At 70.4% G+C, this 55,959-nt stretch carries 57 protein-coding genes and 1 pseudogene (2 of these 58 running past the window's edge); 42 read left to right on the forward strand and 16 right to left on the reverse strand.

Annotated features, from left to right (window positions below; all coding sequences use genetic code 11):
* The 6 genes in view from sufD to OG885_RS34010 are tightly spaced (at most 15 nt apart) and all read left to right on the forward strand, a layout consistent with a single transcriptional unit that may run on beyond the window.
* Positions 1-109, forward strand: partial view of a Fe-S cluster assembly protein SufD gene (sufD, locus tag OG885_RS33985; RefSeq protein WP_405738053.1) — the 3' portion only. The gene continues 1,073 nt to the left of window position 1, outside the view; only the last 109 of its 1,182 coding nucleotides appear in the window; its start codon lies beyond the left edge, outside the window; its stop codon occupies positions 107-109.
* Entirely contained in the window at positions 109-426 is a 318-nt protein-coding gene (locus OG885_RS33990; RefSeq protein ID WP_399958934.1) for a bifunctional 3-phenylpropionate/cinnamic acid dioxygenase ferredoxin subunit, read from the forward strand. Before sufD ends, OG885_RS33990 begins: the two co-directional genes overlap by 1 nt.
* Before the next feature lie 7 nt (positions 427-433).
* Positions 434-1,198 carry a Fe-S cluster assembly ATPase SufC gene (gene sufC, locus OG885_RS33995; RefSeq protein ID WP_405738054.1) on the forward strand — a complete coding sequence of 255 codons (765 nt, stop codon included), beginning with the start codon at positions 434-436 and terminating at the stop codon, positions 1,196-1,198.
* Positions 1,195-2,451, forward strand: coding sequence for a cysteine desulfurase (locus OG885_RS34000; RefSeq protein ID WP_399958930.1), 1,257 nt, complete (start codon positions 1,195-1,197; stop codon positions 2,449-2,451). Before sufC ends, OG885_RS34000 begins: the two co-directional genes overlap by 4 nt.
* Positions 2,452-2,466: 15 nt before the next feature.
* On the forward strand, positions 2,467-2,946 hold the full coding sequence (gene sufU / locus OG885_RS34005) for a Fe-S cluster assembly sulfur transfer protein SufU (RefSeq protein WP_405738055.1): 480 nt from the start codon (positions 2,467-2,469) through the stop codon (positions 2,944-2,946).
* Positions 2,943-3,275 carry a metal-sulfur cluster assembly factor gene (locus OG885_RS34010; RefSeq protein WP_020130530.1) on the forward strand — a complete coding sequence of 111 codons (333 nt, stop codon included), beginning with the start codon at positions 2,943-2,945 and terminating at the stop codon, positions 3,273-3,275. The genes sufU and OG885_RS34010 overlap by 4 nt, the downstream gene beginning before the upstream one ends.
* Positions 3,276-3,330: 55 nt before the next feature.
* Here OG885_RS34010 and OG885_RS34015 read toward each other — a convergent pair whose 3' ends face one another.
* A complete protein-coding gene (locus tag OG885_RS34015; RefSeq protein WP_405738056.1) occupies positions 3,331-4,155 on the reverse strand; it encodes an AbfB domain-containing protein in 825 nt (274 codons plus the stop codon).
* Positions 4,156-4,386: 231 nt separating this feature from the next.
* Between OG885_RS34015 and OG885_RS34020 the strand changes: the two genes are divergently transcribed.
* Genes OG885_RS34020 through OG885_RS34030 form a run of 3 tightly spaced genes read left to right on the forward strand, consistent with a single transcriptional unit; the run spans position 4,387 to position 6,318 of the window.
* Entirely contained in the window at positions 4,387-5,415 is a 1,029-nt protein-coding gene (locus tag OG885_RS34020; protein WP_405738057.1) for a sulfotransferase family protein, read from the forward strand.
* A gap of 40 nt (positions 5,416-5,455) precedes the next feature.
* Positions 5,456-5,776, forward strand: a complete 321-nt coding sequence (locus tag OG885_RS34025; RefSeq protein WP_399958923.1) for a DMT family transporter — start codon at positions 5,456-5,458, stop codon at positions 5,774-5,776.
* Positions 5,776-6,318, forward strand: a complete 543-nt coding sequence (locus OG885_RS34030; protein WP_405738058.1) for a TetR/AcrR family transcriptional regulator — start codon at positions 5,776-5,778, stop codon at positions 6,316-6,318. Before OG885_RS34025 ends, OG885_RS34030 begins: the two co-directional genes overlap by 1 nt.
* Here OG885_RS34030 and OG885_RS34035 read toward each other — a convergent pair.
* On the reverse strand, positions 6,302-7,189 hold the full coding sequence (locus tag OG885_RS34035; RefSeq protein WP_405738059.1) for a winged helix-turn-helix transcriptional regulator: 888 nt from the start codon (positions 7,187-7,189) through the stop codon (positions 6,302-6,304). The genes OG885_RS34030 and OG885_RS34035 overlap by 17 nt on opposite strands.
* Before the next feature lie 87 nt (positions 7,190-7,276).
* Here OG885_RS34035 and OG885_RS34040 point away from each other — a divergent pair, with 87 nt between their 5' ends.
* Both OG885_RS34040 and dapD read left to right on the forward strand, forming a co-directional pair.
* A complete protein-coding gene (locus tag OG885_RS34040; protein ID WP_405738060.1) occupies positions 7,277-8,533 on the forward strand; it encodes an MFS transporter in 1,257 nt (418 codons plus the stop codon).
* Between the two features lie 346 nt (positions 8,534-8,879).
* The gene (gene dapD, locus OG885_RS34045; protein ID WP_405738061.1) at positions 8,880-9,869 is read left to right on the forward strand and encodes a 2,3,4,5-tetrahydropyridine-2,6-dicarboxylate N-succinyltransferase; all 990 of its coding nucleotides are present in this window, start codon (positions 8,880-8,882) and stop codon (positions 9,867-9,869) included.
* An 86-nt stretch (positions 9,870-9,955) separates the two neighbouring features.
* Here dapD and OG885_RS34050 read toward each other — a convergent pair whose 3' ends face one another.
* Complete coding sequence (locus OG885_RS34050) at positions 9,956-10,876, reverse strand: DUF4231 domain-containing protein (protein WP_405738062.1); 921 nt, start codon at positions 10,874-10,876, stop codon at positions 9,956-9,958.
* 32 nt (positions 10,877-10,908) lie between these two features.
* Positions 10,909-11,403 carry a hypothetical protein gene (locus OG885_RS34055; protein WP_405738063.1) on the reverse strand — a complete coding sequence of 165 codons (495 nt, stop codon included), beginning with the start codon at positions 11,401-11,403 and terminating at the stop codon, positions 10,909-10,911.
* Between the two features lie 165 nt (positions 11,404-11,568).
* Between OG885_RS34055 and OG885_RS34060 the strand changes: the two genes are divergently transcribed.
* Together OG885_RS34060 and OG885_RS34065 are read left to right on the forward strand one after the other, a co-directional pair.
* Entirely contained in the window at positions 11,569-12,117 is a 549-nt protein-coding gene (locus OG885_RS34060; protein ID WP_405742999.1) for a SigE family RNA polymerase sigma factor, read from the forward strand.
* A complete protein-coding gene (locus tag OG885_RS34065) occupies positions 12,114-13,334 on the forward strand; it encodes a WD40 repeat domain-containing protein (protein WP_405738064.1) in 1,221 nt (406 codons plus the stop codon). The genes OG885_RS34060 and OG885_RS34065 overlap by 4 nt, the downstream gene beginning before the upstream one ends.
* Before the next feature lies 1 nt (position 13,335).
* Here the strand turns inward: OG885_RS34065 and dapA are convergent, their stop codons facing one another.
* Positions 13,336-14,232 carry a 4-hydroxy-tetrahydrodipicolinate synthase gene (gene dapA, locus OG885_RS34070; protein WP_405738065.1) on the reverse strand — a complete coding sequence of 299 codons (897 nt, stop codon included), beginning with the start codon at positions 14,230-14,232 and terminating at the stop codon, positions 13,336-13,338.
* Between the two features lie 179 nt (positions 14,233-14,411).
* On the opposite strand from dapA, the gene OG885_RS34075 reads away from it, so the two are divergent.
* From OG885_RS34075 to OG885_RS34095, 5 genes are all read left to right on the forward strand, one after another.
* Complete coding sequence (locus tag OG885_RS34075; protein WP_405738066.1) at positions 14,412-14,549, forward strand: hypothetical protein; 138 nt, start codon at positions 14,412-14,414, stop codon at positions 14,547-14,549.
* Entirely contained in the window at positions 14,546-15,241 is a 696-nt protein-coding gene (locus tag OG885_RS34080) for a hypothetical protein (RefSeq protein ID WP_405738067.1), read from the forward strand. The genes OG885_RS34075 and OG885_RS34080 overlap by 4 nt, the downstream gene beginning before the upstream one ends.
* A 52-nt stretch (positions 15,242-15,293) precedes the next feature.
* The gene (locus OG885_RS34085) at positions 15,294-15,704 is read left to right on the forward strand and encodes a phage holin family protein (protein ID WP_405738068.1); all 411 of its coding nucleotides are present in this window, start codon (positions 15,294-15,296) and stop codon (positions 15,702-15,704) included.
* Positions 15,701-16,201, forward strand: coding sequence for a DUF3618 domain-containing protein (locus tag OG885_RS34090; RefSeq protein ID WP_405738069.1), 501 nt, complete (start codon positions 15,701-15,703; stop codon positions 16,199-16,201). Before OG885_RS34085 ends, OG885_RS34090 begins: the two co-directional genes overlap by 4 nt.
* Before the next feature lie 72 nt (positions 16,202-16,273).
* Positions 16,274-16,975, forward strand: coding sequence for an antibiotic biosynthesis monooxygenase (locus OG885_RS34095; RefSeq protein ID WP_405738070.1), 702 nt, complete (start codon positions 16,274-16,276; stop codon positions 16,973-16,975).
* Positions 16,976-17,032: 57 nt separating this feature from the next.
* Here OG885_RS34095 and OG885_RS34100 read toward each other — a convergent pair whose 3' ends face one another.
* Positions 17,033-18,862: an endonuclease/exonuclease/phosphatase family protein gene (locus OG885_RS34100; protein WP_405738071.1), complete on the reverse strand. Its 1,830-nt coding sequence runs from the start codon at positions 18,860-18,862 to the stop codon at positions 17,033-17,035.
* A gap of 297 nt (positions 18,863-19,159) precedes the next feature.
* On the opposite strand from OG885_RS34100, the gene OG885_RS34105 reads away from it, so the two are divergent.
* The 5 genes from OG885_RS34105 to OG885_RS34125 all read left to right on the forward strand — a co-directional run bounded on the left by OG885_RS34105 (position 19,160) and on the right by OG885_RS34125 (position 26,044).
* Positions 19,160-20,587 carry a hypothetical protein gene (locus OG885_RS34105; protein WP_405738072.1) on the forward strand — a complete coding sequence of 476 codons (1,428 nt, stop codon included), beginning with the start codon at positions 19,160-19,162 and terminating at the stop codon, positions 20,585-20,587.
* Positions 20,588-20,762: 175 nt separating this feature from the next.
* A complete protein-coding gene (locus tag OG885_RS34110; RefSeq protein WP_405738073.1) occupies positions 20,763-22,199 on the forward strand; it encodes an alkaline phosphatase PhoX in 1,437 nt (478 codons plus the stop codon).
* 482 nt (positions 22,200-22,681) lie between these two features.
* Positions 22,682-24,265, forward strand: coding sequence for a TROVE domain-containing protein (locus OG885_RS34115; protein ID WP_405738074.1), 1,584 nt, complete (start codon positions 22,682-22,684; stop codon positions 24,263-24,265).
* 90 nt (positions 24,266-24,355) lie between these two features.
* Complete coding sequence (locus OG885_RS34120; RefSeq protein ID WP_405738075.1) at positions 24,356-25,006, forward strand: GntR family transcriptional regulator; 651 nt, start codon at positions 24,356-24,358, stop codon at positions 25,004-25,006.
* A gap of 18 nt (positions 25,007-25,024) precedes the next feature.
* Positions 25,025-26,044: a 1-aminocyclopropane-1-carboxylate deaminase gene (locus tag OG885_RS34125; RefSeq protein ID WP_405738076.1), complete on the forward strand. Its 1,020-nt coding sequence runs from the start codon at positions 25,025-25,027 to the stop codon at positions 26,042-26,044.
* 109 nt (positions 26,045-26,153) lie between these two features.
* Here the strand turns inward: OG885_RS34125 and OG885_RS34130 are convergent, their stop codons facing one another.
* The 3 genes from OG885_RS34130 to OG885_RS34140 form a co-directional block, all read right to left on the reverse strand.
* Positions 26,154-27,356 (reverse strand): TerD family protein, encoded by a 1,203-nt coding sequence (locus tag OG885_RS34130; RefSeq protein WP_405743001.1) that lies wholly within the window; start codon positions 27,354-27,356, stop codon positions 26,154-26,156.
* Between the two features lie 63 nt (positions 27,357-27,419).
* Positions 27,420-27,656 carry a hypothetical protein gene (locus OG885_RS34135; RefSeq protein ID WP_405738077.1) on the reverse strand — a complete coding sequence of 79 codons (237 nt, stop codon included), beginning with the start codon at positions 27,654-27,656 and terminating at the stop codon, positions 27,420-27,422.
* 54 nt (positions 27,657-27,710) lie between these two features.
* Entirely contained in the window at positions 27,711-28,157 is a 447-nt protein-coding gene (locus OG885_RS34140) for an Lrp/AsnC family transcriptional regulator (protein WP_405738078.1), read from the reverse strand.
* A gap of 93 nt (positions 28,158-28,250) precedes the next feature.
* Between OG885_RS34140 and OG885_RS34145 the strand changes: the two genes are divergently transcribed.
* Complete coding sequence (locus tag OG885_RS34145; RefSeq protein WP_405738079.1) at positions 28,251-29,066, forward strand: LLM class flavin-dependent oxidoreductase; 816 nt, start codon at positions 28,251-28,253, stop codon at positions 29,064-29,066.
* On the forward strand, positions 29,063-29,500 hold the full coding sequence (locus OG885_RS34150) for a nucleoside deaminase (protein ID WP_405738080.1): 438 nt from the start codon (positions 29,063-29,065) through the stop codon (positions 29,498-29,500). The genes OG885_RS34145 and OG885_RS34150 overlap by 4 nt, the downstream gene beginning before the upstream one ends.
* Positions 29,501-29,512: 12 nt before the next feature.
* Here the strand turns inward: OG885_RS34150 and OG885_RS34155 are convergent, their stop codons facing one another.
* The 6 genes from OG885_RS34155 to OG885_RS34180 all read right to left on the reverse strand — a co-directional run bounded on the left by OG885_RS34155 (position 29,513) and on the right by OG885_RS34180 (position 35,627).
* Complete coding sequence (locus OG885_RS34155) at positions 29,513-30,502, reverse strand: zinc-dependent alcohol dehydrogenase family protein (RefSeq protein ID WP_405738081.1); 990 nt, start codon at positions 30,500-30,502, stop codon at positions 29,513-29,515.
* Positions 30,499-31,335 carry a carbohydrate ABC transporter permease gene (locus OG885_RS34160; RefSeq protein WP_405738082.1) on the reverse strand — a complete coding sequence of 279 codons (837 nt, stop codon included), beginning with the start codon at positions 31,333-31,335 and terminating at the stop codon, positions 30,499-30,501. Before OG885_RS34160 ends, OG885_RS34155 begins: the two co-directional genes overlap by 4 nt.
* Positions 31,332-32,270, reverse strand: a complete 939-nt coding sequence (locus OG885_RS34165) for a carbohydrate ABC transporter permease (RefSeq protein ID WP_405738083.1) — start codon at positions 32,268-32,270, stop codon at positions 31,332-31,334. The genes OG885_RS34160 and OG885_RS34165 overlap by 4 nt, the downstream gene beginning before the upstream one ends.
* Entirely contained in the window at positions 32,267-33,637 is a 1,371-nt protein-coding gene (locus OG885_RS34170) for an ABC transporter substrate-binding protein (RefSeq protein ID WP_405738084.1), read from the reverse strand. The genes OG885_RS34165 and OG885_RS34170 overlap by 4 nt, the downstream gene beginning before the upstream one ends.
* A gap of 104 nt (positions 33,638-33,741) precedes the next feature.
* A complete protein-coding gene (locus OG885_RS34175; RefSeq protein ID WP_405738085.1) occupies positions 33,742-34,509 on the reverse strand; it encodes a DeoR/GlpR family DNA-binding transcription regulator in 768 nt (255 codons plus the stop codon).
* 308 nt (positions 34,510-34,817) lie between these two features.
* Positions 34,818-35,627, reverse strand: a complete 810-nt coding sequence (locus OG885_RS34180; protein WP_405738086.1) for an NAD-dependent epimerase/dehydratase family protein — start codon at positions 35,625-35,627, stop codon at positions 34,818-34,820.
* A gap of 174 nt (positions 35,628-35,801) precedes the next feature.
* On the opposite strand from OG885_RS34180, the gene OG885_RS34185 reads away from it, so the two are divergent.
* Positions 35,802-36,746, forward strand: coding sequence for a 5-dehydro-4-deoxyglucarate dehydratase (locus tag OG885_RS34185; RefSeq protein WP_405738087.1), 945 nt, complete (start codon positions 35,802-35,804; stop codon positions 36,744-36,746).
* Positions 36,743-37,966 carry a hypothetical protein gene (locus tag OG885_RS34190; protein WP_405738088.1) on the forward strand — a complete coding sequence of 408 codons (1,224 nt, stop codon included), beginning with the start codon at positions 36,743-36,745 and terminating at the stop codon, positions 37,964-37,966. Before OG885_RS34185 ends, OG885_RS34190 begins: the two co-directional genes overlap by 4 nt.
* Here the strand turns inward: OG885_RS34190 and OG885_RS34195 are convergent.
* Positions 37,903-39,141 carry an MFS transporter gene (locus tag OG885_RS34195; protein WP_405738089.1) on the reverse strand — a complete coding sequence of 413 codons (1,239 nt, stop codon included), beginning with the start codon at positions 39,139-39,141 and terminating at the stop codon, positions 37,903-37,905. The two genes, OG885_RS34190 and OG885_RS34195, sit on opposite strands and share 64 nt — an antisense overlap.
* Positions 39,142-39,275: 134 nt before the next feature.
* Here OG885_RS34195 and OG885_RS34200 point away from each other — a divergent pair, with 134 nt between their 5' ends.
* The 15 genes and pseudogenes from OG885_RS34200 to OG885_RS34270 all read left to right on the forward strand — a co-directional run.
* Complete coding sequence (locus tag OG885_RS34200) at positions 39,276-39,869, forward strand: TIGR03086 family metal-binding protein (RefSeq protein ID WP_405738090.1); 594 nt, start codon at positions 39,276-39,278, stop codon at positions 39,867-39,869.
* 268 nt (positions 39,870-40,137) lie between these two features.
* Positions 40,138-40,278: pseudogene (locus OG885_RS34205) on the forward strand (MBL fold metallo-hydrolase); the annotation flags it as partial.
* Between the two features lie 256 nt (positions 40,279-40,534).
* Positions 40,535-41,203: a GntR family transcriptional regulator gene (locus OG885_RS34210; RefSeq protein ID WP_399958858.1), complete on the forward strand. Its 669-nt coding sequence runs from the start codon at positions 40,535-40,537 to the stop codon at positions 41,201-41,203.
* Positions 41,200-42,108, forward strand: coding sequence for a dihydrodipicolinate synthase family protein (locus tag OG885_RS34215; RefSeq protein WP_405738091.1), 909 nt, complete (start codon positions 41,200-41,202; stop codon positions 42,106-42,108). Before OG885_RS34210 ends, OG885_RS34215 begins: the two co-directional genes overlap by 4 nt.
* Positions 42,105-43,844 (forward strand): L-arabinonate dehydratase, encoded by a 1,740-nt coding sequence (gene araD, locus OG885_RS34220; protein ID WP_405738092.1) that lies wholly within the window; start codon positions 42,105-42,107, stop codon positions 43,842-43,844. Before OG885_RS34215 ends, araD begins: the two co-directional genes overlap by 4 nt.
* A gap of 99 nt (positions 43,845-43,943) precedes the next feature.
* Positions 43,944-44,879, forward strand: a complete 936-nt coding sequence (locus OG885_RS34225; protein WP_399958852.1) for a carbohydrate ABC transporter permease — start codon at positions 43,944-43,946, stop codon at positions 44,877-44,879.
* A complete protein-coding gene (locus OG885_RS34230; RefSeq protein WP_405738093.1) occupies positions 44,876-45,769 on the forward strand; it encodes a carbohydrate ABC transporter permease in 894 nt (297 codons plus the stop codon). Before OG885_RS34225 ends, OG885_RS34230 begins: the two co-directional genes overlap by 4 nt.
* Before the next feature lie 577 nt (positions 45,770-46,346).
* A complete protein-coding gene (locus OG885_RS34235) occupies positions 46,347-47,630 on the forward strand; it encodes a polysaccharide lyase family 1 protein (RefSeq protein ID WP_405738094.1) in 1,284 nt (427 codons plus the stop codon).
* Positions 47,627-48,766: a Gfo/Idh/MocA family protein gene (locus OG885_RS34240; protein WP_405738095.1), complete on the forward strand. Its 1,140-nt coding sequence runs from the start codon at positions 47,627-47,629 to the stop codon at positions 48,764-48,766. Before OG885_RS34235 ends, OG885_RS34240 begins: the two co-directional genes overlap by 4 nt.
* Positions 48,766-49,611: a PmoA family protein gene (locus tag OG885_RS34245; RefSeq protein ID WP_405738096.1), complete on the forward strand. Its 846-nt coding sequence runs from the start codon at positions 48,766-48,768 to the stop codon at positions 49,609-49,611. Before OG885_RS34240 ends, OG885_RS34245 begins: the two co-directional genes overlap by 1 nt.
* Complete coding sequence (locus OG885_RS34250) at positions 49,608-51,113, forward strand: family 43 glycosylhydrolase (RefSeq protein ID WP_405738097.1); 1,506 nt, start codon at positions 49,608-49,610, stop codon at positions 51,111-51,113. Before OG885_RS34245 ends, OG885_RS34250 begins: the two co-directional genes overlap by 4 nt.
* 33 nt (positions 51,114-51,146) lie before the next feature.
* Positions 51,147-53,141 carry a pectinesterase family protein gene (locus OG885_RS34255; protein WP_405738098.1) on the forward strand — a complete coding sequence of 665 codons (1,995 nt, stop codon included), beginning with the start codon at positions 51,147-51,149 and terminating at the stop codon, positions 53,139-53,141.
* A 96-nt stretch (positions 53,142-53,237) separates the two neighbouring features.
* Positions 53,238-54,581 (forward strand): ABC transporter substrate-binding protein, encoded by a 1,344-nt coding sequence (locus tag OG885_RS34260; protein WP_405738099.1) that lies wholly within the window; start codon positions 53,238-53,240, stop codon positions 54,579-54,581.
* 101 nt (positions 54,582-54,682) lie between these two features.
* Positions 54,683-55,477, forward strand: coding sequence for a rhamnogalacturonan acetylesterase (locus tag OG885_RS34265; protein WP_405738100.1), 795 nt, complete (start codon positions 54,683-54,685; stop codon positions 55,475-55,477).
* A gap of 32 nt (positions 55,478-55,509) precedes the next feature.
* Positions 55,510-55,959, forward strand: partial view of a polysaccharide lyase family 1 protein gene (locus OG885_RS34270; protein WP_405738101.1) — the start only. 876 nt of this gene lie beyond the right edge of the window; only the first 450 of its 1,326 coding nucleotides appear in the window; its start codon is at positions 55,510-55,512; its stop codon lies off the right edge, out of view.

Raw genomic sequence — 55,959 nt, forward strand, 5'->3', positions numbered from 1 at the left:
TCTGGTGGTCCGCGGCTTCTTCGCCGAACTGGTCCAGCAGATCGGCGTCGAGGACATCGAGGCGCGGCTGCTGGAGAAGATCGAGGCCGAGCTGGAGGCCACGGTCTGATGACGTACGTACGCGCCTGTGGGCTGAGCGAGCTGGAGGAGGACACCCCGAAGCGGGTGGAACTCGACGGCACGCCGGTCTCGGTCGTGCAGACCGAGGGCGAGGTGTTCGCCATCCACGACATCTGCTCCCACGCGAACGTCTCCCTCTCCGAGGGCGAGGTGGAGGACTGTCAGATCGAGTGCTGGCTGCACGGCTCCAGCTTCGACCTCCGCACCGGCAAGCCGTCCGGCCTTCCCGCGACGCGCCCCGTCCCCGTATACCCCGTAAAGATCGAAGGGGACGACGTGCTCGTCTCCCTCAACCAGGAGTCCTGAGGCACCCATGGCAACGCTTGAAATCCGCGACCTGCACGTCACCGTCGAGGCCGACAACGCCACGAAGGAGATCCTCAAGGGCGTCGACCTGACCGTGAAGCAGGGCGAGACGCACGCCATCATGGGCCCCAACGGCTCCGGCAAGTCGACCCTCGCCTACTCGCTGGCCGGTCACCCGAAGTACACGATCACCGGCGGCACCGTCACCCTCGACGGCGAGGACGTCCTGGAGATGTCCGTCGACGAGCGCGCCCGCGCCGGTCTCTTCCTCGCCATGCAGTACCCGGTCGAGGTCCCCGGTGTCTCGGTCTCCAACTTCCTGCGCACCTCCGCCACCGCCATCCGCGGCGAGGCCCCCAAGCTGCGTACCTGGGTCAAGGAGGTCAAGGAGGCCATGGAGCGCCTCAACATGGACACCTCCTTCGCCGAGCGCAACGTCAACGAGGGCTTCTCCGGCGGTGAGAAGAAGCGCCACGAGATCCTCCAGCTCGAACTGCTCAAGCCGAAGGTCGCGATCCTCGACGAGACGGACTCCGGTCTGGACGTCGACGCCCTCCGCATCGTCTCCGAGGGCGTCAACCGCGTCCGCGAGACCGGCGAGGTCGGCACCCTGCTGATCACGCACTACACGCGCATCCTGCGCTACATCAAGCCCGACCACGTGCACGTGTTCGCCAACGGCAAGATCGTCGAGTCCGGCGGCGCCGAGCTCGCCGACAAGCTCGAGGCCGAGGGCTACGAGGCTTACACGAAGGGTGGCGCATCCGAGTGACACAGCTGCCGGGCCTCCTCGACACCGAGGCGATCCGTAAGGACTTCCCCATCCTGGACCGCCAGGTCCACGACGGTCAGAAGCTCGTGTACCTGGACAACGCGGCGACCTCGCAGAAGCCGCGCCAGGTGCTGGACGCCCTGAGCGAGTACTACGAGCGCTACAACGCCAACGTCCACCGCGGTGTGCATGTGCTCGCCGAGGAGGCCACGGCGCTGTACGAGGGCGCGCGTGACAAGGTCGCCGCGTTCATCAACGCGCCCTCGCGCGACGAGGTGATCTTCACCAAGAACGCCTCCGAGTCGCTCAACCTCGTGGCGAACATGCTGGGCTGGGCCGACGAGCCCTACCGCGTGGACGCCGAGACCGAGATCGTCATCACGGAGATGGAGCACCACTCCAACATCGTGCCGTGGCAGCTGCTCGCGCAGCGCACGGGCGCGAAGCTGAAGTGGTTCGGCCTCACCGACGACGGCCGGCTCGACCTGTCCAACATCGACGAGATCATCACGGAGAAGACGAAGATCGTCTCCTTCGTGCTGGTGTCGAACATCCTGGGCACGGTCAACCCGGTCGAGACGATAATCCGCCGCGCGCAGGAAGTCGGCGCCCTCGTCTGCATCGACGCCTCCCAGGCCGCTCCGCACATGCCGCTGGACGTACAGGCCCTGCAGGCCGACTTCGTGGCCTTCACCGGTCACAAGATGTGCGGTCCGACGGGCATCGGCGTGCTCTGGGGCCGCCAGGAGCTCCTGGAGGACCTGCCTCCGTTCCTCGGCGGCGGCGAGATGATCGAGACGGTGTCGATGCACTCGTCGACGTACGCTCCCGCTCCGCACAAGTTCGAGGCGGGCACCCCGCCGATCGCGCAGGCGGTCGGACTCGGCGCGGCGATCGACTACCTGAACTCGATCGGCATGGACAAGATCCTCGCCCATGAGCACGCGCTGACCGAGTACGCGGTGCGGAAGCTCAACGAGGTACCGGACCTGCGGATCATCGGCCCGACCACGGCCGAGGACCGGGGCGCGGCGATCTCCTTCACGCTCGGTGACATCCACCCCCACGACGTGGGCCAGGTACTGGACGAGCAGGGCATCGCGGTCCGTGTGGGTCACCACTGCGCCCGCCCGGTCTGCCTCCGGTACGGAATTCCCGCGACCACGCGAGCGTCGTTCTATCTGTACTCCACGCCGGCCGAGATCGACGCTCTGGTCGACGGTCTGGAGCACGTACGGAACTTCTTCGGCTGAGGAGCTGGCTGAGTCGTGAAGCTTGATTCGATGTACCAGGAAGTCATCCTGGACCACTACAAGCACCCGCACGGGCGCGGTCTTCGGGATGGCGACGCCGAGGTGCACCACGTCAACCCGACGTGCGGCGACGAGATCACGCTGCGAGTGAAGTATGCCTTCGGCGACGGCACTGCGCAGATCGCGGACATCTCGTACGAGGGCCAGGGCTGCTCGATCAGCCAGGCCTCGGCCTCGGTCCTGAACGACCTCCTGGTCGGCAAGGACCTGTCCGACGCGCAGCGGATCCAGGAGACCTTCCTGGAGCTGATGCAGTCCAAGGGCAGGATCGAGCCCGACGACGCGATGGAGGAGGTGCTGGAGGACGCGGTCGCGTTCGCCGGTGTCTCCAAGTACCCGGCCCGGGTGAAGTGCGCCCTCCTCAGCTGGATGGCGTGGAAGGACGCGACGGCCCAGGCCCTGGGCGGAGCCGACGCCGAAAGGAAGACGGCATGAGCGAGACGCTTGAGATGAAGCCGGCCTCGGAGGAAGAGGTCCGCGAGGCGCTGTACGACGTCGTCGACCCCGAACTGGGCATCGACGTCGTCAACCTGGGCCTGATCTACGGCATCCACATCGACGACGCGAACATCGCGACGATCGACATGACCCTGACCTCGGCGGCCTGCCCGCTGACGGATGTCATCGAGGACCAGGCCAAGTCCGCCACGGACGGCCTCGTCAACGAGCTGCGCATCAACTGGGTCTGGATGCCGCCGTGGGGCCCGGACAAGATCACGGACGACGGGCGTGAGCAGCTTCGGGCGCTCGGGTTCAACGTCTGACACAGCAGTGGGTGAAGGGGGCCGTGGCGTGGTGCCGCGGCCCCCTTCCGTGCGCTCAGGCCAGCCCGTCCACCAGGCGGAACGCCGAGTCCTGGCGGTACAGGTCGCCGTACTGGTACGGGTCCAGCTTGAGCTGGAAGTTCTGGTGGCGCAGGAAGCGGCCGGGGTAGTTCACCGACTCCAGGTTGATCGCGCCGGGGATCGACGAGGCGCGGGCGCAGAAGGTGGCGTCCTGGCGGAACTGGGCCGAGCCGTCGTTGCGGTTGGCGACCAGGACGAAGCTGCGGTGGCGCAGGTACTGGCCGTCGGCGGTGGCGAAGGAGTAGCAGGAGCTGTCGGCCAGGCCCTTGACCAGCTTGAAGGTGGAGTCCTCACGGGATTCCGAGCCGCCGAGGGGGTCGAGCTTCACATAGCCGCCGCTCACATGCCAGTAGCGGTCGGGGTAGTTGACCGAGCGGACGGAGCGCCAGGTGGTCGCCGGCTTGGGATCGGGCTTGGGGTTCGACGAACTCGGGTGCGAGGTCGGGGACTTGGTGGTCGGGTCCGTGGCCGGGGAGGGCGTGGAGCCCTGTTGGCGGGGGGCCGGGGTCGTGGCCTCCTCGGTGGTGAGGCCGCTCTTGCCCTTCGGCGGCGCCGCCTCCGTCTGCGACGGGGTGCCGAAGGAGATGAGACCGGGCAGCGTCGCGCCGTCCGAGGGGGGCGGCGCTGACAGGGTCTCAGGGGCCCGGTCCGTCCAGGCTATCGCCGCCACACAGGCGACGATCGTGGCGGCCGCCAGTGCGCCCGCGAGATAGAGACGCCTGGTTCCGGGGGCTCGGGACGGGTCGGGGACCCACCCGTTCTCCCAGGGCTGAGGAGGACGGGACTGGTTTTCTGGCATGCGCGGTTCCTCCGGCGGAGCCCATGGCAAGGCCGCGGCTGTGATGGGGGGTGTGTGAACGGTGAAGCAAACGGCACAGTAGTGGAACGGCTTCCTTCGCAGCAGCCCTTTCAGCGAGCGGTTTCCATATCGTTCTCCACGGCGTGTTCACATCTCTTTCGCCACTGCTTCCACATCGCTTTCTCAGCGCCCTCCCAGCCCCGACTCAACACCCGGCGGCAGCGTGGGAGCGTGGTTACCTCCGCCTCTCTCGCACCGCCCGCCACCCGCCCCGTCTTCGTGCTCGGCTGCCCCCGCTCCGGGACCACGTTGTTGCAGCTCATGCTGCACGCGCACCCGCGCATCGCACTGCCCCCGGAAACCCGATTCGTGCTGCCCGCCTATGAGCGGCGGCTGCGCTTCGGTGACCTCCGCGACGCCGGAAACCGCGCCGGGCTCGCCCAGTGGATCACCGGTCGGAAGGAGACCCGCTTCCATGAGCTGGGTCTGGACGCGAAAGCGGTTGCCGAGCGCATCGCGGCCGGACCGCCCACCCTCGGCTCCGCGCTCGGCATCACGCTCAAGGCGTACGCCGAGAACCACGGCAAGGCGCGCTGGGGCGACAAGCGGCCCGCCTACGCCCTGCACGTCGAGCAGATCCTGCGGCTCTTCCCCGACGCCCAGTTCGTGCACCTGGTCCGCGACGGCCGCGACTGCGTCGCCTCCCTGCTGGGCATGCCCTGGTGGCATCGCGGCTTCCACGAGGCCGTCGCCACCTGGGCGCAGGTGATGGACACCACCCGCGGCCACGCCCGCCGGCTCGGCCCCGACAGCTGGCACGAACTGCGCTTCGAGGACCTGGTGGCCGACCCCGAGCCGCAACTGCGCACTCTCTGCGGCTACTTGGGCGAGGAGTACGACCCCCGGATGGCCGAGCCCCGTCGCCTGGCGAGCCAGGCCGTCCCGGCCCGCAAGACCTGGCACAGCCGCACACACGGCGCCCTCGACGCCACCCGCGCCGGCAGCTGGCAGCAGCGCCTGACCCCCGATCAGATACGCCTGTGCGAGGCGGCGTTCGGTGAACGCCTCGTCCGCAACGGCTATGAACTCAGCGGAGCCGTCCGCCCCGACCCCGCCGAACTGCTCCGCTACCGCAGGGTCTGGGCCCTGCGCCGCGCCGCCCACGCCAAGCGGCGGCTGCTCGACCGACTGGCGCGGGTGCGTGAACCGGGCCCCGTCTCGGCGGCCCGGCCGGTCACGACCTCGGAGTTCAGGGCGTGAGGCGCACGACCTGGGAGCGGCGTTATGTACACTCGTACACATGGGGTATCTGATGCTGGCGGGAGCCATCGCCGCCGAGGTCGCCGCGACCACGGCCATGAAGTACACCGAGGGCTTCAGCCGGCTGCTGCCCTCGCTGCTGACCGTCCTCGGATATGTCGTCTCCTTCGCGCTGCTCGCGCAGACCCTGCGGACGGTCGCGGTCGGTACCGCGTACGCGATCTGGGCCGGGGTCGGCACCGCCTCCATCGCCACCATCGGGATGCTGTTCCTCGGGGAGGGGATGACGGCGGCCAAGGCCGCCGGGATCGCGCTGATCATCGTCGGGGTGGTCGTGCTGAACCTGGGCGGTGCCCACTGATGGCCCGCCGCTACGACCCCGAGCGGCGCCAGCGGATCATCGACGCCGCGATCCGGGTCGTCGGCGAGAAGGGCCTGGCGGGACTGAGCCATCGCACGGCCGCCGCCGAGGCCGACGTACCGCTCGGCTCGACGACGTACCACTTCAAGACCCTCGACGAACTGATGGTCGCCGCGCTGCGCCAGGCCAACGAGGGCTTCGCCAAGGTGATCGCGGCGCGCGGCGGTCTGGAGGACCCGCGGGCCGACCTGGCCGCGGAACTGGCGGGCTGGATGGGCGAATGGCTGGCCGGCGACCGCACCGGAGTGGAGCTGGAGTACGAGCTCTACCTCGCCGCCCTGCGCCGCCCCGCGCTGCGTCCGGTCGCCGACGAGTGGACCGAGCAGCTCGTCGAGCTGGTGGCCCGCCGCACCGACCGGGTCACGGCGCGGGCGCTGGCGGCACTGATGGACGGGATCTGTCTTCAGGTGCTGCTGACGGACGGGGTGTACGACGAGGCGTACGCACGCGAGATGCTGGCGCGGATCATTCCGCCCCGCTGAGCCGCCCGACCGTGGCCAGTGCCGCGTCCACGCTTCCCGCGACGTCCGTCACCGGATACTGCACGTCCCGCACCACCCGCTCCCGGTCGACCACGAGGGTGAGGCGCTTGAGCCGGCTGGCGCCCGCCGCGCGGAAGGTCGGCAGCCGCAGCGCCGTGATGAGGGACAGTTCGGCGTCGGAGAGCAGCGGAAAGCCCAGCCCCTCCTTCTCGGCGAACGCCCGCTGTTCGTCCGGGCGTTGGGTGGAGACGCCGTGCACGGTGGCGCCCGCCGCCGTGAAGTCGGCCTGGCGGTCGCGGTAGGTGCAGGACTCCAGGGTGCAGCCGGGCGTGCCGGGGATGTCCGACCAGCCCGGCGGATAGGAGTCGGCACGGGCGTAGGCGCCGGGGAAGCAGTACAGGACGGTGAACGGGGTGCCGTCCGCGACGGGATCGCGCGACGCGCCGCGATCGTCGACGAGTCGAAGCTCCGGCATCCGGGTGCCGACGAGCTCGTGCACCCGCCGCGCCTCCGCCGAGGCCTCCGCCGCGGTGGCCGTCGTACCGCCATCACCGAGGACCCAGGCGTCGCCCCAGTCCTGGAGGGCGACGAGGACGGGGAGCAGGGCGTGGCCGCGCGGCGTGAGCCGGTACTCGTACCGTACGGGCCGCTCCTGGTAGGGCACCCGGGTGAGTACCTCGGCGTCCACGAGGAGATGCAGCCGTTCCGTCAACACCTTCCTGGACATGCCGAGTTCGCGCTGGAGCTCGTCGAAGCGATGCACCCCGCGGGCGGTGTCGCGCACGATCAGCAGGGTCCACCAGTCACCGACGACGTCCAGGGCCTGGGCGATGGCACAGGTGGCGTCCTCCAGGCTCGTCCTGCGGGCCATGGCGTCCCGTCCCTTCGTCTGCGGCGTTGCCCCGAGGCTGTCATGCTGACATAGTCAGTTCCCAAAGGGAACTAACTGGGGGGCGTGGTGCGCGCACTGCGAGAGGTGCCACGGGCGGTCTGGCTGCTGGCCTGCGGCACGTTCGTGAACATGGTCGTGAGTGTCGGCTTCGCCTTCGTCTTCCTGTACGCCACCGGTCCGCGGGGGCTGGGGGCGGGCGCGGCCGGGGTGCTCGTCGGGGTCGGGGGCGTGGGGCTGGTCGCGGGGAACTTCACCGGCGGCTGGTACGGGGACCGGTTCGGGCATCGCCGGGTGCTGCTGACGGCGGCCGTGGGATCGGGGCTGCTGCTGGGTGCGGTGCCGCTGCTGCCGACGGCGGCGTTGTACGGGGTGCTGCCGCTCGCGCAGTACGCGGCGGGGGTGCAGCGGGCCGCGCAGTCCGCGCTGGTCGCGGTCATCGTGCCGGAGGGGGTGCGGCGGCAGGCGTTCGCCGTGATGCGGGCCGCGGCGAACGGGGGGTTCACGGTGGGGCCGGTGCTCGGGGCGCTGGTCGCGACCAGGTTCTCGTACGACTGGCTGTATGTGGGGGAAGGGCTCGGGAGTGTGGGGCTGGCGTGCTGGACGGCTCGGGTGGTGCCGGCGGCGCGGGGGGTTTCGCGGGGGCGGGGCCGGGGTGGGGAGGGTGGGGGCGTCTGGGCTGCGCTGCGGGCGCGGCCGGCGGTGCTGGTGCTGCTGCCGGCGATCGTCGTCGTCGATGTCGTGTACCGGCAGCAGTACTCGACGTTTCCTGTCTTCCTCGCGGATCACGGGATGGACGCGCGGGTGTACGGGACGCTGCTCGCCGTCAACGGGGGGATTCTGCTGTGTCTTGAGGTGCCGGTCGCGGTGGTGCTGCGGAAGCGGTCGCCGTTGCGGGTGGTCGGGGTGGGGCTGGTGTTGGTGGGGGCGGGGTACGGGGTGTTGTTGGTGGGGGTGGGGGTCGGTAGTGCGGTCGTGATGATGGCGTTGCTGACGGTGGGGGAGGCGCTGTACAAGACGACGGCTACGGCGTATGTCGCGGATCAGGCGCCGGAGCATGTGCAGGGGCGGTTTCAGTCGTTGTACGCCGGGGCGTCGATCAGTGGGGTGGTGTTGGCGGCGCCGTTGGGTGGGGGGTTGTACGAGGTGGCTCCGGGGGTGGTGTGGCCGGTCTGTGCGGGGTTGGGGGTGGTGGCTGGGGTGGTCGTGCTGCTGTCCGACGCCTTTCCTCGCCCCCGCCGCCCCTACCCGTTCCCATCCCCAGGGGCTGCCGCCCCTTCGACCCCGCCCAAGGGGCTCCGCCCCCTGGACCCCCGCCGGCCCTGAAGGGGCGCTGTGGTGCGTCGGCGGGTGCGGGTGCGTGGGGGCTGGTCGCGCAGTTCCCCGCGCCCCTGGGCGGCACGACCTGCACCGGCGTACGAAGCGCGCCCCTGGGCGTAGGACGGGCCCGCAGCCGCGTACGGCGGTGAGGGGTCGTGTCGGGGGGTGTCCGCCCGCAGCGGTTGGCGCGTCAGCACGGGTGCCCCTTGTAGAGGACCTATTTCGCGCCGTTCCGAGGACGGACACCCCCCGGCGCGGCCCCGACCCACGACGCAACCGCCCGCGGCTCGCCACCTGAGACGTGAGACCCGCTGGTTAGCCTCCGTGGGCTTCGGGTGGTTAGGTTGCCCTCATGACCGACACGACTGCTCCTCGTACGACCGGCGCCGTGGCCGCCGGGCTTGCCACCATCGCCGCTGATGGCACCGTTCTCGACACCTGGTTCCCCGCGCCCGAGCTGAAGGAAGAGGCCGGCCCCTCCGGTACCGAGCGGCTCAGCGCCGAGCAGGCCGTCGAGGCGCTCGGCGCGGGTGCCGCCAAGGCGATCGGCGCGGACGCGCGGCGTGGCGTCGAGGTCGTCGCGGTTCGTACGGTCATCTCCTCGCTCGACGCCAAGCCGCTCGACGCCCATGACGTCTACCTGCGGCTCCACCTCCTCTCCCACCGGCTCGTCAAGCCGCACGGCCAGAGCCTGGAGGGCATGTTCGGCTTCCTCGCCAACGTCGCCTGGACCTCCCTCGGCCCCGTCGCCGTCGACGACATCGAGAAGGTGCGCCTCAACGCCCGCGCCGAGGGCCTGCACCTCCAGGTCACGTCCATCGACAAGTTCCCGCGGATGACGGACTACGTCGCCCCCAAGGGCGTCCGGATCGCCGACGCCGACCGCGTCCGTCTCGGTGCGCACCTGGCCGAGGGCACCACCGTCATGCACGAGGGCTTCGTCAACTTCAACGCCGGCACCCTCGGCACCTCCATGGTCGAGGGCCGTATCTCCGCCGGTGTCATCGTCGGCGACGGCTCCGACATCGGTGGCGGCGCCTCCACCATGGGCACCCTCTCCGGCGGCGGCAACGTCATCATCTCCATCGGCGAGCGCTGCCTCATCGGCGCCGAGGCGGGCGTGGGCATCGCGCTCGGCGACGAGTGCGTGGTCGAGGCGGGGCTGTACGTCACCGCCGGCACCCGCGTCACCATGCCCGACGGGCAGATCGTCAAGGCCCGTGAGCTCTCCGGCGCCTCCAACATCCTCTTCCGCCGCAACTCGGTCACCGGCACGGTCGAGGCCCGCCCGAACAACGCGGTGTGGGGCGGTTTGAACGAGATCCTGCACAGCCACAACTAGATCAGCCACAACTAGATGAGCCACAACTGATCAGCGGAGCGTGAGAGACAGTGCCTTCCCGGTGGACCTCAACCGGGAGGGCACCCTCACTCCGAGTTCATCCGCACCGCCCGCATCCCCAGCCGCCGCGCCAGCCACATCGTGTGCTCCCGGCTGATCGCTTGCTCCGCGGAGACGACGTACCGGGACCAGTCGGCCTCGGTCGTGACGTTCTCGCCGGTCATGCGGACGAAGCCGAGTTCCGTGGCCGTGAGGGAGTAGGCGGAGGACAGGTTGTCGTACTGCTTGACCTCCAGCCACGCACCCGCCGCGGCGATGGCGGCGGCGACCACGCTGCTGGCGTCGACGTCGGCGAGGTCCAGCAGGCTGACGGTGCTCGTGGCGACGCCGAGGACCTCGAAGAGGATCAGGATGCTGCGCCATTTCCCGGAGTTCTGTTTGTTGAGCCGGGCCTTGGCGTTGTACCAGCCCTCCTGGTCCGCGACCCGCAGCGCCAGATAGGCGGACTTCCGGTCCGCGAAGTCCAGCGCCCGTACCTCCCGCATCCGGTCGGTGACCTGGGCCTGGCCGAACGTCAGGCCGGGGAGGTTCGCCTCCGTCGTCAGGTCGTGGATGCGGGTGAGCAGGACGTCCCGGGCCTCGTCGTCCGAGAGCGAGGGCGGGAAGGGTGCCGCACCCGCCATGTAGCGCCACGCCAGCGTCTTGACGGACTCGGCCAGCGCCCGGCCGTTGTACCAGCGTTCCTCAGGTTTGTCCCGCAGTAGATGGACCTCGGTGAGCAGCGCGGCGATGAAGGCGGTGAGCGCCAGAGCCGCCGCCGTCTTCTCCACTCTGCCGTGGTTGTCGACCGTGGCCGCGATACCGCCGAACAGGGCTGCGGCCAGGGCGAGTTGAAGCCGCCCGCGGGTCCACTTGAGGTAATCGCGCTGGCCCTCCTTGGAGATGGCGTCCGCCGACTCGAAAACCCCGGGAAGATCGCGCTCTTCGAGGGGACTTTGCGACAGCATCAAGTGCATCCTGCTCTGTGCTGGGGGCGCGTTCAGGTCAGCGTAGCGTTCCGCAACATCGCGAAGTCCTTCTCCCGCAGGCCGATTCGCGGGTCGACGTGGTGCAGCAGGGCGGGGCCGGGATGATGCTCGGCGACGAACTCCTCGTCGGCGGCGCTCTGTTCGTCGTCGACCCAGGCGAAGGGCCGGCCCTCGGCGTACGCCACGATCGCCTCCGTCTTCCAGTGCACCCCGTCGGGCCGGTGGGTGAGCAGGCGGTCGCCGAAGTCGACGTAGGGGAGCTCGGGGAGGCCGACGACGGGGGCGATCCAGCGGTTGGCCGCGTCCATCCACGTGGTCGCCCAGCACAGGTCGTAGGGGAGGGAGAGAAGGGCCGGGCCGTGCGACGGGTTCAGCCACACCCGTAGGGGGCGGCCCGGACGCAGGGCCACCCGGATCGTCGTGTAACCCTCGGGGCGGCGCTCGGCCTGCGCCGCGTACGGGTTCAGGGGGCCGTCGACGTCGAGGAAGAGGAGAGGGCGGCTCACCGGATCACCGTACGGCAGGGAAGGGGAGCGGGCGCTGAGAATTTCTGTGCGCGGCAGGCATAGCGGGACGCGGCCGCGCGCGTCACAAGGGGCAGAGGGGGGCGGACACCGGGTCCGCTCCGGGGACGGGCCCCGGGGAACCTCCCCGGGGAAGAGAAGGTGACGATGGATGCCGAGGCGCAGGACAGCTTCCGGGAGTTCGTGGAGCACCGGTCGTCCGCGCTGCTGAAGACGGCCGTGCTGCTCAGCGGCGGCGACCGGCACACCGCCGAGGACCTGCTGCAGAACGCGCTGATCAAGGCGGCCGGCCGCTGGCACCGCATCGACGAACCCGAGGCATACGTACGGCAGATCCTCTACCGGCAGCAGATCAGCCGCTGGCGGCTGAAGTGGCCAAGACGCGAACTCAGCGTCGCCGAGCCACCGGAGGACCGCACCGGCGGGGACGACTCGTCGGCCGCAGAGGTGCGCCTGGTGATGCGGGGCGCGCTCGCGCGGCTCACGGCACGCCAGCGCACGGTCCTCTTGCTGCGCTACTTCGAGGATCTGCCCGAGGCGGACGTGGCCCGCATCCTGGGCTGCTCGGTGGGCACCGTACGGTCCACCACCCATCGCTCGCTCGCGCGTCTGCGCACCCTCGCCCCCGAACTGGCCGCCCTGAACACCCCGAGCCGGCCGTCCCGTGACTTCGCACCCGTGGAGGTACGTCCGTGAACGTCGAGGATCTCGTACGTGACTCCCTGCGCGACCTGGCCGGTGAACAGCCGCCGCCGGGACCGGGTTTCGCCGACCGGGTGCTGGCCGTGCGCCGACGCCGACGGGCACGTACCTGGGCGTCCGTCGCGGCGGCCACCGCGGCCGTGGTCGCCGTCTCGGTGGCGGTACCGCAACTGGTCTCCGGCGGGGGCGACGAACGCCCGAGCGGGACCACGGGCCGCCAGGAGGGGTCGCTGCCGCAGCGGACGATCTCGGTCGGGAACACGGTGCTCGCCGCCTACTACACCACCGACACCCGGACGAGGGTCAAGGACGGGTGGATCGCCCAACGGACGTACCGGCTCCTTGATCCCCGGACCGGGCGGTACAAGAAGGACACCCGATGGTCCTACGTCGCCGTCGCACCCGGCGCGAAGACCGCCGCCGTCCTCGAACGGTCCCTGCCCGCCCACCGGATCGGGCTGCTCGACCTCACGACGGGGGAGATCAGGCAGTGGATCCCGCTCGACGTGGGAGTCGGCGGGCTCTCCTTCTCCCACGACGGGACCAAGCTGGTCGCCACGACGTACGACGAGCACCCCGACGTGCGGGTCATGGTCAGGAACGGCGACAGCGGCGTGGACCCGGCGCTGGTGGAAGGCGACACGTCCCGGACCGGATACCTCGTCTGGGACCTGGTGAACGGCGGCGGAGCCTGGTGGCAGGTCAAGGCCGGCCGTGATGTCCCGAGCCGCGCGGACTTCGCCTTCACCGACGACGACAAGGCGCTGTACACCCAGGTCGTCGGCGGCAAGGACGGCATGGAGGAGTTCTACGACCTCTCCGGCAAGAAGATCGCCGCACCCGCGAAGGAGAAGCACCTGCGCTGGGACGTCCCGGCCCGGATCTCCCCGAACGGTGAGCTGGCCGCCCTCGGTCTGACCAAAGAGGTCAACATGGGCAAGAAGCTCCCCGGCAAGTCCTACTCCTCGATCCAGAACCCCCTCACCGGCAAGGAGATCACCAAGGTGCGCGGCGCCCAGCTCCTCGCCTGGGTCGACGACCACCGCCTCATCGCCTGGGAACGCACCACACCTCTCAAGAACGCGGGCTACAAGGACCACCTGGTCCTCGTCACGATCGGCAGCGACAAGGTCGTACCGCTGAGCGGCGAGCGCGATCCGGACGACGGCCCCCAGCGGCTGGCCTGGGAACCGGTCTTCGTGCGGCGCTGATTCAGCGAAGCGCTCGGTACGCCGCGAGCAGCCCGTCGACCGTCTCCCGGTCGGCGGGCAGCAGCGGTGCGCGCACCGGGCCGGCCGGCAGGCCCAGCTCGTTCAGCAGCGCCTTCGCCGTGACCGTGCCGGGCAGGCCCGCCGACATCATCAACTCGATGAGGGGCGTGGCCTGTTGCTGGCGGCGGGCCGCCTCCGCGGTGTCGCCGGCGTCGAACGCGTCGAGGACGGCGCGCAGTTCGGCCGGGGCGACATTCGCCACCGTGCTGATGTATCCCGCCCCGCCCACCGCGTACAGCGCGAGGTTGTGCTCGTCGCAGCCCGCGTAGTACGCCAACTCCGTGCGGGCGATGACCTTCTGGGCGGCGAGGAAGTCGTAGGAGCAGTCCTTGACCGCGACGATCCTCGGGTGTTCGGCGAGCCGGAGGAGGGTCTCGGGCTCGATGCGGGTGCCGGTGCGGCCCGGGATGTCGTAGAGGGTGATCGGCAGGCCCGAGGAGTCCGCGATCTGGCGGAAGTGCGCCTCCAGCGCGTCCTGCGGGGGCCTGCTGTAGTAGGGGCTGACCAGCAGCACCCCGTCCGCGCCCGCCTTCTCCGCCTCCAGGGCGAGTTCGGCGGTGTGCCGGGTGTCGAAGGTGCCGATGCCGGTGAGGATCGACGCCCGGGTGCCCACCGCTTCCTGGACCGCCCGGACGAGGTCGGCCTTCTCGGCGTCCGACGTGGTCGGCGACTCGCCTGTCGTCCCTGACAGGACCAGACCGTCGCAGCCGTCCGCCACCAGCCGCTCGGCGAGCCGCTGTGCGCCGTCCAGGTCGAGGACGCCGCCCTCGGTGAAGGGCGTGATCATCGCGCAGAGGGCGCGGCCGAAGGGCGGGGCGGAGGAGCCGGAGTACGTCATGGGAGTAGTCTCGGCACAGTCATCGTGAAGCTCCACTTAATTCTTCTACGATGTATTGGTAAGCAATGCTGAGAGGTGGGGGTCGGAGTAGGCCCTATGTCCAAATCGGCCCCTCATGGGTCACCATGGTCAGGACGGTCATCGACCCCAGGTATCGACCCCTGGTCATGGGAGGCGTCATGAAGCTCGGCAAGGCACTCGCCACCGGAGTCGCGACGGAGCGGCCGCAGGCCCACGACGAAGAACCCGAACTCCGGCTCCCCGAAGAGATCACCGAGGAACTGACGGCGCCCGAAGAGGTCCCGGCCGCCCGATGAGGCTCCGGCTTCCGGAGGAACGCCCGACGGAGCCGCCGACCGGATACAAGATCGCCCACCCGGTGCTGTCCCACGACGGCACCCGGGCCGGGTTCACCGGTGTGTCGCTCGGCGGCGCGCTGCCCTACGGCGTCCTCGCCGACGCGTCCTGCGTCTACGGCCTGCGGCACCAGGCACCGCACCGCCGCTGCGACTGCGGCTTCCACTGTGTGCACGACCGGACGACCGCCGAGGCCCTGCTGTGCACCGCCGAGCACCGGGCGGCCGCCCTGCTGGAGGTGACCGTCCTCGGCCGCTACCTCCGCTTCGAACTCGGCTTCCGCTACGCCCGCCAGCGCGTCCGCACCGCCACCGTCGGCCCCTGTACCTGCGGCGCGGTCGCCTCCGCCCTGGCCGACGCCGGCTGGGGCAGACCCGGCTGGCGCGCCCTCGCCCCGTCCTGCGCGGGCTGTCTGCGCGGACGTACGTCCGTCTCGCTCGCCTCGTTCGCACGGCTCGCGGGAGAGGGGCTGCGCGTGGTGGCGGGCCGGGGGAGCGAGGCGGCGACCGATGCCGAGGTGGCCGCCACAGCCGATCTCGGTGTCCGCGAACTCACGGCCGAGGCCGCTCTGTTGCAGGCCCGGCTCGACTGGTTCCAGACGCAGCTGGCGCGGCTGGGGGAGCGGGGCCCGGAGGCGGGTTCGCAGGGGTAGCGGGTGCGGGTCCGGGTACCCGGACGGTCCGAACCGAGAGGAGGCGGACACCGTGACCCAGACCCAGGAGCCCGGGCAAGCCCAGCACTCCGTCGGCGAGCTCGTCGGCCAGGCCACCGAGCAGCTCTCCCAGCTCGTGCGGCAGGAAGTGGCCCTCGCCAAGGAGGAGCTCGCCGAGAAGGGGCGGCGGGCCGGGCGCGGCGGCGGAATGCTCGGCGCCGCCGGAGCGATCGCCTACGCCGGGCTGCTCGCCCTCGCCGGCACGGCCACCGCCGCACTCTCGCTGACGCTGCCCGTCTGGGCCGCGGCGCTCATCGTGACGGCCGTGCTGTTCGCCCTCGCCGCCCTGCTGGCCGCGAAGGGCCGCACCCAGCTCCGCCGCGCCGCACCCCCCACGCCCGAGGAGACCCTCGGCAGCGTCAGGGCCGACGTCGAGGAGATCAAGGAAAGGGCACACCGATGACCGACAAGGGGACGCCGGGCGTGGGCCGCGGAGCCAAGGGCCCCGAGGAACTGCGGGAGCAGATCGAACAGACCCGCAGCCAACTCGGCGACACAGTGGAGGAGTTGGCAGGAAAGATGGACGTGAAGGGCCGAGCGCGAGCTCGGGCGGCCGATCTGCGGGACAAGGCCGGCGCGATGACCGTGCAACTGCGCAGCACCGCGGCGCAGGCCGGCCACACGGCGCACGACCGGGCCACCCAGGCCGGTCACACCATGCACGACAAGGCCGTGCAGGCGGGCCACAAGGTCCAGGACACGGCGACCAGGACCGGCCACCAGGCGCAGGGCAGGGCCGCGAAGACCGGGCACGAACTCCAGCGAAGGGCCGAACACAGCGTCCCCCAGCCCGCCCGGTCCGTCGTCCAGGCGGCGATCCGGCATCCGCGCCCCGTGCTGGTCATCGGCGCGGCGGTGGCCGCGGTGGCCGTGGTGACGTGGCGGTACCCGAAGAAGTGACTTGACCTGAAGTTTGGTTGAGGTTGGAGGGTCGTCGGTACACGCATCGGCACTCGAACAGCGGAGCCCGACATGACCCGTCGTACCGACGACCACCCCGACCTGACCGACCCCCGCGTCGGCGCGCCCTTCTTCAGCACCTGGCGCGTCGGCACCCCCGAGCGGCAGCGGGAGGCGGCGGCGACGATCGCGCGGACCTGGGAGCGCCGGGACTGGCCCGCCACCGGACTGCTCGGCTACCACGTCTACGCCGGACACGACGGCTCCACCCTCCTGCACCACTCGCAGTGGGCGGACGAGCCGGCGTACGAGGCCTTCGTGAAGACCCACCGGCAGGAGCGCGTCGACGAGGTCGACACCGCCGTACCGGGCATCGAGCGGGTCCGGCTCGACCGCTACCGGCGCTATCGCAGCGCGACCCAGGACGGTGACACCCGGGTGCCGGGATGCGTCGTGATCGTCGAGGTGGAGTTCGAGAGCCCCGACCCGGAGCGGCAGCGCGCCTGGGTCGACGCCGTCCTCGAGGCCCTGGAGAGCGAGCCGAACCCGCACCCCGGCGGCATCGGCGCCCACTTCCACCTCAGCACCGACGGCATCCGCGTCCTCAACTACGCCGAGTGGGAGACCGCCCAGGCCCACATCGACGCCCTCGCCGCCCCCGGCGACGGCGTCGGCTCGGCGACCGAACTGTGGAAGCGGGTCCAGGAGTTCCCCGGGGTGAAGGGCAGTACGGTCAGCCGGTACGAGCACGTGCTCGGGCTGCTGCCCGGGTAGCACAGCAAGGCCCGGCCGAACTCGCGGTCCGGCCGGGCCTGTTGGAGTGCCGTGCGACTACGGCTTGAAGCGCAGGACCTGCGGGTCGTGGTCGCTGATCTGGTCGTTGAACTCCGAGTTGACGTGCACGCTGTCGTACTCGAAGTCGCAGCCGCGCCGGATCGACGGGGAGACCAGGATCTGGTCCAGGACCTGGGCGTTGCCCTGGTAGACGTACGAGTAACGCTCGCTCTTCGGCAGCGACTTGATCGCCGACCACAGGGCGCCGTCGGTCTCGAGGATCTTGGCGGTGTCGGAGAACTCGTAGTCGTTGATGTCGCCGAGGGCGACGACGTCCGCGTTCTTCTGGGTGTCCAGGACGTCCTTGACGAAGGCGTTGACCAGGGTGGCCTGCTGGTGGCGCTGGACCTCCGAGCTGCGCGGCACCGGCTGGGTCGCCGAGGTCAGGCCGTAGTCGCCGCCCTTGGAGTTGAAGTGGTTGGCGATCACGAAGACCGTGCGGCCACGGAAGACGAACTCGCCGACCAGCGGCTTGCGGCTGGACGCCCAGGCCGCGTTCGTCGGGTCGATGCGACCGGGGCTGACCGTCAGGGCCGCCTTGCCGTGCTCCTTCGTCACACCGACGGCCGTGGTGGCGTCGCCGCCCGCGCGGTCGGTGAAGGAGACCCGCTCCGGGTTGAACAGGAACACCTGGCGGATGTTGCCGCCCGGCTCACCGCCGTCGGTGCCGTTGGCCGGGTCGATGGAACGCCAGTCGTACGTCGGGCCGCCCGCGGCCGCGATCGCGTCGATCAGCTTCTGGACCGTCTGGTCGGCGGCGACCGTGCCGTCGTTGGTCGCGCCGTTGTTGTCCTGGATCTCCTCCAGGGACACGATGTCGGGCGACTGGAGGTTGTTCACGATCGCGGCGGCGTGCGCGGCGAAGGTGCCGTCGGACGGGTCGAGGTTCTCGACGTTGTACGTCGCGACCGCGAGCTCGCCGCGCTTCTGCTTCTGGGTCGTCTCGCGCTCGGTGCCGCCGCTCTTGAGCGTGCCGATCGTGTTGGCGACGAGGGTGTAGCCGCCGAACTGGTTGTAGTCCAGCGGTCCTTCGGTCGCGCCCTGAAGCACGTCACCGACGTTCGCCACCGGGAAGGCGGAGGTCGCGCCGAGCGACTGGATCTGGAGACGGCCGGTGTTCTGGGCGTCGTAGGAGCCGTAGACCGTGCCACCGCGGCGGTTGGCGTTCTCGCGCGGCTTCACCGTCACCCACAGCTCGGTGTACGGGTCGCTGGCGCCGACCACGCGGGTGTCGGCGACCTGGACGTTCTCGCCCTCCAGGGACTCGTAGTAGTCCAGGGCGTACTTCGACGGCTCCAGGGTCAGGCCGTTGATCGAGTTGCCCGCGGCGGTGTCGCCGACCGGAGCGTAGGCGGCCGGCACCGACCTGGCGTCGACGACGACGGCGGCGGGGACGGCGTTGCCGCTGGAGACGACCGTGGTGGTCGGCTTGGTGATCTCGGTGATCGACTGGTTGCCGGAGGTGGCGCCGCCGGGGACGTACTCCGAGACCGTGCCCGAGACCGTGACGAGGTCGCCGACGGCGACGCCCTTCGGGGTGGAGCTGGTGAAGACGAAGACGCCCTCACTGGTGGCCGGGTTGTCGTCCGCGTTCGGGTCCTGGATCCAGAAGCCCTTGGACGAGCCGTACGTACGGATGCCGGTGACGATGCCGGAGACGTCCGCCACCTTCTGGCCGGCGTACGGGGATATCCGGGTCGTGCCCTGGATGTCGTGGACGCGCACGGAGTCCGCGTGCGCGGGAGAGGTCAGGACGACCGTGGACGCGGCGGAGCACACGGCGGCGACGGTGAGCGCGGCGAGGCGCGCGGAAGACTTGCTCGGCAACGGGATCCCTCCGGGGACGTTCTTGAGCGCCGGGACGAGGGTGGAGCGTGGAACGGTGGGAGCCGCGACCGGTGGGGCGGAGGCGACGCGCGTAGAAAGTACCGTGCACAGGTGTCAGGGCGGTGAACAGGTGTGCAGTGAACTTCTACGCGCGTAATCTCCTTCGCGATCAGGTCACTTGTCAAGGTTTCGGCCATGTACGGGGGCCGGCGGGGAGATGAACCGGGCGGCATGGGGCCAAATCCGTCTAGGCTGAGCGGCTGAGTGGTAAGACGCGATGTCTAGGAGAAGCAGCCGATGTCAGACAGCTCCCCCCTGCCGCCGGCGCGGCTGCACCCCGAAGCGGAGCTGGCGCGGGACGCGCTGTCCACGCCGTTGCTCTCCCGGGCCGCCCGGCTCGCCCGCTGGGCGTCTCCCGACACCCGCGTCGACGCAGGTGGCGGGCTCGCCGAGGAGCAGCTTCCCGCCGCCGCCGAACTCCTCGGACTCACCGGGGACGACGCGGCCGCCTGGGCGAGCGAGGCCTGGCGGGTCGCCGTCGACACCGGGCTCGTGGAGATCGTCGACGAGAACGAGGGCACCGTCGCGGCCGGCGAGGAACTCGCCCTGCTCACCGGCGGCGCCCCGCAGGATGTGCTCGGGGTGTGGCAGACGGCGCTGGAGACGGTGCTCGCCGACGCGAGCGTGCCCGACCTCGACGACCTGGTGGAGGCCATGGACGAGGGGGGTCAGATCGACTTCTCCACGCTCGACTGGGACCCGGACGCCGAGGCCGACTTCCTCGACGGAGTGCTCGGCAACCTGTATCTGCTGACCCTCAACGACGAGGGCCCCGGCGACCGCCCCGTGCCGCTCCCCGCGCTCGCCGCGTCCATGATCGTGCCCAACGACATGGGGGAGCCCACCAACGACGTCCTCGAACAGGTCTCCGACGCGATGATGCGCCTCGACGACCAGTTCCGGCTGCTCGAACCGGTCGGCCTCGTCGAGTACCAGCCCGTCGACGAGGCGCTCATGGCCGACGCCGACGACGAGCCCGCCGCGCCGGTCGACGACACCGACGTCTCCCGCTACGGCATGGTCCGGCTCACCCCGCTCGGCCTCTACGGACTGCGGGCGCGGCTCCTGGAGGCCGGCTTCACGGCGCCCGCCGTCGGGGACCTCGCCGACAAGGGTGCGGACGCCCTCCTCGACGGCACCTCCACCTTCCCGCCCGGGGCCGCGCAGGCCGAGACCGAGCAGTGGCTCGACCGGCGTGAACCCCTCGCCGCCGCCCGGGAGTTGCTGGCCGCCAGCCGGGGCGGCGACGCGGGCGCGCCGCTGCGCCGACTGCGCTGCCAGCAGGCGCTCTCCCTCGTCGGCGCGGAGGCCGAACCGGCGCTGCGGGCCGTCCTCGACGACCCTGAGCTCGGCGGACTCGCCCGCGTCTGGCTCACCGAGCGCGGCGCCGCCGACGTACCGCCGCCGTCGGAGGCGATGATCTTCTGGCTGACCGTCGACACCGTCGCGGCCCAGCTCGCCGCCGAGGGCAACTCCGAGGAGCTGACCGGGCTCGTGGAGGGGCTCGCACAGCAGCACAGCGGGTTCTTCGCCGCCGCGTGGCGGGTGGACCACCCCGCCACCGCCGATGTGCTGGAGGCCATGGGGCGGCTGCACCCGGACAAGAAGATCGCGAAGGAAGCACGCAAGGCGGCCTTCAAGGCCCGCTCCCAGCAAGGCGGTTGAGTCGCAGGCGCGGTGCCGTGGCGGGAGCGGCGTCCTGGCCGACGTACGGATTCATGGAAGCGAACCTACGGACGTCGCCCGGTGTTCAACTCCCGTTCAGGCGTGGGCGAAACGGTGACGCCGACCCGAGGTCCCCCACCCTCCACGGCACACCCCTCGCCACACAGGAGACACCATGTCGCTCACCCGCAGGGACTTCGCCAGAAACTCCGCGATCACCGGTGCCGGTGTCGCGCTGGCCGGCAGCGTCGGCGCCCTCGCCACCGCGCCGCAGGCCCTCGCGTCCACCGACACCGGGAGCGAGGCGGACGCTCACGGCGGAGTCGGCTACGGACCCCTGATCGCCGACCCCGACGGCATCCTCGCGCTGCCCGCCGGGTTCAAGTACCGCGTCATCACCTACAGCGGAAAGACCACGCTGGAGTCGGGCGAGATCACCCCGTCCAACCACGACGGCACCGCCACCTTCGACGGCCCCCGCGGCACCACCCTCCTCGTCAACAACCACGAGCTGAAGGGCCCGCGCGCCAACTGGAAGTACCCCGTCCCGCTCACCGAGGGCCTGGTCTACGACCCGGCCGCGTCCGGCGGCTGCACCGTCGTCGAGGTCCGCCCCGACGGACGCGTCGCCGAGTGGGTCGGCATCGCCGGCACCTCCACCAACTGCGCGGGCGGCCGCACCCCTTGGGGCACCTGGCTCACCTGCGAGGAGAACGAGGACAAGGCCGGGTCCAACGGCATGACCAAGGACCACGGCTATGTCTTCGAGGTCGACCCGAGCGACCGCCGTGCCAACCGCGACCCCAAGCCCCTGAAGTTCTTCGGCCGCTACGCCCACGAGGCCGTCGTCATCGACCCCAAGCGCGGCCACGCCTACCTCACCGAGGACGCGGCCTCGCCCAACGGCCTCCTCTTCCGTTGGACCCCGCCCAAGGGCTTCGAGCACGGCCGCGGCAAGCTCCGTACGCTCGCCGACGACGCCGGTGTCTTCGAGGCCTTCAAGTGCTTCGACTCCGGCGGCCAGTTCGTCGACGACCTCTCCCGCGCCACGAAGATCGGCACCGTCTACGGCGTCGACTGGGTCGCCGTCCCCGACCGCGACGCCAAGACGGTGGCCGTGCGCAAGCAGTTCACCGACGGCCAGGTCACCCGCGCCCGCAAGCTGGAGGGCATGTGGTGGGGCGACGGCGGCGCCTACATCGTCTCCTCCTACGCCCGCACGGAGAGCCCCGTCCAGCACGACGGCCAGGTCTGGTTCTACGACCCCAAGCGCCGCACGCTGACTCTGAAGGTCCTCCTCGGCGTCAACCCCGACCCGTCCGTCGACGGCGCCTTCGACGGCCCCGACAACATCACCGTCTCCCCGTACGGCGGCCTCGTCATCGCCGAGGACGGCGAGGGCGTCCAGCACCTCTTCGGCGCGACCGACAGCGGAAAGACCTACCCGATCGCCCGCAACGAACTGAACATCGGCACCGAAGACGCCCCCGAGTACAGCGAGTTCACCGGCGTCACCTTCTCCTGCGACGGAAAGACCCTCTTCGCCAACATCCAGACGCCGGGCATCATGCTCGCCATCACCGGGCCGTGGAAGCGGCAGAAGCGCGGCTGATAATTCGTTCGACCACCCCGCGGCCCTCCTCCTAAAGTAATGCCTGTCCAGGTGCGAAGGCAGGACCTACTTCCGCTGATAACGGGGAGGCCGCGGGTTCGAATCCCGCCTCCGGTACAACACGCCGGTGTAGCTCAGAGGCAGAGCACCTAATGTCGGTTCCGCCGGCCTGAACTCTGGACACCACAACTTCATGCACCTCCCGGTGCGCGGGCCGCGGCTACTTCTTCTCCAAAAAGATTCCCATGCCGCTGCCGACTTGATCTCGGGAGGCGCAGCTCATGGTGGGTGCCCGGTGTGCAGGCAACGGCTACTTCATTGGATCAGAAGGTCGCGGGTTCGAATCCCGTCATCGACTCAGGGTCGGTGTAGCTCAATGGATAGAGCATCTGACTTGGTTCCGTCGCCGACTTCTGATCTCGGGCACCCTCCTTCTGCCGCGCCTCCCTCCGAAACCTTCAGTGAATTCGGGGGAATTCAGCATGTCGCGATTCAACAAGCGTTCCGCCAAGGCGCAGCCCACCTCTCGCGTCACCTCGACGGGCCGCATACTCCGTACCTTCCAGGGCGGCCGAGGCCGCGAGCGGGACCCGCGCTCCGAGCTCTTTCTGCTCGCCATCGCCAACTTCGTGTCGCAGAACACCTTCTACGAGACCGGCGCCGACCGTGACGACCGGTTCGCCAAGCTGGTGCGGGAGCTCGCCGTCACCGATCCGGAGTGGACGGCCGGGCTGCTCGGCTGGCTGCGCGGTGAGGGCAACCTCCGTACCGCCTCCGTCGTCGGCGCCGCCGAGTACGTGAAGGCACGCCTCGACGCGGGCGCCACCGGCGGCCCCTCGAACCGGCAGGTCGTCGACTCCGTGCTCCGGCGTCCGGACGAGCCCGGCGAGCTGCTCGCGTACTGGACGGCGACCTACGGCCGTAATGTGCCCAAGCCCGTCAAGCGCGGAGTCGCCGACGCCGTACGGCGGCTCTACAGCGGAAAGTCCCTGCTGAAGTACGACACCGCGGCCAAGGGCTACCGCTTCGGCGACATCCTCAACCTGGTGCACGCGGCGCCCGACCCGGACAAGGTATGGCAGGGCGAGCTGTTCCAGTACGCCCTCGACCGCCGGCACAACCCGGACACGGCCGTGCCGCCCGCGTCGAACCGGACGCTGGTCGCGCATCGCGAGCTGATGGCACTGCCGGTCGAGGAGCGGCGCGCGGTCGTCACCTCCGAGGACGGCGCCGAGCGGCTCGCCGCGGCCGGGATGACCTGGGAGGCGCTGGCCGGGTGGCTCCAGGGGCCGATGGACAAGGCGGCCTGGGAGGCGGTCATTCCGTCCATGGGTGCGATGGCGCTCGTACGGAATCTGCGGAATTTCGACCAGGCCGGTGTCTCCGACGAGGTCGCGGCCCAGGTCGCGGCCCGGATCAGTGACCCGGCGGAGGTCGCGCGGTCGCGGCAGTTCCCGTTCCGGTACCTCGCCGCGTACCAGCACGCGCCGTCGCTGCGCTGGGCGTACCCGCTGGAGCAGGCGCTCGGCCACTCGCTGGCCAACGTGCCCGCGCTGCCCGGCCGGACGCTCGTCCTGGTCGACCGCTCGGGCTCGATGTGGGGTCCCCTGTCCGGCCGCTCGCAGCTCAACCGGGCCGACGCGGCGGCGATCTTCGGCACGGCGCTCGCGCTGCGCGCCGAGGACGCGGACCTGGTGCAGTTCGGGACCACCAGTGCGGAGGTCGCGTACCGCAAGGGTGAGTCGGTGCTGAGGATCCTGGAGCGCTTCGGCAACCTGGGCGGCACCGACACCACGGGTGCGGTGCGCCGGCACTACCGGAAGCACGACCGGGTACTGATCGTCACCGACGAGCAGTACGCGTTCAGCCACTACGGCGACCCGACCGAGCAGGTCCCCGCCGATGTGCCGGTCTACACCTGGAACCTCGCCGGGTACCGGGCGGGCCACGGCCCCTCCGGCAAGGCGAACCGGCACACCTTCGGGGGTCTGTCGGACGCGGCGTTCCGGATGGTTCCGCTGCTGGAGAGCGCCAGGGACGCCGACTGGCCGTGGGCCGCGGCCTGACCGGCCCGGTCCGCGTATGTGGCCCGCACCTCACGGGGGTGCGGGCCACACCCTTGTCCTCGTCCTTGACTGACATCTAACATTTCAGTTGTGGAGGCCATACGACCCGTAACCCGCACCCTGCTCAGGGACCGCGCCTACGCAGCCATCAGGGACGCCATCGTGTCCGGGGAGCTGGAGCCCGGCGCGGTCGTGCGGGACGCCGATCTCGCCGAACGGCTCGGGCTGTCCCGGGCGCCGGTGCGCGAGGCGTTCTCGCGGCTCGTCGACGAGGGGCTGCTGGAGAGCAAGCCGCAGAGCTACACGCGGGTGACTCCGGTCGTGGCGGCGGACGTACGGGACGCCGCCGCGGTCGTCGGCGCCCTGCACGAGCTGGTCACCCGGGTCGCCGTGCCCCGGCTGTTCGCCGCGGACATCGAGGCGATGCGCGCGGCCAACGAACGGTTCGCCGCGGCTGTCCGCGCCGGTGACGTGGACTCCGCGCTCCGTGCCGACGACGAACTCCACGACGTCCTCGTCCGCGTCAGCGGCAACCGCGCCGCGGCCGCCACCGTCGTCCGCTACACGCCCCTCATCCGCAGGCTGGAACGCCGTCGCTTCGGCGAGGGCGGCAACTGCCGCTCCGCCGGGCTGCACGAGCGGCTCATCGAGGCCTGTACGGCCGGTGACGTGACCGGCGCGGTCGAGGTCACCGCGGAGATCTGGCGGGGCCTGGCCGATCTCGCCGACGACGTTCCCTGAGCACCCAGGAGGCTCCCCATGTCCCTTTCCTCGTACGAGCGTTACCCCCTCCTCTTCGGCCCCTCGCCGGTGCATCCGCTGGAGCGCCTCACCGCCCACCTCGGCGGTGCGTCCCTGTGGGCCAAGCGGGAGGACTGCAACTCCGGTATCGCGTACGGCGGCAACAAGACCCGCAAGCTGGAGTACCTGGTCGCCGACGCCCTCGCGCAGGGCTGCGACACCCTCGTCTCCATCGGGGGCGTCCAGTCCAACCACACCCGTCAGGTCGCGGCCGTCGCCGCCCGTGCCGGACTGAAGTGCGTTCTGGTGCAGGAGAGTTGGGTGGACTGGCCCGACGCCGTGTACGACAAGGTCGGCAACATCCTGATCAGCCGGCTCGCCGGAGCCGATGTCCGGCTGGTGAGGGCCGGGTTCGGGATCGGGTTCAAGGAGAGCTGGGAGCAGGCGCTGCGGGAGGTGGAGGAGTCGGGCGGGAAGCCGTACGCCATCCCCGCCGGGGCCTCCGACCATCCGCTCGGCGGACTCGGCTTCGCCGGGTGGGCGTACGAAGTCGCCGAGCAGGAGCGGGAGTTGGGGGTCTTCTTCGACACCGTCGTGGTGTGCTCGGTGACCGGGTCCACGCAGGCGGGCATGGTCGCCGGGTTCGCGGCGCTGGAGGAGGCGGGGGGCCGGCCGCGGCGGGTGCTGGGGGTGGACGCGTCGGCGAAGCCCGCCGCGACACGTGAGCAGATCGCCCGGATCGCGCAGGGAACCGGCCGGCTCATCGGCGTCGAGCGGGAGCTGACCCTGGCCGACGTCGAGCTGGACGATCGGTATCACGCCGGGGTCTACGGCATCCCCGACGAGACCACCCTCGCGGCGATGCGGCTCGCCGCCCGGACCGAGGGGATGGTCACCGACCCCGTCTACGAGGGGAAGTCGATGGCCGGGATGATCGATCTCGTCGAGCGCGAGGAGATCGGGCGGGAGTCGACGGTGCTGTACGCGCACCTGGGCGGGCAGCCGGCGTTGAACGCGTACAGCGCGCTGTTTTCGTAGGCCCCGGCGTCACTGCTCGGCGGGGGTGGGCGCCGCAACCCGGCGTAGCGGGGTGCCGCCGCGCCCACCCGTGCCGCCCCAGCGGCACGACTGCCCGCAGCTGGGCCGACTAGAGGGCCTGCGCCGCCGGCTTCACCATTCCCCTCACCGTGCGGGACTTCACGAAGTCGCCCAGCGCCGTCATCTCCCACTCACCGGAGAACTGCTTGATCAGCTTGGCCATCATCACGCCGGTCTGGGCTTCGGCGTTGGTGAGGTCGAAGCGGACCAGTTCCTCCCCGGTGGCGGCGTCGAGGAGGCGGCAGTAGGCCTTGGCGACCTCGGTGAACTTCTGGCCGGAGAACGAGTTCACCGTGAAGACCAGGCCGGTGACGTCCTGCGGGAGGCGGCCGAGGTCGACGACGATGACCTCGTCGTCGCCACCGCCCTCGCCGGTGAGGTTGTCGCCGGAGTGCTTGATCGCGCCGCCCACGATCGACAGCTTGCCGAAGTAGCAGCTGTCGATGTGGTTGCGCTGCGGGCCGTAGGCGATGACCGAGGCGTCCAGGTCGATGTCCTTGCCGCGGTAGGCGGGCTCCCAGCCCAGGCCCATCTTGACCTGGGAGAGCAGCGGGCGGCCGCCCTTGACCAGGGACACGGTCTGGTTCTTCTGGAGGCTGACGCGGCCCTTGTCCAGGTTGATCTTCCCGGTGCCCGGCGCGTGCGCGGGCGGCGGGGGAGCCGGCGTGCTCATCGGCGGGGCCGGCGGGGTGACCGGCGTCTGGATCGTGGGCTGCGGCGGGGCGACCGGCTGGGGCGGGGCCACCGGGGCCGGGGCCGGCTCCTCGACCGACACACCGAAGTCGGTGGCGATGCCGGCCAGGCCGTTGGCATAGCCCTGGCCGACCGCGCGGGCCTTCCAGGCGCCGTTGCGCAGATAGATCTCCACGACCACCAGGGCCGTCTCGCTGCCGAGCTGCGGGGGCGTGAAGGTGGCCAGGACGGAGTTGTCGTCGGCGCCGCGGATCGTCGCCGTCGGTTCGATGCCCTGGAAGGTCTGGCCGGCGGCGTCCGGACTGGCCGTGACGACGATCTTCTCGATGCCCGGCGGGAGGGCGGCGGTGTCCACGACGATCGCGTCGGGGGCCGCGCCGCCGCCGGAGCGGTAGGTCACGCCCGGCCCGTTGGGCTGGTTGTAGAAGATGAAGTCGTCGTCGGAGCGCACCTTGCCGTCGGCGGTGAGCAGCAGGCCCGATACGTCGAGCCGCACCGGGGCGGCGACGTCCACCGTCACGCGCGCGGTGGGGAGAGGGATGTTCGAGCCGGGGGTCATAGCTGTCATGACCGGTGAACGATCCAGCCCGCTTTACCGTTCCCTTACCCGCGACCGTTCGGATCAGCGGGGTGATGTGCCGCGGTTGCGGGGGTGGTTCCGGGCCGTGCGTTCGTTGCCGCGCTTGTAGTTTCCGGTCCAGCGGGCCATGACGAGCTGGGGGTCGGCGGAGGCCTCGACCTCGGCGAGGAACTGGGCGGCCCGGGGGCCGTGGAGGGTGGTCGCGGGGCGGTGGTGGTGGGTGATGTGGACGGTGTAGTCGGCATGGGCTTCGTAGCGGAAGCCGTGTGGGCTGGGCATGGGCGGATGGTAGGGGCCGGTCGAGGGCCGGGCCCACCGCTTTTTCTGAGCCCCTCAGGGTCGGTCGGGCCCCCGGTAGGGCAGCGTCTGGCTGTAGACCACGTTCGTGGTCGTGCTGCCGAAGCCCGCGAGCTCGTCCATGAGCTCCTCCAACTGCTCCATGGAGCTCGCGGCCACCTTCAGCGTGTAGCAGTCGTCGCCGGTGGTGCGCAGGCACTCCAGGATCTGCCGCCGCTCGGCGAGCAGCCGGCGCAGAGGTTCATGCCGGTTGCCCGGGTACTTCAGCCGGACGACGGCGAGCACGGCGTAGCCGACCTTGGCCAGGTCCACGACGGCGTGATAGCCGGTGATGACACCGAGCGACTCCAGGTTCCGCACCCGTTCCGTGGTGGCCGACGGACTGAGGTTCACCCGTCGCCCCAGCTCGCTGAGCGAGACGCGGGCCTCCCGTTGGAGCTCCTCGATGATCGCCCAGTCGGTGTCGTCCAGATTCACGGTCATCGCGCGACTCTACCGGCAGAATCACGGAAGAACGCCGCCGACGCCGGGAAGATTCTGTTCCGTACACCGTGATCGCCGACATAACCTCGGGTCATGCAACTAGGCGTCAACGTACCGAACTTCGGCCCCGGTACCGACCCCGGCGTGCTGCGCGACTGGGCGCGGGTCACGGAGGGGTTGGGCTACGACCTGCTCATGGTGTCGGACCACGTGGTCGTCACCCCGGACGTGGCCGAGCGCTATCCGGAGCCCTTCCACGAGCCGTTCACCACGCTGTCCTGGCTGGCCGGGGTCACCACCAGGGTGCGGCTGGGCACGACCGTGCTGATCCTGCCGTACCGGCATCCGCTGCTGGTGGCGCGGATGGCCGCCAACCTCGACCGGCTCAGCGAGGGCCGCCTGGTGCTCGGTGTCGGGGTCGGCTGGGCCCGGCAGGAGTTCGACGCGTTGGGGGTGCCGTTCGCCGAGCGCGGCCGGCTGACCGACGAGTATCTGGCCACCCTGCGCGACGCCTGGCGCACCGATGACCAGGAGGGTGGCTCGATCCCGGTCTGGGTCGGCGGCCACAGCGCGGCGGCCCTGCGCCGGGCCGCCCGGTTCGGGGACGCCTGGCATCCGCTGCGGCTCTCCCTGGCCCGGATGGGCGAGATCCTGGCAGGGCACGCGCTGCCGGGGTTCGAGCCCCGCATCTCCCTGCGGCTGACCGGCACCCCCGTCGACGATCCGCAACGGCCGGCCGGCGTCGGCACCGTCGAGCAGATCCTCGACGACCTCGAACGGCTTCGCCTACTGGGCGCCGGCACCGTCGTACTCGATCCCTATCAGGGCGACCCGGAGGAGACCCTTCGGCCGCACGCGGCCTGGCGGGCGCTCGCCGAGGTGGCCGACCGCTGGAGGACCGCATCGTGATCAGCACCGTCGACGAGGCGTTTCTGCGCCGAGCGATCGATATCGCGGCGCGGGCCGTCGCCGAGGGCGACGCACCGTACGGGTCCCTGCTGACCGGCCCGGACGGCACGGTCCTCGCCGAGGCCCACAACACGGTGCGGCGCGACGACGACATCACGGCCCACCCGGAACTCAAGCTGGCCCGCTGGGCGGCCCGCGAACTCGCCCCGGAGACGGCCGCGGGCACCACCCTGTACACCAGTTGCCAGCCGTGCGGGATGTGCACGGGCGGCATCGTCCGCTCCGGCATCGGCCGGGTCGTCTTCGCGCTCACCACCGAGCAACTCGTCGCGCTCAACCCGCGGTCGGGCGCGTGGCCGACCGTCCCGCAGGACGGCCCGGCCCTGTTCGAGGAGGCACGCGTCCCCATCGAGGGCTACTACCGGCCGAGTTGAGAGCGGTACGGGTCACGGCACCACGACGATCTTCCGTCCCACGCCCGCCGCGAACTGCTCCAACGCCTGCGGGTACCGCTCCAGCGGGATGCGGTCGCTGATGAACACGTCCGGGTCCAGCACCCCGTTCGCGAACAGCTCCGCCGCCCGTTCGAAGCTGTGCAGGACCGCCATGGAGCCGGTGATGGTGATCTCCTGGTTGTAGATGCGGTACGGGTCGATCGTGACCTTCGTTGCGTAGTCCGCGACGCCGAACTGGAGGAAGGTGCCGGCCTTCGCCACCCGGTCCAGGCCGTCCTGGATGGCCGCCGCGTTGCCGGTGGCGTCGACCACCAGGTCCCAGCCCTGGGGGCGGTCCAGCTCGTCCGGGTTCGCGGCACAGGCCGAGACGCCGAGCCGGCGCGCGGTCTCCAGCCGGGCCGGGTTGACGTCGACCACGTCCACGCTGGCCGCACCCGTGCGCTTGGCCAGCTCCAGCATCATCAGGCCCATCGTGCCGGAGCCGTAGACGAGGACATGGGCGCCGAGCCGGGACTGGAGGACGTCGTAGCCGCGTACCGCGCACGACAGGGGCTCCACCAGGGCCGCGTCCTGGGTGCGGACGTGGTCGGGGAGGCGTACGCAGTTCGCGACGGGGGCCACCGCGTACTGGGCGGCGCCGCCCGCCGTGGTCACGCCGATCGCCGCCCAGCGTTCGCAGAGGTTGTTGTGGCCAGTACGGCAGTAGCGGCACTCGTGGCAGTAGAGGGAGGGGTCGACCGCGACCCGGTCGCCCACGGACACCTCCGTGACCTGGGTGCCCACCCCGACCACCGCGCCCGCGAACTCGTGGCCCGGCACGATCGGCAGCTTCGGGGCGAACTCGCCCTGGAGGATGTGGAGGTCCGTGCCGCACAGCCCGCAGGCCGCCACCTCGACCACCACGTCCCGGGGGCCCGGCGTCGGGTCCGGGACCTCGGCTACGACGGCCCTGCCCACGGACTCGATGACGGCGGCCTTCATTTCACTGCTCCCAACGACAGGCCCTGGACCAGCTTGTCCTGGGCGGCGAACCCCGCGGCGAGCACCGGCAGGGAGATGACGAGCGACGCGGCGCACACCTTCGCCAGGAACAGGCCCTGGCTGGTGATGAAGCCGGTCAGGAAGACGGGGGCGGTCTCGGCGACCACGCCCGTCAGGACCCGGGCGAACAGCAGCTCGTTCCAGCTGAAGATGAAGCAGATCAGCGAGGTCGCCGCTATGCCGGGAAGGGCTATCGGGGCCACGACGCGCGCGAGGATCGTCGGGAGGCGTGCGCCGTCCACCCTCGCCGCCTCGATGATCGCGACCGGGACCTCGGCCAGGAACGACTGCATCATCCACACCGCGATCGGCAGGTTCATGGAGGTGTAGAGGATGACCAACAGCCAGATGTTGTCGAGCATGTCGGTGTTCTTGGCGAAGAGGTAGATCGGGAGCAGGCCCGCCACCACCGGGAGCATCTTCGTCGACAGGAAGAAGAACAGCACGTCCGTCCACTTCCGGACCCGGTTGACGGACAGGGCGTAGGCCGCGGGGAGCGCCAGGAGAAGGACGAAGAGTGTCGAACTCACCGACGCGACCGTCGAGTTGATCAGAGCGGGCCAGGGGCTCGCGCCGCCGCCCGTGCCGAAGAACTCGCGGTAGCCGTCCAGGGTGAGGGCGGCGCCGAAGGACGGCGGGTTGGTGGCCGCGTCCTGCTCCGAGTGGAAGGACGTCAGGGCCATCCAGGCGATGGGGAGGAAGAAGAGGATCCCCAGCAGCCAGGCCGTCACTCCGAGGCCAAGTCCCTTGCGTTTCACAGTGGTCGCGCTCATGCCCGGCCCACCTCCTCGCGGAACAGAGACGAGACGACCCGCAGGGCGAAGGTCGCGATGATGATCGAGCCGATGACGACCAGGACGCCCGCGGCCGAGGCGAGGCCGTTCTCATGGGCCTGGTAGAAGCTCTGGTAGACGGTGTACGGCAGGTTCGCCGTGCCCAGGCCGCCCGAGGTGATGGTGAAGACCGCGTCGAAGTTCTGGACGATGTAGATCGAGCCCAGCAGGGCGCCCAGTTCCAGGTAGCGGCGCAGGTGCGGGAGTGTGAGGTGGCGGAAGATCTGCCAGTCGCTCGCGCCGTCCACCCTCGCCGCCTCCAGCTGCTGGGGGTCACGGCTCTGCAGGCCCGCCAGCAGGATCAGCATCATGAACGGGGTCCACTGCCAGACCAGCGACGCCTCCACCGCGAGGAGCGGGGTGTTGGAGATCCAGTCCGGCTGCGGGCCGCCCACGTAGTGCAACAGGCCGTTCAGCAGGCCGTATTCGGGGTTGTAGAGGACGTGCTTCCACAGCAGCGCCGCCGCCACCGGGACCACCAGGAACGGGGCGATGAGCAGGGTGCGGACCACTCTCCGTCCCCGGAACCTCCGGTCGAGGAGCAGCGCGAGCACCAGGCCGAGGACCAGGCTGGCCAGGACCACGGCCACGGTCAGCAGGATCGTCGTCCACACCGAGTGGCGCAGGTCGGCATCGGTGAGGACCTCCTGGTAGTTGTCGACGCCCGTGAAGTGGCGGGCCTTCGGGTAGAGCGCGTTCCAGTCGAAGAACGAGATCACCAGCGTGGCCACGAAGGGCAGTTGGGTGACCGCGATCATGAAGATGAGGGCGGGGAGGAGCGGGGCCCGGGTGGCCCAGGCGCGCAGCCGGGCCGACGGTTGGCGCGTGGTCGGTACGGGTGTGGTGGCCAGGGGGGCCGTGGTCGTCGCGGTCATCGTCCCTCGTACTCCTCGGAGATCTTCTCGGCGAGCCGCTGGGACTTGCTCAGCGCCGACTCGACGGACTGGCGTCCGGCGATGGCCGCGCTGATCTCCTGGGAGACCTTGGTGCCGAGATCGGTGAACTCGGGGATGCCGACGAACTGGATGCCGGGCGCGGGGCGCGGCTGCACCCCCGGGTCGGTGGGCCGGGCGCCCTCGATGGCCTCCTTGGTCATCTCCTGGAAGGCGGCGGCCTCTTGGCGGTACGCGGCGTTCGTGTACGTCGAGGCGCGCTTGCCGGCCGGGACGTTGGACCAGCCGATCTCGTCGCCGACGAGTTCCTCGTACTGCTTGCCGGAGGCCCAGGAGACGAACTTCCAGGCCTTGTCGGGGTTGCGGGAGGCGTCCTGGATGCCCCAGGCCCAGGTGTAGAGCCAGCCGGAGGAGTCCGTCTTCTCGACCGGGGCCGGGGCGTAGCCGACCTTGCCCTTGACGGGGGAGCCCTTCGCCTCCAGGGAACCGGCGGCGCTCGTGGCGTCGTACCACATGGCGACCTTGCCCTGGGTCATGTTGTTCAGGCACTCGGCGAAGCCGGACTGGGCCGCGCCGGACTCGCCGTGGTCACGGACCAGGTCGACATAGAACTTCGCCGCCTTCTCCCACTCGGGGGAGTCGAGCCGGGCCTTCCAGTCCTTGTCGAACCAGGTGCCGCCGAAGGTGTTCACGACGGTCGTCAGCGGCGCCATCACCTCGCCCCAACCGGGCAGTCCGCGCAGGCAGATGCCCTTCATGCCGGGCTCGGCGCCGTCCGCCTTCGCGGCCAGGTCGGCGACCTGGGTCCAGGTGGGATGCGGGGGCATCGTCAGGCCCTTCGCGGCGAACACGTCCTTGCGGTACATCAGGAAGGACGACTCGCCGTAGAAGGGCTGGCCGTAGAGCTTGCCGTCGTCGCCGGTCAGGGACTCGCGCATCGGCTTGAGGACGTCCTGTTCGTCGTAGGCCGGGTCCTTGGCGACGTAGGAGTCCATCTCGTGCAGCCAGCCGTTGCGGGCGTAGATCGGTATCTCGTAGTTGGACAGGGTCGCCACGTCGTACTGGCCGGCCTGGTTGGCGAAGTCCTGGCTGATCTTGTCGCGGACGTCGTTCTCCGGCAGCACGGTGAAGTTGACCTTGATGCCGGTCTCCTCGGTGAAACGGGGGGCGAGCTTCTGCAGCTCGGTCATCTGGGGGTTGTTGACCATCAGGACGTTGATGGAGTCGCCGCCGGAACCGGACCCGCCCGCCCCGGCCCAACAGCCGGAGAGCAGCGGGGCGAGCAGCGTCCCTGCGGCGGCCAGGGCGAGCGTGGCTCGCGGTGGCCGTCGTCGGCTCGGGGTGCGCATGGATCGCTCCTGAAGATATGGGGAGATAAAGGGCGCGGTGGGGCATGGGGGTGCCCCGGGAGGAGGGGTGTTTCGGTGTGTTTCGGGTTGCTTCAGGTTGTTTCTCAGACGCGGATGACTTGTGGCCCGAGCAGGGAGTAGCGGTGGGCCTCCGCCGACGGCAGCAGCGTGCTGGTGACGATCGCCTCCAGTGCGCCGATCTCGGCGAACCGGCAGAAGCTGACCGCCCCGAACTTGGTGTGGACGCCCGCGAACACCGTGCGGCGGGCGGCCCTGATGGCCTGCGCCTTGACCTCGCTGACGGCCGGGTCGGGGGTGGTGAGGCCGTGTTCGCGGGAGATGCCGTTGGCGCCGATGTAGGCGAGATCGACGACGAAGCCGGCGAGCATCTTCGTCGTCCAGTGGTCCACGGTGGCCAGCGTGCCGGGGCGGACCCGGCCGCCGAGGAGCAGGACGGAGGTGTGCTCCGCCTCGGCCAGCGCGCCGGCCACGGGGAGGGACGCGGTGACCACGGTCAGCGGGCGGTCCCTGGGCAGGGCCTCGGCGATGAGCTGCGGGGTGAAGCCCTCGTCGACGAAGACGGTCTCGGCGTCGCCGAGCAGCTCGGCCGCGGCGGTGGCGATCCGGCGCTTCTCGGGGACGTGGCTGGTGGCGCGGAAGGCGAGCGTCGTCTCGAAGCCGGCGCTCTCGACGGGGTAGGCGCCGCCGTGGGTGCGGCGGACGAGGCCGTGGTCCTCCAGGGCGCGGAGGTCTCGGCGGACGGTTTCCTTCGCGACGCCGAGTTGGACGGCGAGGGCGTTGACGTCCACGACGCCGGCCCTGCGGGCGGCCTGGACGATTTCCCGCTGGCGTTCTTCCGCGGCGCTGGTCATGAGGTCACCCGCCTTCCTGGTGCGCTGCCCGTTCGGGCCGTCTGCAGGAAGTTCTACAGCGGGTGGGAGGCGGTGACCAGGCCTGTTGCAGGAGGGATAGTGACCGGGTGTGCCCGTTCGGGCAGGCGGCGCCCGGGAGCTCGGGGAGTGCGGTTGGGTGGCGGCTGCGGGTGCGTTTGGGCTGGTCGCGCAGTTCCCCGCGCCCCTGGAGTGGCGCTGGCGCGCCACTGTCCAGGTGCGCCACCTGTGCCCGTAAAGCACTGCGGACGGGCCCGTTCGGTGCCCGTCCGTCGTGTGATCAAGACAAACTAGTACGGCCAGATCGGCGGGTCGCTCACGAAGTGGCCGCCAAGGTAGGTGTGGGCGATGTTGTCCGGGTCCAGGTCGCCCTGTTCGGCGATCAGCTTCTCGGCGTAGGGCTCGGAGTCGTCCTGGGGGGCGTAGCCGAGGGAGCGGGCGGTCGTCAGGTCCCACCACAGGCGGGTGTTGGCGGAGGAGCCGTAGACGACGGTGTGCCGGACGTCCTCGGCGGTCAGCGCCGCGTGCAGGAGGCGGGCGCCGTCGGCGGGGCTCATCCAGACCGAGAGCATGCGGACGCTGGTGGGCTCGGCGAAGCAGGAGCCGATGCGGACCGAGACCGTCTCCAGGCCGTACTTGTCCCAGTAGAGCTGGGCGAGGTCCTCGCCGAAGGACTTGGACAGGCCGTAGAAGGTGTCCGGGCGGTGCGGGGTGTCGATCGGGATGAGCGGGGCGTCGCCCTCGGGGCGCGGGGTGAAGCCCACCGCGTGGTTGGAGGAGGCGAAGACGATCCGCGGGACGCCCTCCTCGCGGGCGGCCTCGTAGAGGTTGTACGTCCCCTCGATGTTCGCCTTCAGGATCTTGTCGAAGGACGCTTCCAGAGAGATGCCCGCGAGATGGATGATCGCGTCGACGCCCCGCACGGCCTCGCGCACGGCTTCCTTGTCGGCGAGGTCCGCGACGATCGCGTCCGGCTCGCCCTCGATCGGCAGCAGGTCGAGCAGACGCAGTTCGTAGCCGTAGGAGGGGAGCAGTTCCCGCATCAGGGTGCCGAGGCCGCCGGCGGCGCCTGTGAGCAGAACGGTGCGGGGCGCTGGCATGCTCGGTTCTCCTTGGAGTAGACCCGTATTCACATTCGTGGACAAGCTAAGGATCATTGCCTGGCCTCGTCAAGGGTGGTGCGCCTCATGTTCATAAATGTAAACTTCGATCAGAATCCCGCACATCGCTGTTCGTCGTTCCCATGCCGTCGTTACTCGTTCTAGGGAGTGCCCGTGACGCCTGCCGACCTCGCCGCTCGACTCGGCGTCCCCAGCGGGCCGCTGTTCTTCCCCGTCACCGCCTACGGCCCCGACGGCTCCGTCGACCTCGACACCTACCGCGCGCATGTGCGCCAGGGCGTCGAGGCGGGCGCCGCCGCCGTGTTCGCCGCCTGCGGCACGGGGGAGTTCCACGCGCTCACGCCCGAGGAGTTCGAGACGGTGGTCCGGGCCGCCGTGGAGGCCACCGCGGGACGGGTACCGGTCGTCGCGGGCGCCGGGTACGGCACCGCGCTCGCCGTGCGCTACGCCGGGCTCGCGGAGGCGGCCGGCGCGGACGGGCTGCTCGCCCTGCCGCCCTACCTGGTGCTCGCCGGGCAGGAGGGTCTGCTGCGGCATTACCGGGAGATCGCCGCCGCCACCGCGCTGCCCGTCATCGTCTACCAGCGCGACAACGCCGTGTTCACCCCTCAGACCGTGGTCGACCTGGCCCGCACACCGGGGATCGTCGGCCTCAAGGACGGGCTCGGCGACCTCGACCTGATGCAGCGGATCGTGAGCGCCGTGCGCGGCGAAGTCCCGGGCGGCTTCCTCTACTTCAACGGCCTGCCGACCGCCGAGCAGACCCAGCTCGCCTATCGCGCCGTCGGGGTGCCCCTGTACTCCTCCGCCGTGTTCTGCTTCGCGCCCGAGATCGCCCTCGCCTTCCACGGGGCGCTGGAGACGGGGGACCGGGAGACGGTGGACCGTCTGCTCGACGGCTTCTACCGTCCCTTCGTCGAACTGCGCGCCCAGGGCCGCGGTTACGCGGTCGCCCTCGTCAAGGCGGGGGTCCGGCTGCGCGGCCTCGACGTGGGGGAGGTCAGGCCGCCGCTCCACGAGCCGACCGAGGACCATGTGAAGCAGCTCGCGCAGATCATCGAACGCGGGTACGCGCTGCTGAAGGAGGAGACCAAGTGAAGGCGTCGACATTCGTCTACCCCTGGGACGTCAACGGAGATCCGCGGGCCGCCGCGACCATCGCGGCCACCGGCGTCCAGCAGGCGACACTCGCCTCCGCCTACCACTCCACGCGCGCGCTGACCCCCCGCCACCCGCGCCACCGCATCGTCACCGCCGAGCACGCGGCCGTGCTCTACCCCACCGACGACCGTTGGCAGGGACGGGAGTTGCGTCCCTACGCGGCCGGTGACTGGGCACCCGGCGACGCGTTCGGCGAGGCCGCCGCCGCGCTCACCGGCGCAGGCCTGGACGTGCACACCTGGGTGGTCCTCGCGCACAACTCCCGTCTGGGCGCCGAACATCCGGGCACCTCCGTCGTCAACGCCTACGGCGACCGCTACCCATGGGCCCCGTGCATCGCCCAGCCCGCCACGCGCGCGTACCTCGTCGACCTGGCCGCCGAGGCGGCGGTACGGCCGGGCGCGCACGGCACCGAACTGGAGTCCCTCGGCTGGTACGGCCTCCAGCATCTGCACGCCCACGACAAGACCGGCGGCATCGGCCTCGGCGACGCCGGCCTGTACCTGATGGCGCTCTGCTTCTGCCCCACCTGCCGGGAGGGCTACGGCGCCCAGGGCCTCGACGCCGACGAGCTGGCGGCCGCCGTGCGCACCGCGCTGGCCCCGGTGTGGCAGGGGGCGCCCTCCGACGGGGGCTGGACCGGCGTCGAGAAGCTCCTCGGCGCGTCGACGGCGGCGGCCACGCGCGCGTGGCGCGACGACACCGCCCGGACGCTCCAGGAGGCGGCGGTGACGGCCGTGCGCGATGCCGCTCCCGAGGGCTTCCAGATCCTGCTGCACGCCGACCCCGTGTCGTACCACGTCGGCGCCAACGCCGGCGTGGACCCGGCGCACATCCTGTCCGTCGCGGACGGGGTGGTCGTGCCGTGCGCGGGCGGGACGGGCCTGCTGACGCCGTTCGCGGAAGCGGGCGGTGGGGCCGGCGGGGCCGGGGGGTTCGGCGGGGCTGGGGAGTCCGTCGGGTCCGGAGGGGCTCGGGGGGCGGTCGTCGCCGCCAACTTCACCGTCGTCTCCGGCATGGGCGGCAGCCCCGCCACCCTCGCCACGGACGCGGCACGCGCGCGTGAGCTGGGGGCGACGGAACTGCGGCTCTATCACGCCGGGTTGGCGTCGGACGCGGACCTGGAGGCGGTGCGGTCGGCGCTCGCCGAGGTGTGAAGCAGCGGCAGGGCGGTCGCCAGCCAGACTGCGCCCAGGATCGGCAACAGGGGGCGTAGGCCGACCAGTTCGACCAGTACCGCGCCCGCGGCGAGACCGAGGACGTTCGGCGCGAACACCAAGGTGTTGGCCGTGGCGACGGTACGGCCGAGCAGCGCGTCCGGGGTCTCCCGTTGTACGGCGGTGAGCACGGCGATGAGCACACAGGGCAGGCCCAGGCCGATCGCCGCGCTGCACGCCAGCGCCAGCGGGTCGGCCGGTATCGCCCGCAGGCCCACCGCGACGGCCGTCACCGCGATGCCGTACGCCGCGAACCGGCGCTCGCCGAGGTGCCGCAGCGCGGGGCCGGAGAGCAGGCCGACCATCAGAGAACCGGCGCCCTGGACGGCGTACAGGACACCGGTGTACGCGGGGGAGCGGCCCAGGTCGTCGACGACGGCGTAGATCATCGCGCCGTTGAGGCCGGCGCAGAGCATGGTGGTGCCGCCGGCCAGGACGAGGGGGCGGAGTCGGGGGTGCCGCCAGAGGTGGCGGGCGCCCTCCGTTGTCTGTGCGCGCCAGGCGAGGGTGGAGCGTTCTGGGCGGGGCTCGTGGACGCGCAGACGGGTGTACAGGCCTACGGCGGCCAGGAAGGTGGCGGCGTCCAGGGCGGCGACCGCCGGGCCGCCGTACGCCGCGTACAGGCCCGCCCCTGCGAGTGGCGCGAGCAGCTTCATGCCCTCCGTGGCCGACATGCGCAGGCCGTTGAAGTCGCCGAGGAGGGTGCGGTCGACTGCCGTGGTGACGAGGGCGGACTCTGCGGCGTCGTGGACGACGCCGGTCGCGCCGTATACGAAGAGCACCGCGAAGAGGAGCCACAGGTCGCCGGGGGAGTTCACGGTGGCGAGGGTGAGCAGGAGGGCGGCCAGGAGCAGGTTCGCGCCGATGAGCAGGGGTTTGCGGCGCATGCGGTCGGCGAGCGTGCCGAGCGCGGGGCCGGCGAGGGTGGGGGCCCACATCGCGAGCATGCACAGCGCGGCGAGGCCGTTCGAGCCGGTGAGGTCCTTGACCCAGACGCCGGATGCCAGCCAGAGGGCTGAGGTGCCGAAGCCGGAGACGATGACCGCGGTGAGGTAGAGGCGGGCGTTGTGGTCGTGGAGGAGGGGGTGGGGGTTCGGGAGCGGTGGGGGTGTCATGTCTGTCGATCGTGGGGCTAAGGAGGGGGTGGGGGGATGGGGAAGGTGCCTTAGAAAAACGGGATCAGCGGGTGGCGATGAGTTTTGGGGGCCTCGGCGGTCCACCTCTCAGACGACGTTCTGAGGAGAAGCGAATGACCGACGTACCCCTGGATCTCGGACCGCAGACCCGTGTCGTGGCACGCCTCGCGGAGGCCGTGACCGACGAGCAGCTGGCGGACGGGACGCCGTGTCCCGAGTACGCGGTACGCCATGTCCTGGGCCATCTGCTCCATCTGTCGGTCGCGTTCCGTGACGCCGCCCGTAAGGATCTCGGCGCCACGACCGACACCCCGCCCACCGCCTCGCTGCCGGACATCGGCCCTGGCTGGCGTGAGGAACTGCCGAAGGTGCTGGCCGAGCTCGCCGACGCGTGGCGCGACCCGGCCGCCTGGACCGGTATGACCCGGGCCGGCGGTGTCGACCTGCCGGGCGAGGTCGGCGGCGCCGTCGCGGTCGATGAACTGGTGATCCATGGTTGGGATCTGGCTGTCGCGACCGGTCAGGTCTACGAGCCCGATCCCGCCGCGCTTCAGGCTACGTACGACTTTCTCCTTGCCGCCGCGGAGGACCCCAGTCGGGGTGGTGGCATCTTCGGTCCGGTGATCTCGGTTCCGGACGGTGCGACGCTGCTGGAGCGGACGGTGGGGTTGAGCGGGCGGGAGCCGGGGTGGAGGGGGCCGCGCTGAGGTTGCGCGTTGTGTGCGGACGGTTCGTTGTGGGTCGGGGCCGCGCCGGGGGGTGTCCGTCCTCGGAACGGCGCGGAATCGGTCGCCTACAAAGGGCGGCCGTGTTGACGCGCCAACCGCTGCGGGCGGACACCCCCCGACACGGCCCCTCACCGCCGTCGCGCACTGCGGGTGCGTCCGGGTCGTGCCCCAGGGGCGCGGGGAACTGCGCGGTCTCATGGGCGCTGTTTGCGGAGGCATACGGATCCGGCACGGCTGAGCGGCGGTGTACGGGCTCCTTGCCGAGGTCGGTGGGCGGGTTCTCGCGTACTCCGGGGGCAGTGGGCCCTGTCCCGCGCGCGGTGAAATCGCCCGGGACGCGGATCTGTTCCTGTGTGAGGCCGACATCGACGCACGTCGCGAAAGCGAATGGAATGGGCGGGGTCAGCACCGGTCGGGCCGCCTCGGTCTTCGGTGGGCGTGCGGTCATGGCGCGGGCCGGGGAGAGCTACGCCGTCTGACCTCGGCAACCTCAACTTCCTCTGTCAGAAGCATTGACGAAACCCTTACCCCCTCCTACCTTCAACGCGTCGTACTTCGTACGTCATATATGAGACGCGATACGCGAGATCAGATACGCGAGACCAGGTGCCCGACATCTGGTACGTGACTTCCGAGAGGCGCGCATGACCTCTGTGCCCACGCCGATCCCGTCCCGCACGCAGTTCGTGCTGGACGCGATCAAACACCGCATCCTCACCGGGCAGTTGACGCCCGGCCAGGCGCTGGTCGAGACCGATCTCGCCGCACAGTTCGGGGTCTCCAAGACCCCGGTGCGCGAGGCGCTCAAGACCCTCGCCGGTACCGGGCTCGTCGTGATGAGCCAGTACAAGGGCGTCACGGTGCGCATGGTGGACGCGGACATGGCGCGCGAGGTCTATGACGTCCGGCTGCTGTTGGAGCCGGAGGCGTTGAAGCGGGCGGTCAAGCGGGGGGCCTCCCTCGACGAGGCCCGGGACGCGCTGACCCGTGCGGACCAGGCCACCGACACCGCCGAACGGTCGCTGGCCAACCGGGAGTTCCACCGCGCCCTGTATCTGCCGTGCGGCAACCCGCTGCTGGGCCGGATGCTCGACGAGGTCCGTGACCAGGCCGCCCTCGTCTCCGCCGTCGCCTGGGCGGCCTCGCCCTCCTGGGAGCGGGAGGCCGGTGAGCACCGCGAGATCCTGCGGCTCGCCCTCGACGGTGACGCCGACGGCGCCGGTCGCGCCCTCCACGCGCACATCGCGTCGTTCGTGCAACGGGCCTTCCCGGACGCAGAGTCCGAGGCCCAGGGAGAGGACGGTCAGGCATGACAACGACGTTCGAGACCCAGCGGGCCGCCCTGGCCGACGTGGTCGCGATCCCGGTGACACCCTTCGCCGAGGACGGCTCCGTCGACCAGGACGCCCACCGGGCCCTGCTGCGTCGTCTGCTCGACGGGGGGATCAGGACGCTCACTCCCAACGGGAACACCGGCGAGTTCTACGCCCTGACCCCCGAGGAGCGGCAGCTCGTCACCGAGATGACGATCGACGAGGCCGGTGAGCGTGCGGTGATCCTCGTCGGTGTCGGTCATGACGTGCCCACCGCTGTCGCCTCCGCGCGGCATGCCCGGGAGCTGGGCGCCGCCATGGTGATGGTCCACCAGCCCGTCCACCCCTACGTCTCCCAGGGCGGCTGGGTCGACTACCACCGCGCCATCGCCGAGGCCGTGCCCGAGCTGGGTGTCGTGCCCTACATCCGCAACGCGCAGCTCAGCGGTCTGCGGCTGGCCGAGCTGGCCGACTCCTGCCCGAACGTCATCGGCGTGAAGTACGCCGTGCCGGACGCGTCGAGGTTCGCCGCGTTCGCGCGGGACGCGGGGCTGGAGCGTTTCGTGTGGGTCGCCGGCCTCGCCGAGCCTTACGCCCCTTCCTATTTCTCGGCGGGCGCCACCGGGTTCACCTCGGGGCTGGTGAACGTCGCCCCGGCCGTTTCGCTGAACATGATCGAAGCGCTTCGATCCGGTGACTACCCGGCCGCGATGAAGGTCTGGGAGCAGATCCGCCGCTTCGAGGAGCTCCGCGCGGCCAACGGCTCCGCCAACAACGTCACGGTCGTCAAGGAGGCTCTCGCCTCCCTGGGGCTGTGCCGCCGCGATGTCCGGCCGCCGAGCAAGCCGCTGCCGGAGGACGAGCGGGACGAGGTCGCCGCCATAGCCGCCGGGTGGTCGATATGACGGACAGCAGAAAGCGGTTGAGCGCGGAGGAACTCCGCAGCCATCAGTGGTACGGCACCGAGGGGCAGTTGCGCACCTGGTCGCACAACGCCCGGATGAGGCAGCTCGGTTACGAGGCGGAGGAGTACCAGGGGCGTCCGGTCATCGCCGTTCTCAACACCTGGTCCGACATCAATCCCTGTCATGTGCATCTGCGTGAGCGTGCGGAGGCGGTCAAGCGGGGGGTGTGGCAGGCCGGGGGGTTTCCGCTCGAATTCCCGGTCGCGACACTGTCGGAGACCTATCAGAAGCCGACCCCGATGCTCTACCGCAACCTGCTCGCGATGGAGACCGAGGAGCTGCTGCGGTCGTATCCGATCGACGCGGCCGTGCTGCTCGGTGGTTGCGACAAGTCGACGCCCGCCCTGCTCATGGGGGCCACCTCGGCTGACGTGCCGTCGATCTTCGTTCCCGCCGGGCCCATGCTGCCCGGGCACTGGCGCGGTGAGACGCTCGGGTCCGGTACCGACATGTGGAAGTACTGGGACGAGCATCGCGCCGGGAATCTGACCGACTGTGAACTGCGCGAACTGCAAGGTGGGTTGGCGCGGTCTCCCGGTCACTGCATGACCATGGGTACGGCGTCCACCATGACCGCGGCCGCCGAGGCCCTCGGTATGACGCTGCCCGGTGCCTCCTCGATCCCGGCCGTGGACTCCGGGCACGAGCGGATGGCCGCCGCCTCCGGACGCCGGGCCGTGGAGCTCGCCTGGACCGCGCTGAAGCCGTCCGAGATCCTCAGCCGTGAGGCCTTCGAGGACGCCGTCACCACGGTGCTGGGGCTGGGCGGTTCCACCAACGCGGTGATCCACATCATCGCGATGGCGGGCCGGGCGGGGACCAAGCTCACCCTCGACGACTTCGACCGCATCGCCCGTACCGTCCCGGTGCTGGCGAACGTGCGGCCCGGCGGACAGACGTACCTCATGGAGGACTTCTACTTCGCCGGCGGCCTGCCCGGCTTCCTGTCGCGGATCACCGATCTGCTCCATCTGGACCGGCCGACCGTCAACGGCACGCTGGGCGGGCAGTTGGAGGGTGCGGTCGTCCACGACGACGACGTCATCCGCACCCGGGAGAACCCGGTCGCGAGTGAGGGCGGGGTGGCCGTCCTGCGCGGCAACCTCTGTCCGGACGGCGCGGTCATCAAGCACATCTCCGCCGAGCAGCACCTGCTCAAGCACACCGGTCCCGCGGTCGTCTTCGACGACTACAAGACCATGCAGCGGACGATCAACGACCCGTCGCTCGGCATCACCGCCGACAGTGTGCTCGTGCTGCGCAACGCCGGGCCCAAGGGCGGTCCGGGCATGCCCGAGTACGGCATGCTGCCCATCCCCGACCATCTGCTCAAGCAGGGGGTGCGGGACATGGTCCGGATCTCCGACGCCCGGATGAGCGGCACGAGTTACGGCGCTTGCGCGCTGCACGTGGCGCCCGAGGCGTACGTCGGCGGACCGCTGGCCCTCGTGCGCAGCGGCGACCTGATCACTCTGGACGTCGAGGCGCGCTCCCTCCATCTCCATGTGGAGGAGGACGAGTTGGCGCGGCGACGGGCCGACTGGACGCCGCCGCCCGTGCGTTACGAGCGGGGCTACGGCGCCCTCTACAACGAGCAGATCACGCAGGCCGACACCGGCTGCGACTTCGAGTTCCTCGCCCGGAAGGGCACCGTGCAGGACCCGTACGCGAGCTGATCGCGAGCACCCCGGCCTTTTTCGTCATGGCCTTCGCACAACCCTGCACCAAGAGAAAGCGCTTCCCGCACCACGTACTGAACTGATCGGAGAACAGTCATGGCCCAAGCCGCAGCCGTGGCGAAACCGCCCGCGCCACCCCGGCGGCGCCGTGCCTCCGCCACTCCGCGCAGGCTTCCCTATCTGCTGATCGCGCCGGCGGCCCTGCTCATGCTGGGCTTCATCGCCTACCCCGTCATCAGCGTCTTCTACTACAGCCTGCAGAACTACAACCCGACCAAGCCATGGCGCAACGGCTTCGCGGGCTTCGACAACTTCACGAAGATCTTCACCGACGACCCGGCCTTCTGGGACACGCTGACCTTCAGCGCCAAGTGGGTCTTCGTCGAGGTCGGCCTTCAGCTGCTGTTCGGGCTCGCGCTGGCGCTCATCGTCAACCAGACCTTCGTCGGGCGGGCGCTCGGCCGCGCGATGGTCTTCTCGCCGTGGGCCGTCTCCGGCGTGCTGACCTCCGCGATCTGGGTGCTCCTCTACAACTCCCAGACCGGTATCACCCGTTACCTCGCCGACATGGGCATCGGGTCGTACGGCACCAGCTGGCTGTCGGACACCTCGACCGTGTTCCCGGCGGCGATCGTCGCCGACCTGTGGCGCGGGGTCCCCTTCTTCGCGATCCTCATCCTCGCCGACCTCCAGTCCGTCTCGCGGGACCTGTACGAGGCCGCCGAGGTCGACGGGGCCAGCCGCCTCAAGCAGTTCTGGCACATCACGCTCCCGCATCTGAAGGACGCCATCGTGCTGTCCACGCTGCTGCGCGCGGTCTGGGAGTTCAACAACGTCGACCTGCTCTACACCCTCACCGGCGGCGGACCCGCCGGCGAGACGACGACCCTCCCGCTCTACATCGCCAACACCAGTGTCGACGCGCACAACTTCGGCTACGCGTCGGCCCTGACCGCGGTGGCGTTCGTGATTCTTCTCTTCTGCTCGATGGTCTATCTGCGCCTGAGCAAGTTCGGAGGCGAGGACAAGTGAGCATCAAGGAAGCCACCCCGATCGTGTCCGAGGTCCGCAAGTCCCCGCCGCCGCCCCGGACCAAGGGCAAGGAGCGCTCCTGGGACGACGTGCCCCGCTGGCAGATCTATCTGCCGCTGGGGATCTACCTCCTCTTCACCCTGATCCCGTTCTACTGGATCCTGCTCTTCGCGTTCCGTCCGACCGGATCCACCTCGCTGGTGCCCTGGCCGATGACCTTCGACCACTTCGAGAAGGTGTGGACCGAGCGTGAATTCGGCACGTACTTCCAGAACAGCGTCCTCGTCGGCGTCGCCACCCTGATCATGACGACCCTGGTCGCGCTGGCCGGCGGCTACGCCCTGGCGCGGTTCAACTTCAAGATCAAGAAGGCCTTCATGCTGGGCCTGCTGTGCTCCCAGTTCGTGCCGGGTGCGCTGCTCCTTGTGCCGCTGTTCGAGATCTTCGCCAAGATCCAGATGATCAACTCGCTGGGCAGCGTGATCATCGCCGAGACGGTCTTCCAGCTGCCGCTGTCGATCATCCTGATCAGCAACTTCATCAAGAACGTGCCGCCTTCCCTGGAGGAGGCGGCCTGGGTCGACGGCTGCAACCGCTTCACCGCGTTCCGGATCGTCGTCCTGCCGCTGCTGCGGCCCGGTCTGATCGCCGTCGGCTCCTTCGCCTTCGTGCACTCCTGGAACCACTTCCTGTTCGCGCTGATGTTCCTCAACAACCCGGAGAAGCAGACCATCCCGGTCGGCCTCAACACCCTGATGGGCGCGGACAGCGTCGACCTCGGCGCACTCGCCGCGGGCGGCATCATCGCGGCCGTACCGGTCGTGCTCGTCTTCGCCTTCATCCAGAAGTGGCTGATCACCGGCTTCAGCGCGGGGGCGGTGAAGGGATGAGGCGCCACCAGATCGTGCGGGGTGACACCGGGCCGGGCCTCCGCCGGACCGGGCGGCCGGTCCAGGGGCCGGATCGCTTCGGCCACGCCGACCGCATGGACGTCCGGGGCGCCCACCGCGGCGTGCCGGCGGTAGTCGGTGGTCGGTCTGTGGCAGCGGGGGGTGGGGCCGACGGAGGCTCTGCTGGAGTGGTTGCTGATCGCGCCGGGGCGTTGTTGGCGTTCGGGTTCGGTGCCAGGTGCTTCGGCGGAGGCCCCGTGATGGTTCGTCAGTCGTCCGGGGCTGTGTCGTGGCTGGTTGCTTCCGGCGGGGGCGGCGCGTATCGCTTCGGCCACGTCGACGGCATGGATGTCCGGGGCGTTCACCGTGGCGTGCCGGCGGTAGTCGGTGGTCGGTCTGTGGCAGCGGGGGGTGGGGCCGACGGAGGCTCTGCTGGAGCGGCTGTTCAGCGGCCTGGGGCACGGTCGTGGCTGGTCGTGCGCCGTGGTGGCGCCGCCTGTCGGTACCGGCCCGCTTCCCTCCAGGGCGCTGCCGGAGCACGGCGGGCCTCGCCGGAACCGTTCAGGGAGGTGTGGGCATGAGGTTTCGACACATCGGCGCAGTCGTAGGGGTGTTGGGGCTGCTCTGCGTTCCCGCTCACGCCGACGCCCGTGACATCAGCCGTGACACGCTGCCCGTGAACGACGGGTGGGCATCCGAGGGCGCCGGGACCACCGGTGGCGCCGCTGCCGACGCCGAGCATGTGTACGTCGTCACCGACCGGGCCGGGCTCGTCGCGGCGCTCGACGGTGGCAGTGCCACGCCGAAGATCATCAAGATCGCCGGGACGGTCGACGCCAACACCGACGACGACGGCGACCATCTGAGTTGCGCCGACTACGCCACCGGCGGCTACAGCCTGAAGGCCTACCTCGCCGCCTACGACCCCCGCACCTGGGGTTCCGCCAAGCCCAGCGGCCCGCAGGAGGAGGCCCGTCAGGCCTCTGCCGCGAAGCAGGCCGAGCGGGTCACGCTCACCGTCGGCTCCAACACCACGATCGTCGGCCTCGAGGGAGCCGTCCTCAAGGGCGCCAACCTCCAGGTCAAGAACGCCAGCAACGTCGTCATCCGCAACCTCGACTCGCGTGACGCCTACGACTGTTTCCCCGTCTGGCAGCCCAACACCGGCGGCCTCGGCGACTGGAAGACGGCGTACGACAACATCTGGCTGACCGGCTCGCACCACGTCTGGGTCGACCACGTCACCCTCAGCGACAAGGGCCACCCGGACGAGAAGGAGCCCACCTACTTCGGCCGGAACTACCTGCGCCACGACGGCCTGCTGGACATCACCAACGGCTCCGACCTGGTCACCGTCTCCTGGAGCAGGTTCTCCGGCCACGACAAGGCCATGCTGATCGGCAACAGTGACTCGGCCACCGGCGATCGCGGCAAGCTCCGGGTCACCCTGCACCACAACGAGTTCGAGTCCGTCGTGCAGCGGGCGCCCCGCGTCCGCTTCGGGCAGGTGCACGTCTACAACAACCGGTACGTCGTCCCCACCGACGACTACCGCTACTCGCTCGGCGTGTCGACCGAGTCCGGCGTCTACGCCCAGAACAACGCCTTCACCACCCTAGGCCGGATCGAGGTCGCCGACCTGGTCAAGAGCTGGAACGGCACCGCCCTGCACGACGAGGGCACCCTCTTCAACGGCTTCCCGGTCGACCTGCTGCCCATCTACAACGCCTACAACTCCGGCAGCGAGCGCGACCTCACGGCCGACGTCGGCTGGACGCCTACCCTGCACACAAAGATCGACAGCGCCGAAGCGGCCGACCGAGAGGTGGCACGCGGCGCGGGCGCAGGGAGGATCCCATGAGCACCGTAGACATCGTCCTGGCGGGAGCGCGCGGCCACGGCCACTGGCACCTGGAGAACATCCGCCGGCTCCAGGACAAGGGGATCGTCCGGCTCGCGGGCATCTGCGAGCTGACCCCGCTGGAGCCCACGGAGATCCCCGAAGGGCTCGGCACGCCCGAGCAGTCCGCCGACTTCGGTGCCCTGCTCGACTCCACCGGCGCCCGGATCGCGGTCATCTGCACGCCGATCCCGACCCACACCGACCTGGCGCTGGAAGCGGCTCGGCGCGGTGTGCACCTCCTCCTGGAGAAGCCCCCGGCGCCGTCGTACGCGGAGTTCCGGCGGATGGCCGACGGCGTCGCCGCCGCCGGGGTCGTCTGCCAGATCGGCTTCCAGTCGCTCGGCTCGCACGCCGTGCCCGCGATCCGGCAGCTGATCGCCGAGGGCGCGATCGGGGAGATCGCCGGGATCGGCGGCGCCGGCGCCTGGGGCCGCCCGGAGTCCTACTACCGGCGCGCCCCCTGGGCCGGCAAGCGGCGCCTGAACGGCGTCGACGTCATCGACGGCGCCCTCACCAACCCCCTCGCGCACGCCGTCGCCACCGGGCTCGCCCTCAACGGCTCGACGCGCGCCGAGGACGTCACCGACATCCGGACCGAGCTGCTGCGCGCCAACGACATCGAGTCCGACGACACCTCGTGCGTCCGCGTCACCACGGCCCAGGGCCGCCCGGTCACCGTCGCGGCGACGCTGTGCGCCGAGCACCCGGACGAGCCGTACGTCCTCGTGCACGGCAGCCGCGGCCGGATCACGTTCTGGTACAAGCAGGACCGCGTCCTGCTCCAGCGCGCGGGCCACGGCCCCGAGGAGTACGAGCACGGCCGCACCGACCTGCTGGAGAACCTCGTCGACCACCTCACCGACGGTACCGAGCTGATCGTCCCCCCGGACGTGACCGGCGCCTTCATGAAGGTCGTCGAGGCGATCCGCACCGCGCCCGACCCCGCCCCGCTGCCCGCCAGTGCCTGGCACCTCGTGGACGACCGCCGGGTGGTCCCCGGCATCGACGGCCTCGTCGCGGCGTCGGCCGACACTCTCGCCCTGTTCTCGGAGCTCGGCGCCTCCTGGGCGCTGCCAAAAGAGGTGAGCACCTGATGACGACCAACGACACCCCGGTCCTGCGCGTCGCGGGCCGCCCGGTCGGCCGCTACGTCACCCGGCCCGAGCTGGCCCCCCGGCTCTCGCCGCGCCCCTACCTCCACCCCGTCACCACCCTCGCCGGCACGGCTGTCACCGAGCTCAGCCCCGCCGACCATCTGCACCACCTCGGCGTCGGTGTCGCCGTTCCCGACGTCGAGGGGCACAACTTCTGGGGCGGGCGCACCTACGTCCGCGACCAGGGCCCCACCGAGCTCGACAACCACGGTGCCCAGCGGCACAACGCCTTCCAGCTGCGCGACCCCGACGGCTTCGTGGAGGAGCTGCGCTGGGTCGCCGCGGGCGGCGAGCTGCTGCGCGAGCGCCGGACCGTGGCGGCCACCGAACTCACGGACACCGCCTGGGCGTTGGACTTCACGTTCTCGCTGACCAACGTCACCCCCGACCCGCTGTCGATCGGCAGCCCGGCCACCAACGGCCGCCCCGGCGCCGCTTACGGCGGCTTCTTCTGGCGGGCCCGCAAGGAGGAGCGGACACCGGACGTCTTCACCGCCGACACCGAGGGGGAGTCCGAGGTCCACGGCCGACGTGCCGACTGGCTCGCCCTCGTCGGCGCCGGCTGGACGCTGGTCTTCGCCGGGGCCACCGAACAGACCCGCCGCGACCCGTGGTTCGTGCGCACCGCCGAATACCCGGGCGTGGGCTCCTCGTTGGCGCACACCGAACGGGTGCCGATCGCGGCCGGTGACACCCTCGTACGCCGGGTCGTCACCGTCGTCGCCGACGGCCGCCTCGACCGCGACGCCGCCGCCGCGCTCGTCCGCAAGGCGGTGAGCCTGTGACCGCCACCTACACCAACCCCGTCCTCGACGCGGACTGGTCCGACCCGGACGTCCTCCGTGTCGGCGACGACTTCTACCTCACCGCCTCCAGCTTCGGCCGCGCCCCCGGCCTGCCGCTGCTGCACTCCCGCGACCTGGTCAACTGGACCCTCGTCGGCCACGCCCTCGAACGGCTGGAACCGGCGAGCGAGTTCAGGACCCCACGGCACGACTGCGGCGTCTGGGCACCATCCCTCAGGTATCACGACGAACGCTTCTGGATCTTCTGGGGCGACCCCGACCAGGGCATCTTCCAGATCAACGCCCCTGGGATCAGGGGCCCTTGGACCCGCCCGCACCTCCTCAAGGTGGGCAAGGGCCTGATCGACGCCTGCCCCCTGTGGGACGAGGAGACCGGCGAGGCCTACCTCGTGCACGGCTGGGCCAAGTCCCGCTCCGGCGTCAAGAACCGGCTCACCGGCCACCGGATGCGCCCCGACGGCACCGAACTCCTCGACGAGGGCAAGGTCATCGTCGACGGCGACCGGATACCCGGCTGGTTCACCCTGGAAGGCCCCAAGCTCTACCGGCACGACGGCTGGTTCTGGATCCTCGCCCCCGCCGGGGGAGTGGAGACCGGCTGGCAGGGCGCCTTCCGCTCGCGCGGCTTCTTCGGGCCGTACGAGGAGAAGATCGTCCTGGAGCAGAAGGACACCGACGTCAACGGCCCCCACCAGGGCGGCTGGGTGCGCACCCCGTCCGGTGAGGACTGGTTCCTGCACTTCCAGCAGCGCGGCGCCTACGGTAGGGTCGTCCACCTCCAGCCGATGCGCTGGGGCGCGGACGGCTGGCCGGTCCTGGGCGACGAGGGCGCCCCCGTCGCCGTACACAGGAAGCCCGATCTGCCGCCGCAGCCGACCGCCGCGCCCGCCACCGACGACGACTTCCCCGGCGGACGCTTCGGCCGCCAGTGGAGCTGGACCGCCAACCCGCAGGACGGCTGGGCCACCCAGCACTCCGGCGACGGCCTCCGGCTGACCTGTGTCCGCTCGGCCGACGCGCACGACCTGCGCAAGCTGCCGAACGTCCTCACCCAGCGGCTGCCCGGCACACCGTCCGCCGTCGAGGTCGAACTCCGCCTCGACAGCGAGGAACCGGGCGCCCGGGCCGGACTCGCGGTCCTGGGTGACGCGTTCACCTGGATCGGCCTCGAACGCGGCGCCGACGGCACGGTCCAGCTCGTGCACCGGTTCGCCGAAGGTGTCGCCGAGCGCGAACGCGACGCCGACCACTCCCGGCCCGCCCCCGAGGGACGGGTACGGCTGCGGATCGAGATCGGCGCCGGCGCCCGCTGCCGCTTCTCCTACGACGTCGGCGACGGCCCGCACCCCTCGGGTCCCGTCTTCGCCGCCACCCCCTGGCGCTGGGTGGGCGCCCTGCTCGGCCTCGTCGCCCTCGCACCCACCGGAAACGGTCACGCCGGCGCGGCAACCTTCACGCAGTTCAGGATCACTTCTCTGTAACTCACCTCGTACGGACGCCTTTTGGGAGCCGCAATGACGCAACTCCAGGGCAAGCGCTTGCCGAGACCGGGAGCCGGTCAGGGCAGGGTGCTGGCCGCCGTGCTCGGCCTCGTCGCCGCGCTGGGACTCGGGGCGGTGGGGCAGGCGCGAGCCGACGCGCCTTCTCCCGAGAAGGCCCCGGCCGCCGCCTCCCGGTGGACGGACCGGCCGCACGGTTTCGCCTCGCTCGCCGGTGGCACCACCGGCGGGGCCGGCGGCAAGGTCGTGACGGTCACCGACCAGGCCTCCCTCGCCAAGTACGCGGCGGCCGAGGAGCCGTACGTCATCCGGGTGGCGGGGTCGATAGCCGTCGAGCCCTTCGGCTCGGACATCGTCGTGACCTCGAACAAGACGGTCATCGGCGTCGGTGACACCGGCGAGATCGTCCATGGCGAACTGCACCTCAACCCCGGTACCAGCAACGTCATCATCCGCAACCTGACCATTCGCGACAGCTATGTCGAGGGCGACTGGGACGGCAAGACGACCGACTTCGACGCGATCCAGATGGACACCGTCGACCACGTCTGGATCGACCACAACCGCTTCACGCACATGGGCGACGGGCTGCTCGACATCCGCAAGGACAGCAGGTACATCACCGTCTCCTACAACCAGTTCACCAACCACAACAAGGCGTTCGGGATCGGCTGGACCACCAACGTCCTGACCGAGATGACGATCGACCACAACTGGTTTCACGGCACCAAGCAGCGCAACCCCTCGGCGGACAACCTCGCCTACGCCCACCTGTACAACAACTACCTGTCCTCGCAGGTCAAGGATGGCGACCCGGTGTGGACGTACGGGAACTGGGCGCGCGGCAAGACCAAGATGGTCATCGAGAACAGCTACTACGACGGTGTCCAGCACCCCTACCAGGCCGACGCCACCGCCGAGTTGGTGCAGCGCGGATCGATCCTGAGGAACACCACCGGGCGGACGGACGCGTGGGGCAAAGCCTTTGATCCGCGGGAGTTCTACGACTACCGCCTGGACCCGTCCGCCGCGGTGCCGGCGCTCGTGACGCGGTTCTCCGGGCCGCAGCGGCAGATCGGTGTGACCCTGCATGTCCCGGCCGACTACCCGACCGTGCAGGCCGCCGTGGACGCCGTTCCCGATGGCAACGCCGTGCCCGTCACCGTCGCCATCGCGCCCGGCACCTACCGGGCCAAGGTGTACATCCCCGCGACCAAGCCGAACATTGTGCTGCAGGGGACTGGACAAGATCGCGCCGACACCGTCATCGTCTACGACACACCCGCCGCGTACGGCGGTTCGACCGGCAGCGCCACCGTGCGGATCGCCGCGAACGACGTCACGGCACGCCACCTCACCTTCAGCAACGACTTCGACGAGGCCGCGGTCGAGCTGAACGGCGAGCAGGCCCTCGCGATGAAGACGACCGGCGACCGGATCGTCTTCGAGGACACGGCCTTCCTGGGCAACCAGGACACCCTGATGACCGACAGCCCCAAGCTGACCACCGTCAGCCGGGTCTACGTCCGCGACTCCTACATCGAGGGTGACGTGGACTTCGTCTACGGACGGGCCACCACGGTGATCGAGCGCTCGGTGATCAAGCTGCTGAGCCGTGGCTCGACCACCAACAACGGCTATCTGACGGCCGCTTCGACCTGGACCGGGAACCCCTACGGCTTCCTGATCACCCGGTCGAAGGTCGTGAGCGACGCGCCGGACCAGTCCTTCCACCTGGGCCGGCCGTGGCACCCGGGCGGTGAACCGGAGGCCGTCGCCCAGGTGTTGATCCGCGACACCGAGCTGCCCGCGGCGGTGAAGTCCGCGCCGTGGACCGACATGAGCGGCTTCTCGTGGAAGGACGCCCGCTTCACCGAGTACCGCAACCACGGCGCCGGGGCCGAGGTCACCGCGGACCGGCCGCAGATGAGCGACGAGGACGCCCGCGCCCACACCGTCGCCGACTACCTCGCGGGAAGCGACGGCTGGGCGCCGTACACCCGCCACTGACCCCCACAACTTCATAGCTCCACAGCTTCACAGCCCACAACTTCACAGCTCGACCCGGTCGAAGAAGTGTTTGATCCAGAAGAAGAGAGCCGACCCATGAAGATCAACATCCGCAGAAGCAGGCGCGCCGCCGTGGCCGTCGCCCTGGGCTCCGTCCTCGCCCTGACCGCCACCGCCTGCGGTGACGACGGCAGCGGCACCGGCGGCGACAAGGGCGACGAGGGCAGCGGCAAGGGCAAGATCGTCTTCTGGGACAACAACGGCGGTGTCCGCACCGACGCCTGGAAGGCGATCATCGCCGACTTCGAGAAGGCCAACCCGGACATCGACGTCGAGTACGTCGGCATCCCCTCCGCGGACTACCAGTCCAAGGTCGAGACCGCCATCCAGGGCGGCGGTCTGCCGGACGTCGGCGGTGTCGGTGCGGCGATGATCGCCAGCTTCTCCGCCCAGAAGGTCCTTGAGCCGGTCGACGACCGGCTCGCCAAGTCCTCGCTCAACGGCAAGCTCAACGAGGACATGCTCACCTCGCTGAAGGCGGCCGGAGGCGTCGACGACACGCTGTACTCGGTGCCGACCTCCGCGAACAACGGCGTGCTCTACTACCGCACCGACCTGTTCGAGAAGGCGGGCCTGGACGAGCCGACGACCTGGGACAAGTTCTACGCGGCGGCGGACAAGCTCACCAACGCCAAGAAGAACGAGTTCGGTTACACCATCCGCGGTGGCGCCGGTTCCATCGCCCAGGCGCTGGACGCGATGTACGGACAGAGCGGCATCACGTCCTTCTGGAACGGTGACAAGACCACCGTCAACGACCCGAAGAACGTCGAGGCGCTGAAGAAGTACGCCGCGCTCTACAAGAAGGACACCCCGTCCGCCGACCTCAACAACGACTTCACCAAGATGGTCGCCCAGTGGGATTCCGGCACGATCGGAATGCTCAATCACAACCTGGGTTCCTACCAGGACCACGTGAAGTCGCTCGGCGCCGAGAAGTTCCGCGGTATTCCGCAGCCGACCGGTGCGTCCGGCAAGCGGGTTCAGGTGTCCAACCCCGTTGACGGCATCGGCCTGTTCAAGAGCTCCAAGAACAAGGAAGCGGCCTGGAAGTTCATCGAGTTCGCCGTCTCGCACGCGGAGAACTCGAAGTTCAACGAGTCGGCGGGCCAGGTGCCGGCCAACAACGAGGCCGCGACGGATGCGTGGATCTCGAAGGCGGAGCCCACGAAGCTGGCCGCTGCCGCGCTGACCGACGGGTCGACCACGATCGTTCAGCTGCCGTACTACCTGCCCGACTGGGGCACCATCTCCAAGGCCGACAACGAGCCGAACTTCCAGAAGGTGCTGCTCGGGAAGATGAGCGCGAAGGACTTCCTGGACACGCTGGCCGATCAGCTGAACGACGCCCAGGCGGAGTGGAATTCGCAGAAGGGCTGATGTAGGCCCAGAGCTCGGGTGGTTTCTGTCCGTGGGGGACTGCGGGGCCGTTGTGGCTGGTCGCGCAGTTCCCCGCGCCCCTAGGGTAAGAAGGGCATCGCATGTCAATTTCGCGCCGTCAGGTCACGGCAGCGGCTCTCGCCGCCGTTCCTGCCGCCTTCGCGGCCACCGGTACCGCTCAGGCCGCCTCCCGTCATCGCACTCTCTACATCGCCGGTGATTCCACCGCCGCCCAGAAATATGCCGACGCCGCGCCCGAGACCGGGTGGGGCATGGCGCTTCCGTTCTTTCTGCACAAGGACCGGCCCGTCGCCAATCACGCGGTGAACGGGCGGAGTTCGAAGAGTTTCGTCGACGAGGGGCGATTGGACGTCATCCTCGACGCCCTTCAGCCCGGCGACTTCCTCCTCATCCAGTTCGGGCACAACGACGAGAAGTCCGCCGACCCGACCCGGTACACCGAGCCCTGGACGACGTACCAGGACTATCTGCGGCTGTACATCGACGGCGCCCGCGCCCATGGTGCCCGGCCCGTCCTCGCCACCTCCGTCGAGCGCCGGAAGTTCGACGCGGCCGGCGACGCCCTGCCGACCCACGGCGACTACCCGGCGGCGATGCGGGCGCTGGCCGAGGAGGAGGGCGTGGCGCTGCTCGACATCCAGGCCCTGTCCCTCGCCCTGTGGCAGCGGCTCGGCGTCGAGGAGACCAAGACGTACTTCAACTGGACCGCGACCGAGCAGGACAACACGCACTTCAACCCGCCGGGCGCGATCGCCGTGGCGCGGCTCGTGGTGCGGGAGCTGCTGCGGACCGGGGTGCTGCGGCCACGGGACGTCTGCCGCCTCGACGACGAGATCCCCACGTCCTGGATCACCTGGCCCGAAGCCACCGCTTAACCACCCCCTGAACCGGAAGAGAGAGCCGCACCATGAGCACACAGAAATGGCATGGGCATGTCATAGGAGCGCGCGTTGCCGCTGTTCTCGGCTGCACCGCCCTCGCGCTGACCGTCACCGGGCCGGGGGCGCAGGCCGCGGGCGGCCGTGACCTCGCCCGGCAGACCCTGGCGGCGAACGACGGCTGGGCGTCGTACGGCACCGGGACCACCGGCGGGGCCAAGGCCGACGCCGACCACGTCTACACCGTCTCCACCTGGGCCGAGTTCAAGGCCGCCCTCGCCGCCGGCGGCGACGCGCCGAAGATCATCAAGGTCAAGGGGACCATCGACGCCGTCTCCGAGGGCTGTGACGCCTTCGCCGCCGACGGGTACGACTTCGACGCCTACCTCGCCAAGTACTCGCCGGAGGCCTGGGGTCTCGACACCGACCTGAGCGCGGAGCCCGCCGACAGCCCGGAGGGGCTGCGGGCGGCCTCCGCC

It is taken from the genome of Streptomyces sp. NBC_00028 (assembly GCF_045041065.1).
Lineage (GTDB): Bacteria > Actinomycetota > Actinomycetes > Streptomycetales > Streptomycetaceae > Streptomyces.

Coding starts and splice junctions, on each gene's coding strand:
- dapD (WP_405738061.1), top strand. CDS start 8,880: ATGACCGACACGACTGCTCCTCGTACGACCGGCGCCGTGGCCGCCGGG.
- OG885_RS34050 (WP_405738062.1), bottom strand. CDS start 10,876: ATGCTGTCGCAAAGTCCCCTCGAAGAGCGCGATCTTCCCGGGGTTTTC.
- OG885_RS34030 (WP_405738058.1), top strand. CDS start 5,776: ATGGCCCGCCGCTACGACCCCGAGCGGCGCCAGCGGATCATCGACGCC.
- OG885_RS34135 (WP_405738077.1), bottom strand. CDS start 27,656: ATGCCCAGCCCACACGGCTTCCGCTACGAAGCCCATGCCGACTACACC.
- OG885_RS34125 (WP_405738076.1), top strand. CDS start 25,025: ATGTCCCTTTCCTCGTACGAGCGTTACCCCCTCCTCTTCGGCCCCTCG.
- OG885_RS34215 (WP_405738091.1), top strand. CDS start 41,200: ATGACAACGACGTTCGAGACCCAGCGGGCCGCCCTGGCCGACGTGGTC.
- OG885_RS34180 (WP_405738086.1), bottom strand. CDS start 35,627: ATGCCAGCGCCCCGCACCGTTCTGCTCACAGGCGCCGCCGGCGGCCTC.
- OG885_RS34160 (WP_405738082.1), bottom strand. CDS start 31,335: ATGAGCGCGACCACTGTGAAACGCAAGGGACTTGGCCTCGGAGTGACG.
- OG885_RS34095 (WP_405738070.1), top strand. CDS start 16,274: ATGACCCGTCGTACCGACGACCACCCCGACCTGACCGACCCCCGCGTC.
- dapA (WP_405738065.1), bottom strand. CDS start 14,232: ATGACGTACTCCGGCTCCTCCGCCCCGCCCTTCGGCCGCGCCCTCTGC.
- OG885_RS34245 (WP_405738096.1), top strand. CDS start 48,766: ATGACGACCAACGACACCCCGGTCCTGCGCGTCGCGGGCCGCCCGGTC.
- OG885_RS33990 (WP_399958934.1), top strand. CDS start 109: ATGACGTACGTACGCGCCTGTGGGCTGAGCGAGCTGGAGGAGGACACC.
- OG885_RS34165 (WP_405738083.1), bottom strand. CDS start 32,270: ATGACCGCGACGACCACGGCCCCCCTGGCCACCACACCCGTACCGACC.
- OG885_RS34035 (WP_405738059.1), bottom strand. CDS start 7,189: ATGGCCCGCAGGACGAGCCTGGAGGACGCCACCTGTGCCATCGCCCAG.
- OG885_RS34210 (WP_399958858.1), top strand. CDS start 40,535: ATGACCTCTGTGCCCACGCCGATCCCGTCCCGCACGCAGTTCGTGCTG.
- OG885_RS34015 (WP_405738056.1), bottom strand. CDS start 4,155: ATGCCAGAAAACCAGTCCCGTCCTCCTCAGCCCTGGGAGAACGGGTGG.
- OG885_RS34130 (WP_405743001.1), bottom strand. CDS start 27,356: ATGACCCCCGGCTCGAACATCCCTCTCCCCACCGCGCGCGTGACGGTG.
- OG885_RS34195 (WP_405738089.1), bottom strand. CDS start 39,141: ATGACACCCCCACCGCTCCCGAACCCCCACCCCCTCCTCCACGACCAC.
- araD (WP_405738092.1), top strand. CDS start 42,105: ATGACGGACAGCAGAAAGCGGTTGAGCGCGGAGGAACTCCGCAGCCAT.
- OG885_RS34090 (WP_405738069.1), top strand. CDS start 15,701: ATGACCGACAAGGGGACGCCGGGCGTGGGCCGCGGAGCCAAGGGCCCC.
- OG885_RS34225 (WP_399958852.1), top strand. CDS start 43,944: ATGGCCCAAGCCGCAGCCGTGGCGAAACCGCCCGCGCCACCCCGGCGG.
- OG885_RS34240 (WP_405738095.1), top strand. CDS start 47,627: ATGAGCACCGTAGACATCGTCCTGGCGGGAGCGCGCGGCCACGGCCAC.
- sufC (WP_405738054.1), top strand. CDS start 434: ATGGCAACGCTTGAAATCCGCGACCTGCACGTCACCGTCGAGGCCGAC.
- OG885_RS34255 (WP_405738098.1), top strand. CDS start 51,147: ATGACGCAACTCCAGGGCAAGCGCTTGCCGAGACCGGGAGCCGGTCAG.
- OG885_RS34080 (WP_405738067.1), top strand. CDS start 14,546: ATGAGGCTCCGGCTTCCGGAGGAACGCCCGACGGAGCCGCCGACCGGA.
- OG885_RS34025 (WP_399958923.1), top strand. CDS start 5,456: ATGGGGTATCTGATGCTGGCGGGAGCCATCGCCGCCGAGGTCGCCGCG.
- OG885_RS34140 (WP_405738078.1), bottom strand. CDS start 28,157: ATGACCGTGAATCTGGACGACACCGACTGGGCGATCATCGAGGAGCTC.
- OG885_RS34175 (WP_405738085.1), bottom strand. CDS start 34,509: ATGACCAGCGCCGCGGAAGAACGCCAGCGGGAAATCGTCCAGGCCGCC.
- OG885_RS34145 (WP_405738079.1), top strand. CDS start 28,251: ATGCAACTAGGCGTCAACGTACCGAACTTCGGCCCCGGTACCGACCCC.
- OG885_RS34170 (WP_405738084.1), bottom strand. CDS start 33,637: ATGCGCACCCCGAGCCGACGACGGCCACCGCGAGCCACGCTCGCCCTG.
- OG885_RS34260 (WP_405738099.1), top strand. CDS start 53,238: ATGAAGATCAACATCCGCAGAAGCAGGCGCGCCGCCGTGGCCGTCGCC.
- OG885_RS34155 (WP_405738081.1), bottom strand. CDS start 30,502: ATGAAGGCCGCCGTCATCGAGTCCGTGGGCAGGGCCGTCGTAGCCGAG.
- OG885_RS34200 (WP_405738090.1), top strand. CDS start 39,276: ATGACCGACGTACCCCTGGATCTCGGACCGCAGACCCGTGTCGTGGCA.
- OG885_RS34115 (WP_405738074.1), top strand. CDS start 22,682: ATGTCGCGATTCAACAAGCGTTCCGCCAAGGCGCAGCCCACCTCTCGC.
- OG885_RS34235 (WP_405738094.1), top strand. CDS start 46,347: ATGAGGTTTCGACACATCGGCGCAGTCGTAGGGGTGTTGGGGCTGCTC.
- OG885_RS34105 (WP_405738072.1), top strand. CDS start 19,160: ATGTCAGACAGCTCCCCCCTGCCGCCGGCGCGGCTGCACCCCGAAGCG.
- OG885_RS34110 (WP_405738073.1), top strand. CDS start 20,763: ATGTCGCTCACCCGCAGGGACTTCGCCAGAAACTCCGCGATCACCGGT.
- OG885_RS34075 (WP_405738066.1), top strand. CDS start 14,412: ATGAAGCTCGGCAAGGCACTCGCCACCGGAGTCGCGACGGAGCGGCCG.
- OG885_RS34060 (WP_405742999.1), top strand. CDS start 11,569: ATGGATGCCGAGGCGCAGGACAGCTTCCGGGAGTTCGTGGAGCACCGG.
- OG885_RS34010 (WP_020130530.1), top strand. CDS start 2,943: ATGAGCGAGACGCTTGAGATGAAGCCGGCCTCGGAGGAAGAGGTCCGC.
- OG885_RS34265 (WP_405738100.1), top strand. CDS start 54,683: ATGTCAATTTCGCGCCGTCAGGTCACGGCAGCGGCTCTCGCCGCCGTT.